Origin of the sequence: Mannheimia pernigra, assembly GCF_013377995.1 — a bacterium.
In the GTDB taxonomy this organism is placed as follows: domain Bacteria; phylum Pseudomonadota; class Gammaproteobacteria; order Enterobacterales; family Pasteurellaceae; genus Mannheimia; species Mannheimia pernigra.
Window position 1 is genome coordinate 576,715 of record NZ_CP055305.1, and the last position, 57,671, is coordinate 634,385.

Consider the following 57,671-nt stretch of genomic DNA (forward strand, 5'->3'; position numbering starts at 1 on the left):
AAAGCGAACAAGGGTTGAAACAATAAACGGAATGAGGATCGGTGAAATCGGTAATTGGGCAATTTGTTCTGCCAATTGTTTGCCTGCACCGCTATCACGCAATACTGCACCTAATGCACCACCTGCACCTGTTACTAATAAAATAATTCCTGCAGTTTTCACACCTTCTTCAAGATGAAGTGCGGTCTCATTTCTGCCCGTATTCGGAAGAAGAGTATAAACGGCAACCAATACGCTCAATGCCAGTGCGATCATTGGGTGGCCGACGAAAGCGAAGAATTGATAAACCACTGACTGTGATAATTCAGCATTGCCTTTTACAGCTAAATCAAACATAGCTTTAATGAAGATCAGTGCAATAGGCAACACGATTGGCAACATGGAAAGGAACAAACTTGGTAAGTTTTTCTTCTCACGGCTTTCAATGTAGTCATCATATTTTTGTTTTAATTCTTCTTGGGTGAAGACTTCTTGGTTAAACTCAGGGTATTTTTTATCCAACCATTTCGCATAAAGCACAATACCGATCACAGGTAACACCGCAAGTGCCATACCCACTAACAACATTAAGCCAAGATCGACATTAAATAATCCTGCCACGCCTAGTGGACCCGGTGTTGGTGGCACAGTGTGGTGTGTAACGACCAAACCACCTGCAAGTGCAACCCCTAAGGTTAAAAGTGAGCGTTTTCCGTTTTTCGCTAAGGCTTTAGCTACGGGATAAAGAATAACGAAAGCAGAATCTACGAAAATTGGAATACTCACCACATAACCTGTGATAGCTAATGCCCACTCTTCTTTTTTCTTGCCTAGCATTTTGATAAAGCTGTAAGCCATTTTTTCTGCTGCACCGGAAACTTCCAGTACACTTCCCATCATGACCCCTAAACCGATCACGATACCGATACCACCTAATGTGCCACCAAAACCTTTGCTGATTGCACCTAATGTATCATTGACGGACATACCACCAACGAGACCAGCAATAGCGGAGGCAATTAACATTGCAATAAATGCATGAACACGTGTTTTTAATACTAAATAGACTAAGACAAATACGGCAATCAATAGCCCTATGATTGGAATGGGTAAGCCAAACATACTGTTGCTCCTAAGTTACATATCATGTTTAATAAATCGTTGAATCACTTCCTTAAAATCAACATCTGCCGTAAAACCTAAGTTCAGTGACGTTGAGTTATCAATTTCAACCGGCCAACTTGCGACAATGTTGTTAATATTTTCATCAAATTCAAAACGGATTTTTTGTAAGATTTGTTCTCCTTTTATTGAAGCTAAGTCAGATAACATTTGTTTTACACTGACCGTAAAGCCAGGTAAGTTGATGACATGCCAACTGCGTTGTGGCAATGAAGGCAAAGTTAAAGCGTGAATAAAGTTGTTAATCACCGTATTCGGGCTGGAGATCCACAAGCGTAATTCTTCAGAAACCGGACAAACCGCTTCCTCACCGTTTAGTGGTTCACGAATAATGCTGCTAACAAAAGAGGAAGCCGCTTTATTTGGTTTACCCGGACGTATACAAATGGTTGGTAAACGAAGTACAATGCCATCAACAAAACCTTTGCGAGAATAGTCATTGATGAGCAATTCACACATTGCTTTTTGTGAGCCATAAGTCGATTGTGGTGTCACTGCTGTCCCATCAGTAATCACATCTGGGAGCTCGCCTCCAAATACCGCTAACGAGCTGGAGAAAATAAAGCGAATATTCGGATTATTTCTTCGGCAGATTTCCAATAGATTACGAGTGGTCAAGAAATTGATTTCATAACCTAAATCAGGATCTTGCTCTGCGTGGCTACTTACAATCGCCGCTAAATGGAAGATAGCGGTTGTTTTTTCGGTAATAATTGCATCTAAACCTTCAGGATTTCTTAGATCCATTTCTAAACAACGTACACGGGAGTCATTATTTGGAGCTGTGGGTTTAATAACATCAACTAATACTAATTCTTCAATTTTGTCTGAATGCTGAGTTAATAAGGTTTTTGCAAGGCGTTGTCCTAAAAAGCCTGCTCCACCTGTAATGACGATATTCATTTTGTCTATCCCTCTATTTATATTGCTCAAACCAACCCAATCCAGCAGTTGTTTCCGCTCTCGGCTTGTACTCACAACCCACATAGCCTTCGTAACCGATTTCATCGAGTTTATTGAAAATATATTCGTAGTTGATTTCCCCTTCGTCCGGTTCGTGGCGATCCGGCACAGAGGCAATTTGAATGTGGGCAAATTTACCCTTGAGTTTGTCGGTTAGGCGAGATAAGTTGCCGTCCACATTCTGTGCGTGGAAGTAGTCAAGCTGTACAAACACATTGTCTCGGTTTACCGCTTCTACAATTTCCAGCGTATCAAACTGGCTTTTAAGCAGATAATTCGGTTTCACTTCCGGGCTTAGGGCTTCAAGCAAAACGTTAATGCCGTGCGGTTTGAATTTATCGGCGGCATATTGCACGTTTTCGATAAAGGTTTGTTTATAGGCTTCACGATCTTCGCCTTTTGGCACGACCGCTGCCATCACGTGCACATTTTTACAACCTAATGCGAGGGCGTATTCCAACGCCAAATCAATGTCACGATGGCTATCGGCTTCACGCCCCGGAATGGCGGAAACGCCCCATTCCCCTTGAGCAACATCGCCGGCTGCGGTATTGAATAACACCTGTTTTAAGCCATATTGCTCAAGTTTGGCTTTCAGTTCTGCTGCCGGATAATCGTAAGGCCAAAGGTATTCAACATATTTGAAACCTGCTTTTGCTGCCGCTTCAAAACGATCTAAAAACGGCACTTCGTTAAACATCATCGTAAGGTTTGCTGCAAATTTAGGCATTTTATTTTCCTCTGTTTTTCAGATCATTGACTTCGTCATCGGTGAGATAACGGACTTTTTGACCTTGTAGAATAAAATAGAGCTTGGCGGTTTCTTCCAACTCTTCGGTATTATCCACCGCATCACGCAAGTCTGAACCTGTGACTACCACCCCGTGATTTGCCAGTAAAAAGGCCTTACCGTCTAAGGCTCGTTCCCCCAGCTCTCGGGCAATGTTGATGTCTCCCGGGCGGTAGTAAGGAATGACCGGCAATTTTCCCACCCGCATCACATAGTAAGGGGTGAAAGCACGCATAGCGTTGTCGGTATCCAAATTTTCCAAGCAAGAAAGTGCGGTTAAATAAGTGGAGTGTAGATGCACAATCGCTTGGCAAGCCAGATTTTTCTGATACATCGCCAAATGGAAAATCGATTCTTTAGAAGGTTTATCGCCTTCAAGAACATTTCCTTCCATATCAAGGACTGAAAGGCGATCCGCCTGTAGTCGCCCAAGTGATGAGCCTGTTGGCGTAACTAAAATACGATTTTCATCTAAACGAACGGAAAGGTTGCCCGCTCCGCCTACGGTATATCCTCGCTCAAACAGCGAGCGGGCAAGATTGACCATTTCAATCTTTTGTTCTTGTTCTGTCATACAAACATCTCCTGAGCAAAACTGAAGAAATCTTCTTTACCGAAGTTACCGGATTTCAATGCAAGAAAAATCGGTTTTTCGACCGCTTGTAACCAGGGTACGCCCGGTGCAATTTGTTTACCGATGTGGAAACCGCTAAATCCAAGCTGTTGAACCACAATGCTTGAGGTTTCGCCACCAGCGGTAATAAAGTTAGTTACACCTGCTGCTTGCAGCTTTTCTGCTAGTTTGGCAAAGGTATTTTCAATGGCGTGGCTGGCTTTATCGCCGCCGAATTGGGTTTGAATCTCTTTCAATTTTTCAGGGGGAACGGTGGCATAAACCAGAGGAGCTAGTTCGCTATCTAAATTCTCAAGCACCCATTGGTAGATTTCTTCTACATAGTTCGGATTGTTAATCGCTTTTTCTGCCTCTAAGAAATAGCTTGGAGCTTGTTGCTTATAAGCATTTACTTGGCTATTCGTCATTACTGAGCAAGAACCTGAAAGCACAACGGTTTTACCTTTGCTTGGCACAAACGCATTCGTGCCTTTTTTACCACCTGAACGGTAAGCCGCCATATAAGCCCCTAAGCCTGAACCGCCTGTGATTAATTTGAAATCGGCAACGGCTTCGGCAAGCACGGCAAGTTGTGAATTATCGGCAGCATCTACCACCGCATATTTGTAGCCTTGCTGTTTCAGTTCAGCAAAACGAGCTTTCACACGCTCTGCCCCTTGAATCACCTCCGCATAGGCGACCAAGCCAGTTTTGCCTTGGGATTGTGCGTCCATTAAACGCACCAAGTTGGCATCTTTCATCGGGGTAATCGGGTGGTTACGCATACCGGATTCATTTAGTAGCACATCGCCCACAAACAAATAGCCGTTGAAAATGGTTCTGCCATTAACAGGCAGAGCCGGTGTGACCACCGTAAAATCGGTGTCTAATGCCGCCATTAACGCATCGGTTACCGGCCCGATATTGCCTTTCTCCGTGCTGTCGAAGGTAGAGCAATATTTAAAGTAGAATTGCGAGCAACCGTTTTGTTTCAGCCAATCTAAGGCTTGTAATGATTGTTGGATTGCTTCTTCCACAGGGTTAGAGCGAGATTTCAGGCTAATCACAATCGCATCAACTTGACTGTTGAGTGTAGCTTTCGGCACACCATTCATTTGCACCGTTTTTAGCCCGTTTTCGGTTAAGAAGCTGGCAATATCGCTCGCACCAGTAAAATCATCTGCAATAATGCCTAACATTAGTTGTCTCCCTTTTTTGGTAGCTCAATACCGCTGAAAATTTTGATGACCGCACTATCATCTTCTTTGCCGTAACCTGCATTGCTTGCTTCAGTAAACATTGAGTACGCTGTGCTTGCTAAATGAAGTGGGAAGCGTAATGATTTCGCTGTGTCATTCACTAAGCCTAAATCTTTGACGAAAATATCTACCATTGAAAGCGGGGTGTAGTCGCCATCAACAACGTGTTTCATACGGTTTTCAAACATCCAAGAGTTACCTGCTGCATTAGTTACCACATCGTACATCAGATCTAACGGAATGCCGGCACGAGCGGCTAATGCCATCGCTTCTGCACCTGCGGCAATATGCACACCAGCTAATAATTGGTGGACAATTTTCACCGTTGCACCTAAGCCGATCTCTTCGCCGATGTTATAAACTTTTCCTGCAACAGCATCTAAAACAGGTTTTAGTTTCTCAAACGCTTCACTTGAGCCTGATGCCATTACGGTCATTTCACCTTGTGCCGCTTTTGCTGCCCCACCGGAAACCGGAGCATCTAACATCACCAAGCCTAAATCTGTTAATTTCTGTGAAATATCTTTTGCACCTTGTGCAGAAATGGTGGAAGACACCATCACCACCGTGCCTTGTTTCAAATGTTGGGCTAAGCCGTTTTCACCGAATAACACCGCATTCACTTGGTTGGCATTAACCACCAACAACAACACCGCATCTAATTCAGCGGCAAAATCGACCGCACTTGTGCCGACTTTCTTAGCACCTGCTGCTTTTAAGGTTTCCAGATAATTCGGGTTAAGATCCACACCGTATGTGTCTAATCCGGCAGCGATACAAGATTTTGCTGCTCCCATACCCATTGCACCTAAGCCGATGACGGCTACGCTATATTTTTGACTCATTGTTTATTCCCTCAAATAAATTAATGAACTTGATGGGCGTATATTAACCAATAGGAAAGATAAAATCTGTGATAAAGATCACAAATATTAACAATAAATGTTAAATTTTGTTATTTTAAGTTTGGGGGCTAAATCTGATATAATTTGTTACAACAACTAAAATTAGGCGAAAAAATGATTCCTATCGAACGACAACAAAAGATATTGCAATTTATTAATAATAATGGGGTGGCTAGCATTCAATTTTTGGCGGATAAGTTAAATGTGTCGCATATGACTATCCGCCGTGATATTCAAAAACTTGAAGATGAAGGCAGAATTTCATTAGTTTCAGGAGGAGCTCAATCTGTTGAGCGATTAGCGGCTGAATTGCCACATATTGATAAATCAACTTTGTTTCACGATGAGAAATCTGCTATCGGTACTTTAGCCGCAAAGCTGATTTCAAACCACACAACAGTGTATCTTGATGCGGGTACAACAACCTTAGAAATTGCTCATCAAATTGCCGAGAGAAAAGATCTACTGGTTATTACAAATGACTTTGTAATCGCTCATTATCTTAGTAATGCAGGAAAATGTGATTTAATTCATATAGGTGGGAGTGTTTGCAAAGAAAATTTCTCAACCACAGGCTCTCTTGCTGCGGAGTTTCTTAAAAATCTTTCTATTGATATTGCCTTTATTTCAACTTCATCTTGGAGCTTGAAAGGTTTAACAACGCCAAATGAAAATAAAATTCCTGTAAAAAAGGCGATATTACAATCATCAAAAGAAAATATTTTAGTAACTGATTCATCAAAATACGGCAAAGTGGCTACGTTTTTTGTTTGTCCTTTAACCGTATTTGATCAAATTATTTGCGATAACGGCTTGTTTGGAAACGTGCAAGATGCTCTTAAAGGGCTTGATGTTAAACTAAATATTGCACAGTAATTAACTCTCCCACCTATGTTCTAATTTATTCGCCAATAATGAAAGTGGCTAGCAAATTAAGAAATACAGAACAAAAATAAGTCCATAAACGAAGAATGACGCATTTGGGCTGGTTAGTAGTGAGTTTTCAATAATTTGTTGCCCCACTTTTACCACTTCAATCACGCCAATGAGTGCAGCGAGTGAGCTGGTTTTAATCATTCTAGTAAATAGCTTAATCGCACTTGGCAGTAGTCGGCGAGTGCCTTGCAGTAGTTCAATATAGCGGAAAATCTGCATACGGGTTAAGCCGATTGCTTTGGCTGATTCGATTTGGTGTTTTTCGATTGAAGCTAAAGCCCCTCGTACTAAATCGCCCATTTCAGCCGTTCCACATAAGGTAAACACCCAGATACACACCCAAACACCGCTAATGTGAATATCTAACCAAGTAGATATGCCGAAATAGAGCATAAAGAGCCAAACTAAGATTGGCACAATGCGTATTGTTTCAAGGTAAAAACGAGCAAATCCACGCACAATTAGGCTATTTGAACGCATAATCAAGCACAAATAATGTGCCGAAAACCAATGATAGTGCAACGGATATAAAAGAGATTTTCGCTGTTAGCCATAATCCTTGAGCCAATCGGGCGGCATTTTGCCCTTCCCATAACCAATCAAATCCCATATTTTGCCTTCCTTACTCTGTTTTCAAAATGACGAACTAAAAGCGATATTGGTAGCAAAATAATTAAATAGGCAATGAATAGCATAAATAACGCTTCGTTAGTTTTGTAATCCATTCCGATAATATCTTTAGTGACGAATAATAGCTCTGCTACGGCAATAGCACTAATGACAGAGGTTTCTTTAATTAAAAAGAGTATATTTGCTCCAACGGCAGGGATTGAAACCGCCCACGCTTGAGGGAAAATAACATATCGGAAGATTTGGTAAGGCTTTAAGCCGATAGATTTTGCAGTCTCTGTTTGCCCTTTCGGAATGGCTTGTGAACCTGCTCGTAGGCTTTCTGCCATATAGCTAGAACCTAGAAAAACTAAAGCAATCACACCGCAAGTGAAACCGTCCCACTTAATCCCGATTTTCGGTAAGCCATAGTAAAGAAAAAAGAGCTGAATTAGCAGAGGTGTGTTACGGGAAAGCTCTATATAACCTTTTGCAATGCTATCAAGCGGTCGCATTTTGTAAGTGGTGATAACAGCAATAATCAGCCCGAAAAGGAGAGAAAGAGAAATCTCCCAGAATGAGAGCTGCAAGGTCAGCCAAGCGGCATCTAAAAATTTGGGGATACTGTTATAAATATAAGTCCAGTTCATATCGCATAAACATTCTGGGGATAATGATGGCTATTGTGCGAGAGGTAAAATAAAAAGGGAAAGAATTAGAAATACTTTTTTATAGAAATTAGTTATAAAAAATCAGCACATTGCTGTGCTGATTTTTCCGTTTGAATTATTGTCCGTAGTAGGCATTTTTACCGTGTTTGCGGAGGTAGTGCTTATCGAGAAGCTCTTGTTGCATTGGCTGAATATCAGGGCGAATTTGATGGCTGATAAAATTCATATAAGCAATTTCTTCTAATACGACAGAATTATGCACCGCATCGTGTCCGTTTTTACCCCAAGTGAATGGACCATGTGAATGCACTAATACGCCTGGAATAGCGGTTGGCTCAATGCCTCGTGTGCGGAAAGTTTCCACAATCACTCGACCAGTTTCTAGCTCATATCCACCCGCAATTTCTTCAGGCGTCATTTTACGAGTGCAAGGAATCGCACCATAGAAATAATCGCCTTGTGTTGTACCAAGTGCTAACAGATCTTTACCCGCTTGAGCCCAACCCACAGCGTTGCGTGAATGCGTATGTACTACGCCACCAATATCTGTAAATTCACGATAAAGTGCTAAGTGAGTTTCGGTGTCAGAAGAGGGTTTTTTATCCCCATATACACGGTTGCCTTGTAAATCGACAAGCACAATATCTTCAACCGTCATTGCATCATATTCCACACCAGATGGTTTAATCGCAACTAAGCCTGTTTCACGGTCGATTTCACTTACATTGCCCCAAGTGAAAGTAACTAAACCGTGTTTTGGTAATGCTAAATTTGCTTTTAAAACACGTTCTCTTAATGCTTGTAATGCCGGTGTTAATTCAGTTAATTGAGTCATAGCGTGAAGCCCCCTTCTGTCATTTTTTGTTCAATCCAACGGCGGGCATTAATAATTTCCGCAATTGGCTCTTCTGCTTTTTCTGTCCACATTTCGATTAAAAATGCACCACGATAATTTAATTCAGCCAGTGTTCTAAAGCAAGCGGCAAAATCTACACAGCCATCACCGAACGGCACATCACGGAATTGTCCTTTGCAAGTTTTAGTGACTTTGTAGGTATCTTTCAAGTGGATTGCTGAAATTTTATCTATGCCTAATTTAAGTTCTTCCGCTACGTTATCATTCCACGCAGAGAGATTGCCTAAATCGGGATACACGGTAAACCAAGGGGATTTAATAATATCGTCCCATTTTTTCCAGCGTGAGATAGAACTCATAAACTTGGTATCCATAATTTCAACTGCAATAGTAACTTGGTTGCTTGCCGCAAGCTCTACAGCCCATTCTAAGCCTTCTTGGAAACGTTGGATTGTGCCTTCGTCTTGCTCTTCGTAATAAACATCATAGCCAGCAAGCTGAATGGTGCGAATGCCGAGATCAACCGCTAATTGGATAGCCTTTTCCATAATCTCATAGGCTTTTTGACGTGTTGCTTCATCACGAGAACCGAATGGGAAACGGCGATGTCCTGATAAGCACATTGATGGAATGGTTACACCCGTATTAATGATTGTTTTCACTAATTTAGCACGCTCTTTTTTGCTCCAATCAAGGCGGGAAAGGCGCTCGTCCGTTTCGTCAATCGACATTTCCACAAAGTCAAAACCGCAGACTTTGGCGATGGAAAGTCTATCTTGCCACGAAATATTTTTTGGCAAGGCTTTTTCGTAAATACCGAGTTTGTGTTTTCTCATAAGTTTTCCTTGAAATAATATTTTGTTTATTTGATATGATATTAAAATTGAGTATGAGCGTAAATTACTTCTGCCAAATCTCTCCTAACCCCTCTTTGCTAAAGAGGGGAACTGATCTCCATAAAATTTCTATTCATCTTTTATTATTTAGCTTAAAAAAGCCCAGATGAACTTTAAATTTACTCCGATGGGTCACCCCTCTTTAGAAAAGAGGGGTGGGGGAGATTTGATGTAACGCCATTACGCCAAAATAATCTCTAATCCTTTTGCTTTCAACTCCTGAATAATGGTTGGATCAGCTTCTTTTCCTGTAATCAATAAATCAATTTTATTGAATTCTTTAAATAGCATACCGACTTTTTTACCCAGTTTAGTGCTATCCAATAAGACAACATAACGTTCAGCGTGTTTTGCCATTTGTTGTTCGGCATTGGCAATAATCATATCAGTTTTAAATAAACCTTCAGTGGTTAAGCCTTTGCCACTGGTAAACATAGTTGTTGCAGCATAACTGAGTTCATTTTGTGTATTGAGTGAGAGCATCACTTTTTTATTTTTATTGTATTGTCCGCCTATAATGACTACATCATCGTGAGAGCCTTCAATCAGTTGATTTGCAAGCGGTAGATAATTGGTAATAATTTGCAATTTTTTCCCACATAGCACATTGCCAAGCATTTCCATTGTAGAACCGCAGGTTAGAATTAAACTTTCTCCTTCTTTGCATAACCCCCCAGCTATTTCAGCGATGCGTCTTTTTTGTTCAGCATTGTTGGTTTTTTTAGGGGTTTTATGTGAGGGAGAGAAAATAGCTTCAGCACCATTTCTGACTTTTTTTAATTTACCTTGTCCATCTAATTTATTAATGTCTCTCCTTGCGGTGGCTGGGGAAATATTTAGCCGCTGCATAATGTCTGCGGTTGAGAGAATTTTTCGCTCAGCCAGTAGTGCTAATAACTCTTTGTGTCTGTAGCTTTCGTTCATTATTCCATCCTTGTTTATTGTAATGTTGTAATGAACAGTAAAAGCTAGGGGCGAATTGCAATTCGCCCCTAGTTAGCCATTACAGCATTGATTTAAATTGAATGTTAGGTTCTTGCTCAAAACAGTCATCAAAGCCACGTGGGTGGTGGTATTCAATTAAATCTTTATCACGAGGGTAAACATATTTGCCACCCACTTCCCAAATAAATGGGTGGAACTTGTATTGTAAACGATCTTTACGCATACGCCATAGATCAATGATTTCTTGCGTGCTTGCCATAAAGTTTGTCCAAATATCGTGATGCACTGGTATGATTACTTTACAACGTAAACATTCTGCCATACGTAATAAATCAATTGAAGTCATTTTATCAGCAATACCTACTGGATTTTCGCCATAGTTGTTTAATGCAACGTCAATATCAAATTGTTTACCATGTTTAGCAAATTGGATGGAATAATGCGAATCTGCACCGTGGTAAATATTACCGCCAGGCGTTTTAAATACATAGTTGACAGCTTTACGTCCCATTTCTTCATCAGATGGGCATAAGCCTGACAATTCACCATCACGCTCTTCTGCTCCTTGAACGGGCAAAGTGACTAAGCAGGTGCGGTCGAAAGAATCTAATGCGTGAATTTCGACGTCTTTTAATTTGACGACATCGCCTGGTTTAACCACAATGATGCGATCTTCTGGTACGCCCCATTTTTTCCACAATTCGGCACAGTGCCACGGACCGACAAATTTCACGTGATTCAGTTTTGGATTATTCACTATTGCTGCAGCTACGTTTACATCAATATGGTCTGAATGGTAGTGAGAAGCTAAAATAAAGTCCACTTCGTTGATCGCAAAAGGGTCAAGTACCATCGGTTGGGCTCGCAGGTTCGGTTGCAATTTACGCACGCCTGCCATATTCGCCATTTGGTGACCACGTACCATATCTTTCACTTTTTTAGTTGATTTACCACGACCACACCATAAGTCCATACAGATATTGGCACCTGCTGGCGTTTTTATCCATACACCAACGCAGCCTAACCACCACATTGCAAAGTTGCCTTCTGGCACAACTTCCTCTTCAATTTCTTCGTTTAACCAAGTCCCCCACTCTGGGAAGGTTGATAAAATCCAGCTTTCATGGGTAATTTCTGAAATTTTGCTCATTGCGAACTCCTAGCTCTCAGGATTGAAATAAAATAATCAAAAACAATCATACATAATCAAAAAAAATCGTCAAACAATTTTTTTGAAAATGTGATCTGTGTCTAATTTTTTAGGTACTGCTCAAAAATAGTGTGTAAATTTTGTTCATCTTGTTTAATCATTTCTTAGCTTTCAGAAACAAGCAAGACTGGCAGGGTTATCACGCAATCGGTAAAAGATGGCAAAGATTTGACCGCTTGTAGTAAAGCCGCTGTGTCTAAAATTGCGTTGGGCAGTGAGTTAATCATAAACTCTACAGGGCAAAATGAAAAAATTTTGTGATCTCTCTCACAAATAATCAAATACAATCTTTTTTAATCTAATTTTGTTGCTATTATTCAGCCTAACAATTTCCCTGTGAAATTTATTCTCTGTTTTGATTCACCAAAAATAAGAGGTTCTCTTATGGAATTTATTACTGATATTCTCCTTTTCTTAAAGGATCAAGTGCTGAATAAAGCCCCTTTCTTGTTAGGTATTGTAGCTTGCTTAGGTTACATTCTTCTTAAAAAAGATACTTCTACTGTTCTTAAAGGTACGATAAAAACCATTGTTGGTTTTATGATTGTACAAGCTGGTTCAGGCTTTCTTGTAACCAACTTCAAACCCGTTATTGAGGGTTTAGCAAAATACCATCAACTTGCAGGTGCGGTTATTGACCCTTACACCAGTATGCAATCGACCATTCAAACAATGGGTGAAAATTACTCTTGGGTAGGCTATGCGGTAATTGGTGCATTATTCTTAAATATCTTACTGGTGGTGTTCCGCCGTTTAACCGGTATCCGCACGATTATGCTTACAGGGCACATTATGTTCCAACAAGCAGGCTTGGTTGCAGTGTTCTATATGATCATTGGTGCCTCAATGTGGGAAACCATCATTTACACTTCTGTGTTAATGGCTCTTTACTGGGGTATTTCTTCCAACATTATGTATAAACCAACCCAAGCAGTAACAGGTGGTGCAGGCTTCTCTATCGGGCATCAACAACAAATTGCTTCTTGGATTGCAGTAAAACTTGCTCCAAAACTTGGCGATAAAAACGATACTGTGGATAAAATGAAATTACCGAACTGGTTAAACATTTTCCACGACAGTATCTCAGCAACAGCCTTAGTAATGACCGTTTTCTTCGGCATTATCTTACTCTCTTTCGGCTTAGATAACTTAAAAGAGCTAGCAGGCAAAACCAACTGGTTTATGTATATTCTTGAAATGGGCTTGAAATTTGCGGTGGCAATTCAAATTATTGTAACGGGTGTACGTATGTTCGTAGCAGAGCTTTCTGAAGCCTTCAAAGGTATCGCAGAACGCTTAATTCCAAACTCAGTATTAGCTATCGACTGTGCAGCAATTTACGCATTCTCGCCAAATGCGATGGTATTCGGCTTTATGTGGGGGGCAATCGGTCAGTTCGTGGCAGTAGGCGGATTATTAGCCGTTGGTTCACCAGTATTAATCATTCCAGGCTTTATTCCAATGTTCTTCTCTAACGCAACTATTGGTGTGTTTGCAAACCAATTCGGTGGTTGGAAAGCGGTGATGAAAATCTGTTTTGTGATGGGTATCATCGAAGTGTTAGGCTCTGCATGGGTAATCCAAATGTTAGCGAGCCAAGGCACAACCTTCAACGGCTGGATGGGTATGGCAGACTGGGCATTATTTTTCCCTCCAATCCTACAAGGTATTATTAGTATTCCAGGCTTCTTCTTCGTGATTGTGGCAGCAGCTATGGTGTATATGTTCTTCGCATCTAAACAACTTCGTGCAGAAGAAGCAGAAGCCGCTACGAAAGGTTTAAACCTTGAACAGCTTGACGGCTACGGTTTAGATGACGTAAAAGCAAAGTCAAAAGCGGAAGCAGTACAACAAGCGGTCGAAAATGCTGAAAATTCTGCAAATCCTGCAAATCCGATTCGTATTCTTGCGGTGTGTGGCTCAGGTCAAGGCTCATCAATGATGATGAAAATGAAGATCAAAGGCTATTTAGACAAACGCGGTATTCCAAATATTATGGACTCTTGTGCGGTAACTGATTACAAAGGCAAATTAAGTGAAGTAGATATTATTGTCTCAAGCAAACACTTAGCCAATGAAATCGATGTGCCAGAGGGTAAAGCGGTACTCGGCGTGCAAAATATGCTAAACCCGAACTCATTCGGCGATGAATTAGTTGAATTAATCAACAAACATCAGGCAAAATAATCCTAATTCCCCTTACTTTGTAAGGGGAAATTTACTAACAGGAATAATATATGAAATTCTCTCGTACTTTTCTATTCACTTTACTATCAACTGCCTTAGTATGTACTGTTCAAGCAGCACCAAAAGAACCATACACTCAACCAGGTTTTGACACTCGTAGCATTGAAAAACAACAAGCACCAATTCATTGGGTTTCAGTCGAGCAAATCAAAGCAAGCCTTGAAGGAAAGCCGCCAATGAATGTTAGTTTTGATATTGATGATACTGTATTGGCAAGTAGCGGTTGTTTCTATTATGGTAAAGAAAAATATTCACCAAATGATTACAGCTATCTGAAAAATCAAGATTTCTGGGATGAAATCAATGCAGGTTGTGATAAATATTCTATTCCAAAAGAGGCTGCCCGTGAACTTATTAATATGCATCAAGAGCGAGGAGATAAAATTTTCTTTATTACAGGGCGTACAGCCGGTAAAGATGATCAATTAACACCATTGTTAGCAAAAACATTTGGCATTAAAGATATGCAGCCGGTGAATTTTATGGGTGGACACGGCGTAGATCAACTTAAAACTAAATTTAATAAAACGGCAGGCATTTTAAAACATAATGTACAGTTACATTATGGCGATAGTGATGATGACATTCTTGCAGCAAAAGAGGCGGGTATTCGTGGTATTCGTTTATTGCGTGCAACCAATTCAACTTATTTACCGTTCCCACAAGCAGGTGGATATGGTGAAGAAGTTTTAATTAATTCTAGTTATTAATCTGTTATGATTTGTATAGTAATTATCTTTAAGGAAAGAAAATGAACTTAAAACAATCTCTTATTGAAAACAATTCAATTCTTCTTAATCAAAAAGCAGCAAACTGGAAAGAAGCAATTAAACTAGGTACAGATCTACTTGAAAAATCTGGGGCTATTGAACCTCTTTACTACGATAACATTATCAGCAAAATTGAAGAAATGGGACCTTACATCATTCTTGCTCCAGGACTGGCAATGCCACACGCACGTCCTGAAGAAGGTGTGGTTAAAACGTCATTTGCGTTAGTCACTTTGGTAGAACCTGTCTATTTCGATGGCGAAGATGAGCCTGTTTCTGTGTTATTTACCCTGGCAGGGAGCGATTCAGACCGCCATATGCAAGGTTTGATGGAAATTACCCAAGTTTTAGACGATGAAGAGAGTGAAACAGGGGTAAATTTAGAAAAAGTCTTAGCCTGTAAAACTGCTGATGATGTTTATGTAATGATTGATAACGCATTGAACGGCTAGTACTAACAAATTTTAAAATCCACAGAGGAATATTAATATGTCAAAACCCTTACTACAAATCGCATTAGATTCACTCAGTTTAGAAAAAGCTGTTGCGGATGCAAAACAAGCTGAAAATTTAGTAGAAATCATAGAGTGTGGCACAATTTTAGCCTTTGCAGAAGGTATGAAAGCCATTTCTACCTTACGTGCATTACACCCAAATCACATCATTGTGTGCGATCTAAAAACCACCGACGGTGGTGCAATTTTAGCTAAAATGGCGTTTGAAGCAGGTGCAGATTGGCTCACTGTTTCTGCCGCTGCTCACCCAGCAACCAAAGCTGCTTGTAAAAAAGTGGCTGATGAGTTCAATGCAGCTCACCCAGAACTCAAAGTGAAAAAAGAGATTCAAATTGAGATCTACGGCAACTGGACAGTTGAAAAAGACGCCAAAGAGTGGGTGGAATTAGGGGTTACGCAAGCAATTTATCATCGCTCTCGTGATGCAGAATTAGCAGGTAAAGGCTGGACAGCAGAAGATATCGAGTTAATGAAGCAACTGTCTGATTTAGGCATTGAGGTCTCTATCACGGGTGGTATTGTGCCAGAAGATATTCACTTGTTCAAAGAAATTAAAAATGCCAAAGCCTTTATTGCCGGTCGTGCATTAGTGGGTGAAAAAGGTAAACAAACCGCTGAAGCGATTCGTGCAGAAATTGATAAGTATTGGGTATAGTGATTTATTCTTAATTAAAAATAATAAGCGATTGATATTTACCAACGTCAATCGCTTATTTTTTATTAGCTAACGATGGATTTAATATGTTTTTTAGTCCATTTATATAAAAAGTAGATAAGAATTTCTGACAAGATAATCATATTAAATAAAATAACAGGAGAAGAAATATTCAGTAATCTACCTAAAGATAAGGATAAAACAAATGCACCGATGATAGTAAATATCGTAATGATACTCTTGTTAGATAAAATATACTCAATCCTCATAACACTCCTAGTACTCCATAGAAATGGAGTGATTAGAAAAGAGCCAAAAACATAAGGCGTATAGATATATTGAATAAGACTCTCTGACTTAATTAGAGTTGATAAAGCAAATAAAATAATTAATGAAAATATTGATGTAACAATTGATACAGTTATACAAAATCCATATAAATCACTCGAGTAATCTTGTTTTATTTTGATAAAAATACTATCAACATCAAGTAAAGGATAAATAGAAAGTGATGAAAGAGTAAATATCATAGTCCAATACTGTGTAACCCACTCATCATCTTTAAAAAAAATCATTAATAATAAGTTGCTTGCTAAATAAGAGGCAAATAATAGTACAAGTGCAAGATATGAAGAGATATTCTCTTTATGCTGTATCACTTGAATTTTGTTTTCCAGTAATTTTATATTCCTTTTGTATAAATAATGACCTAAAAGAATGACTTCTACGAATCCCCCAGATAAGATTGAAAACACTACTAATATATCATATCGAGTATTTAGTTCTTGATTTAGGAGTAGAATGCTCATTGTGCAAGTAATAAATACTCTTACAAAAGCAGATTGAGAAACTGGGAGAGTATATTTATTAATTATCAAACAGGCCTGTAAATATCTTTTCAACCCAATAAATATGAGTGAAATAGATAAAAAATGAGAAACTTCTCTAACAGAATGATTATCAATAAATAAAGAAACATAACCATTAAAGATAAGAAAAACAGAAATAATAATTGCCACACTCCATTTTAGTGAATGACTATTATTACCATTTTTTACAATAAAAGGAGCTATAGGATAAATAATCGCATTTGCGAACATTAGGTAAGCAATTGCAACCGTATAATTATGAGTAATATCTATAGGGTTATCTAACATTAGAAATGCAACAAGAGGCAATTCAATACTAAGTAATAGAATACTTATAGCACTAGGCAACCATAGCTTAATTAAATTTATACTATTTATAAGGTTCATAGTGATGACATAACCAATAGAAATCTTTTTTTAATTGATATAAATCTTTATTTTCTATCATAACACCCCCTATTCTATCTCTAATAGAGTTTACTTCTGTTTGAGGTGTTTCTTCATCAACATCCCAAAATGTTGTATAGTCACTATTAATCAACAATTCTGCTGATTTATTTAAGTACTTTCCTTCTTTTTTAGGGAACCATAACCAAGCAACATAACTATTCAAACTGTTTGGAATATAAATATCTTTTTCCATCTGAAGTTTAAAATGAATCTCTTCAATATGAATATTAAAGGCTTTTTGATACATTTGTGGAATCATTCCTCCAGCAGCCCTTGCTGCGATTTCCAAGAAAATAGCCTCTCCTTTATCATTAATGAATACTTCTAAATGAGTAACACAATTTGGCAAATTTCCCATTGCATTTAAAACTGACTGATTAAACTTAATAAGTTTTAAGTAATCTTTATCTTCATAAGAAAGTAGAATTGTACCATTTGGTTTACCCATTAAAAATTCAGCAACAGGTGAAGAGTACTGACCAATAAAGACTGATAAAACCTTATTATCTTGAATAATCGAATCAATATGATAAAGCGTCCCATCAACATATTCATCCAATTCATAGTTTTCAGACTCTTTATTTTCTAATAGCCATTTTTCAAGTTCTTCTTTGTAGGTTATCTTAACTACACCATCACAAGCGGCTAAGTTTGTTGGTTTTGCGATAATTGGCAAAGAAAGATAATTAATAATTTCAGTGAGATAACTTTCTAATGAATGGTATTTTTGTGAGGTATGTTGAATATATTTAGGTAATTTAATCTGATCAGCAATTTTCTCCTTCATTGTAATTTTATTGGTAAACTTTAAAATATCAATTAATTTATCACCGATAATATTAAAATTATCTCTAACTCTAGCAGCTAAAGGGAGTAAATATTCGTCATTACAGAGAATACGAATATTATCAAGAGAATAAGAATGGGTAGATAAAAAATCCGATAAGTTTTGTGAAATATTTTCAAATAAGTAAGGTTCAGCAACGATAATATTATTAAAATAAGGTTTATTACTACCTAAAGATAATAACCCTGTATTACTTGTAATCAACAAGATGTGCTGATCTTCTGAAACCAGATTTGCCCAATTTGAGCGGAAAATCACAAGATCTTGCAAAACAATCATTAATTTCATGCTATTTTTCCTCTTGCCAATTCAAAGTACTGATCTTTTTCCCTAAAAAATCTACAACAGTATTTGTATCATATTTCCAATGATTACTAGGAAAAACAACTTTTCCTGAGGCATTTGGAATATCTATTACATGTTGAGGAAATGCTAAACCAGATAACTCATTTCTTAATACAGTCATAATATCGATTTCATCTTGAATAGACATTACAAATCTAGTAGTTGAAGTAACTTCCTGACCATGATATATGTAATATGGTCTGACTCCTAATTGGAAAAGTGTCAAAAATAGCTTTTTTAATATACTAACACTATCATTTATGCCTTTAAGAAAGACAGTTTGGCATAATAATATATATCCCATACGTCTAAATTGTGATATTAATTCTATAACCTCTGGTTGAAGCTCATCAGGATGATCAATATGTAAGCTTAAATACATTGTTGGTTTGCAATTAGCTATATCTTTTAATATATCTAACCTAACTTTATCTGGATTTTGTAGAGGGAATCTAGTATGTATTCTAAGAACCTTAACATGCTCAATATCTTTTAATTTCTCAAATAAATATTTTAATCCATGTGGGTTAGTTAAAGGATCTCCGCCACTAGCAATAACTTCATAAATTGATGGATCGTCTTTGATATATTCTACAATATCATCTATTTGCTCTAATCTTAGCCGTCCTTCGACATCTAATCCTACACCAACTCGATCCTGCCTCTCACAATATCTACAGTTAGCTGCACAAGTATACGATAGTAGTACTAATATTTGCCCATCATATTTTTTCACTGTACCAAATACAGGAGATGATTTCTTTTCATTTAATAAATCAACACTAAGATCAGCATGAATATTTTCATATTCAGCATTAAAATAGTACATTTCTCGAATAGCTTCACTTTTTTCAGACAGCTTCTTAAGATAAGGAGTTAATTTTTCTGCAAATCTTGTATCATCTAAAAATTTAACATCAATATTTTTCATACATACCTATTTTTTAATTAACTTTATCTCTAAGACATTTACCATTATAAAAATCAAGTAATAACTTTGATGATTTCTGTCTCATTTCTAAAAACGCCTCCGAAGAATAAAATGCAGAATGTGGAGTTACTACTACAGATTTATGATTAACAATATCTAGATCTACATTTGGTTCATTCTCTAGTACATCGAAACCAGCGAAAGAAATAATTTCTTCTTCTAATAACAATTTTAATGCACTTGTTGAAACTATAGCACCCCTAGCAGTATTTATAAGAACAGCCCCCTTTTTGATACATTCTATATTATTCGTATTTATCAAATGATATGAGCTTTGATTCAAAGAGCAGTGAATAGATATAAAATCTGACTCTGATAGTAAATTCTCTATATTCTCGTATCTAAATACGCCTAGAGATTTATCTATACCACTATTTACAATAGGATCATAAAAACCTATTTTTAATCCAAATGGCTTCGCTCTTAATGCAAGAGCTTGACCTATTCTACCAAAACCGATAATCCCTAGACTTTTCCCTCTTAACCTTGGAATTTCTTTAGCATTTATCCATTCCCAAATATTTTCTTTAACATGAGAGTTTAATAAAGTAATTTTTCTATTTAATGAAAGTAGTAATGCCGTTGCATGATCAGCAACTTCTTCTGTACCATAATCTGGAATATTATAAACAGGAATATTTTTGAATCTCGCATAATCAATATCAATATTTTCAAACCCAACTGCTGCTTTTACAATAATCTTACATTTTTCCAACATATCAATAATTTTACTATTCAAATCAATACTAGATGCACAACCCCATAAAATAATGCCATCAGCTTGGGAAAGTAAACTTATTGGTATATCCATTAAACTTTTCACATGTAATAAATCTAAATCATAACCATGTAATATGTCTTTCTCTATCTGTAAATCACTAAAATGTTTTTCATAAATAGAATCAATAATAAGTATTTTCTTCATAATTGTTCCCTTAATTAGCGATAGTACCAAGATGCTAATACCAGAGGAACAAAAAATCAACATAAAAATTACATTTCTTAAACAAAAAATTAATAAAAAAACACCAAATAGCTTCAATACCTATTACCCAGAACTTAAAGTGAAAAAAGAGATCCAAATTGAAATCTATGGTAACTGGACAGTCGAAAAAGACGCCAAAGAGTGGGTGGAGTTAGGTGTTACTCAAGCTATCTACCACTGTTCCCGTGATGCAGAGCTTGCAGGTAAAAGCTGGACAGATGAAGATATTGAATTGATGAAACAGTTGTCTGACTTAGGCATTGAAGTCTCTATTACTGGCGGTATCGTGCCAGAAGATATTCACTTATTCAAAGAGATCAAAAATGCCAAAGCCTTTATTGCAGGTCGTGCTTTAGTGGGTGAAAAGGGTAAACAAACTGCCGAGGCAATTCGTGCTGAAATCAATAAATACTGGAGTTAATGAGACTCTATAAAAGAAATTGAGTTCTAACTATCTGCTAGAACTCAATTTTTTATTCCTTGAAAATGGGCTTATTTAGCAGTTGCCATTTTCCATACTCTTGCTACATTTGCGCTAGCTGAAATCAGATTTTCTTTACCGAGCTTGAGGGTTTCTTCAAGGCTATTGAGTTGGCGAATAATCGGGAAAACCGCATCAATGCCGTGTTGATAAACCACAGGATAATCCTCTCTCAGTGAGCCTGCAATCGCAATTACAGGTTTATTAAACTGCTTGGCGATTTTGGCAACGCCAATCGGGGTTTTACCTGCGATGGATTGGGCATCCATTCTGCCTTCACCTGTAATCACTAAATCCGCATCAGCTATTTTTTCGGCAAGATGAGTGGTTTCAATAATAATGTTCACGCCTGAGCGAAGTGTAACATTTGGTAGCAGTAATAAACCGCCACCCATTCCACCTGCTGCCCCTGCTCCTGCTTTATCCGCAATTTCAACGCCAAGTTGTGTTTGAGCTTGCTCAGCAAAATGGCGGAGAGCATTATCTAAGGTTTCCACCATTTCAGGCGTTGCCCCTTTCTGCGGTCCGAAAATGGCAGAAGCCCCTTGCTCGCCACATAACGGATTATCTACATCACAGGCGACTTCAAAAGCGACTTGAGATAAACGTTTGTCTAAGCCGCTTAAATCAATCTGCTGGATTTGACTTAATGCTTCGCCTCCAAAGTCGATTTCTTGCTTTTTCGCATTGAGGAATTTTACCCCTAAGGCTTGCAACATGCCTACTCCGCCATCGTTTGTCGCACTGCCACCAATGCCGAGAAGGATTTTTTCCACGCCACAATTGAGCGCTGCTTTAATCAGCTCGCCTGTGCCGTAGCTGGTGGTAATCAGTGGATTTCGCTGTTCATTTGGCACAAGATGTAAGCCACTTGCCGCGGCCATTTCAATAAAAGCCGTTTTTTTATCACCTGATAGCCCGAAAAAGGCTTCAACTTGGTTTACAAGCGGTGATTTTACGCTGATTTTTTGCAAATTGCCGTTGGTAGCATCAATCAGCGATTGTACCGAGCCTTCGCCACCGTCTGCCATCGGTACAAGCTCATAATCAGCATTCGGGAAAATGCGGGAAAACCCCGTTTGAATAGCCTTCGCCACCTCTAAAGCGGTCAGGCTCTCTTTAAATGAGTCGGGAGCAATTACAATCTTCATCATTTCTTTTTAGTTAAGCGTTCCCCATAGATCATATTCATCTGCATTGGTAATAGTGACGGATATAATTTGACCAACGCTTACCGCTTTATTTTCAAGGTTATCCACATAGACCATGCCATCAATTTCTGGGGCATCCGCCATTGAGCGTCCTACAATACCATCGTCATCAATCTCATCAATAATGACTTGTAACGTTTTACCGATCTTTGTTTGTAAACGTTTGGCTGAAATTTGTTGTTGTAATTGCATAAAGCGGTGAAAGCGTTCTTCTTTTACTTCTTCGGGCACTTGATCTTGCATATCGGTTGCAACCGCACCATCTACAGGGCTGAATTTAAAGCAACCGACACGGTCAAGCTGTGCTTCTTTTAAGAAATCAAGTAACAGTTGGAAATCTTCCTCTGTTTCACCTGGAAAGCCGACAATAAATGTTGAGCGTAGCGTTAATTCTGGACAGATTTCACGCCATTTTTTGATACGTTCAAGCGTTCTTTCAATTGAGCCTGGGCGTTTCATCGCTTTTAAAATTTTCGGGCTAGCGTGTTGCAGTGGAATATCCAAATACGGCAAAATTTTTCCTGTCGCCATCAGAGGAATTAAATCATCTACGTGGGGATATGGATAAACATAATGCAAGCGTACCCAAACCCCCATTGAGCCTAAGTGCTCACACAGTGTCATTAAGTTGCTTTTTATTGGCATACCATTCCAGAAAACGGTTTTGGTTGCAGCCTCTTTTTTACGATCTAATGAGTAAGCTGAAGTGTCTTGAGAGACGATTAACAGCTCTTTTACACCAGCATCAACCAAGCGTTTGGCTTCATCTAACACTTGCACGATAGGGCGGCTTGCCAAATCACCACGCATTGAGGGAATAATGCAGAAAGTACAACGATGATCGCAGCCTTCTGAAATTTTTAAGTAGGCGTAATGTTTCGGCGTGAGCTTCACCCCCTGTTTTGGCACAAGGCTGGTGTATGGGTTAAATTCAGGTTTTGGTACATATTTATGGACGTGAGTCATTACCGCTTCATAGCTGTGTGGGCCTGTAATTTCCAACACTTTGGGGTGAACTTCGCGAATTTGGTTCTCTTTTGCCCCTAAACAGCCAGTTACGATCACTTTTCCATTTGCTTCTAATGCTTCGCCAATGCTTTCAAGTGATTCTTGCACTGCAGAATCAATAAAACCACAGGTGTTTACAATCACTAAATCCGCGTCTTCATAGCTTGGAATAATGTTGTAACCGTCAGCACGTAGCTCGGTTAAAATACGTTCGGAATCAACTAAATTTTTAGGGCAGCCTAAGCTGATAAAACCAATATTTGGGGAATCACTCATATAACTCTCAACAATTAAAAAAGAAAATGCCTACAACTTTTGTCTTGTAGGCAAAAAACGAGCGAGATTTTACAAAAATTTGCCGCAAATAGCGATAACAAGCGGTTATTTTTTAATAAAGTTTTGCAAATAGTTAATTAATATCGTTAAGCATTGCCAGCACAATAGCAGATGATTTCTCTGCGGCTAAAGGTAAGAATTCCTCAAAGGAAAGATGAGATTTTTTATCTGCCACATCAGAAACAGCTCTAACAATGACAAATGGCACATTAAAGCCGTGGCAAACTTGTGCAATTGCTGCGGCTTCCATTTCCACTGCCACCACATTTGGAAAATTTTGGCGGATTTCGTTGATTTTTTCGTTGCCATTAATGAAGGCATCGCCACTACAAATTAAACCTGAAACGACGTTAAAGCCTGCTTTTTTGGCTTCTTTTTGGGCTAATTTGACTAATTGTTCATTTGGTTTAAATGCTGCGGGATTTTGTGGTAATTGTCCGATCTCATAGCCGAATGCGGTTACATCAACATCGTGATGGCGTACTTCGGTTGAAATTAAAATATCACCCACATTTAAGGTTGGATTCAAGCCACCAGCAGATCCTGTGTTAATAATTATATCGGGTTGAGTAAGTTGGATAAGTAAGGTTGTTCCCATTGCTGCAGATACTTTACCAATGCCCGATTGTAATAATGCGATACAAGTGTTATTTATATTTCCTTCATAAATTTTACAGTTGGTTAATTCAGTCGTTTTCGGATCGACCATTAAATTGCGTAAAATTTCAACTTCTTGTGCCATTGCACCAATAATACCAATTTTCATTATTTCGTTTTCTCTATACTTCTTATTTAATTAAAAATGCTACTTTAACCATATTAATAGTGAGGCGGAGGCGTTTCTTCAGCTCTTGAGGCAACTGGGCTTATCTGTACCCCTTTTAATTTTTCAGCAATATGGCGAATTTGGGTTTGTAGTTTATTTATCGAAAATTGTTGCTCAATTAATGCTTGATTTAATTCCTCGATAATCTGTTCTTGGAAGGCAACTTTCGTTTCCAACTCGGTAATTCTTGCCGATAATGTACGATTATTATCCATTTTAGTGAAAAAAAGGTTGTGTGAAATGAAATTACACTTTACCCTATCTAGCGTCTTCTTAACAGTTATTTTTATAAGGAAAAATTATGTTAAAAACTAAGTTATCTGCAATTGCCGTTATTGCAAGTGCTGTTTTGGCAACAAATGCAATGGCTGAAGAAAAAGCTAATCCAAAGTTTATTGATGAGTCATCTTATGCGGTTGGCGTATTAATGGGTAAAAATATCAATGGTGTAATTGAATCACAAAAAGAAATTTTTACCTATAATCAAGATAGAATTTTAGATGGTGTACAAGATACGTTAAAGAAAACAGGTAAATTGACGGATGAAGATTTACAAAAGCAGTTAAAATCTTTAGATGTTTATTTATCAGCAAAAGAAGCTCAAATTAATGAAGAAAAAACTAAAGTAACTGTTGCCGCAGGTGATAAATTCCGCACTGATTATAAAAAACAGTCAGGTGTGAAAGAAACATCTTCGGGCTTGTTATACAAAATTGAAAAAGCAGGCGAAGGCGAATCGCCAAAACCACAAGATACCGTTAAAGTTCACTATAAAGGCACTTTAACAGATGGCACCGTTTTTGATAGCTCTTATGAGCGTGGTGAGCCGATTGAATTTCAATTAAATCAATTAATTCCTGCGTGGATTGAAGCTATTCCGATGTTGAAAAAAGGTGGCAAAATGGAAATTGTTGTTCCACCTAAATTGGGTTATGGCGAGCGTACAGCTGGCAAAATTCCAGCAAATTCAACCTTAAAATTTGAAATTGAATTATTAGATTTCAAAGCAGCAGAAGCCAAAAAATAATTTGGCATAAAAGCCTAATCATTGAACCTACAAAAGCGGTTAGATTTATTATAAGATTTGCAAAAAATGTAATAAAACTAACCGCTTGTAATTTGTATTATGACCAAAAAATTCACCCCTTTTTCTGATGAAGATCATGCCATTCTGGCGTCCTATTTTCCGATTGTAGATGGCATTGCCGCGCTTATTGGTGAGCATTGCGAGATAGTGTTGCATTCATTAGAATTTCTTGAACATTCCGCTATTTACATAGCAAACGGACATAACACCAATCGTAAAATTGGTTCGCCCATTAACGATCGAGCACTAAAATCATTGCATCATATGGCAACCGATAGCGTTTCTAAACCGTATTTCACGAAGGTGAAAGGTGGTGTGTTGATGAAATCGATCACGGTGGCTATTCGTAACGGTAAGCAGCACGTTATCGGACTATTGTGCATTAATATCAATTTAGACGTGCCGACTTCGCAATTTCTGGCTTCTTTTATTGCCCCACAAGATGAAGCTGCAGATGTGACTTTTGCAAGCTCAATAGAAGATTTAGTTGCTCAAACGATTCAAACAACCATTGATGATGTTATGGTAGATCGCAATACTTCCAACAATAATAAAAATCGCCAAATTGTGATTTCGCTGTTTGAAAAAGGCATTTTTGATATTAAAGATGCAATTAACCAAGTGGCAGAAAAATTAGCGATTTCTCGCCATACGGTTTATCTCTATATTCGCCAAATCAAGCAGCCAGAAAATGGAGATAGCGATTAATGGAGTATGTTCTAGCGGTAAAATCACCCGTTTATGGATCGCAAGGGGCGTTTTTAGCCTATCAAGTGGCGGAAGAGTTATTGCAAGCAAAACATATCATTCGCCAAGTATTCTTTTTTCAAGAAGGGGTGAGCAATGCTAATGCGTTGGTTAATCCAGCAAGTGATGAAATTAATTTAGTCCTAAAATGGAAAAAATTAGCCGAATTACACCGCTTGCAACTGCATTTATGTATTGCTGCTGCTCAACGTAGGGGCGTGGTGGATGAACAAACTACAGCTATTTCAACAACTAATTTAGCTCAAGGATTTACCCTTGCAGGACTGGGCGAATTCAGCCAAGCTGTATTAAAAGCCGACAGAGTGCTCACATTTTAAAATGAAAAAATATAAAATCGCTTTTCTATTTACACGGCCCCCTTTTGGATCGGCAATGAGCCGTGAAGGATTAGATGCCCTACTTGCGGCGAGTGCGTTTTGTGATGAGCAAGAGATCGCTATCTGCTTTATAAATGATGGTGTATTTAATTTGGTTTCAAACCAGCAGCCAGAGCAAATTTTGCAAAAAGATCATATTTCTACTTTTAAATTATTAGATCTCTACGATCTTAATGAGTGTTTTGTATGCCAAGAGAGCGTGAATTTGCGTAGATTAGAGCATACGAATTGGGTATTGCCACATCTTCAATTTAAAACACAATCTGAAATACTCATATTACTTAGCCAAGCAGAAAAAGTGATGACTTTTTAAGGAATACCGATGCTTTATACGCTCTCCAAAGCACAATATAATGATGAAACGCTGAGTTTATTAAATTATGTAAATGACAACGATGCTGTTATTTTATGGCAAGATGGCGTGTTACAAGCTGTCAAAAATCCACAATTTTTTGCAAATTTGCCCCGTTGTTATCTTTTAGAGAAAGATGTTATCGCAAGAGGGCTGCAACCATTACTTTCTGAATTTCATACCATTTCATTATCAGAATTTGTTAAGTTAAGTGAAGTTTACTACCCTCAAGTTGAGGTGTGATTTCCTTTGTCATAGCAAATAAATTGGATTATGATGTGGCTACCTTAAAGGAGGACTTACAATGAAGACAAAATATCTTGTTTCATTACTTGCTCTGGCACCAGTGTTTGCCACTGCACAAAATAATACAACTTGGATAGACAAACAACATACCAAAGCCAGCAATACATTAGATCATTGGGCAAATAATATTAATAGTTGGCTAGGTGATGCCGATCCGGATAAACCTGGCACGGCTTCTTTGCGTGTGATATTAGATAGCAGTTGGAATAAATTCGATAAATTTTCAGCTAAGCCTCGTGTGCGTGGTAAAATCAAACTGCCTGTTTTAAAGAAACATTTAAATGTGGTATTTGGTGATGACGAGCTGGATAACGAATTAACAGATAAAAACTACGTTGGAAAATTATACAAAAATGTGGATCCTAAAAAACATTATAATTCTCGCGAAGCACGTGATTCCAACGCATCAATTGGACTACGCTGGTCTGATGGTATCAAATCGTTAGGAATTGATACTGATTTAGATGCGGGTATTCGTTCAGGTAGTGATATTTTCGGACGTTTACGCATCAGCAAAAATTGGCAAATTACCGATCAATTTAGCACTCGCCTAGAACAAATCTACCGTTACGGTACGGAAAGTAAGCACTACTTACGCACCAACTTTGAAAATAAATATACAGAAAATGAGACGACGTTCATTATGAATCATACGAATTTTGAATATCGTCACGATGTAGATGAAGAGAAAAGCTGGGGAAATAGTCTCTACCGCCAGCACAGCTTAAAGCCACTTACACATATCACTTATGGTATTGGTATGGGGGGGCGTTTAGATAAAAATGTATCCAAACTGAATTATTGGGGGCCATTTGTTACCTATCGCCAGCCACTCTGGAGTAATTGGGTTTTTGTTCAACCAGAAATCAGCTTCTACAATAATAAAGATGGAAATCGTAAGCACTTTGCTCACACATTTTTACGTTTAGAAGCAATTTTCTAATTTATATAATACAAGCGGTCGATTTTGCAATATTTTTTACAAAATCAACCGCTTGTTGATGATTAGCGTTTTCCAAACATTCCGCCGAGTGCGCCCAAACCGCCACCGCCAAGTCCGCCGAGAGCACCTTTCATACCACGCATCATTTTAGCCATTCCACCTTTACGCATTTTTTTCATCATACGTTGCATATCGTCAAACTGTTTGAGCAGTTTATTCACATCTTGCACTTGTGTGCCAGAACCTAATGCAATACGGCGACGACGTGAACCTTTGATAATCTCAGGATGAGCACGTTCTTTTAACGTCATAGAGTTGATGATGGCTTCCATTTTAACGAACATCTTATCATCAACTTGATTTTTAACGTGTTCGGGCAGATTTTTTGCACCAGGTAACTTATCCAGCATTGACATCATACCGCCCATTTTTTTCATCTCAATAAGCTGCTCGCGGAAATCTTCAAGGGTAAAATCATCGCCTTTCTTGAATTTTTGAGCAATTTTCTCGGCTTTTTCCTGATCGACTGAACGCTGAATATCTTCAATTAAAGACATCACATCGCCCATACCTAGAATGCGAGAAGCCACCCGATCAGGGTGGAAAGGTTCTAAAGCATCGGTTTTTTCGCCCACACCTAAGAATTTAATTGGCTTGCCTGTAATTTGACGAATAGAAAGTGCCGCACCACCACGCGCATCGCCATCAACTTTGGTTAAAATTACCCCAGTTAATGGCAGGGCTTCGTTAAAGGCTTTGGCGGTATTTGCCGCATCTTGACCTGTCATTGCATCAACAGTAAAGAGCGTTTCTACTGGATTAAGGACGGCGTGAATCTGCTGGATTTCTGCCATCATTTCGCCATCAACGTGCAAGCGACCTGCCGTATCTACAATCAATACATCAAAGAAATTTAGTTTTGCGTGCTTAAGTGCCGCTTCTGCAATTGCCACTGGTTTTTGGCTAGTTTCGGTTGGGAAGAAATCAACATTTAACGCTTCAGCTAAGGTTTGGAGCTGTTTAATTGCGGCAGGGCGGTAAACATCGGCAGAAACCACCAATACTTTTTTCTTGTGGCGTTCTTTTAAGAATTTCGCTAATTTTCCAACAGAGGTTGTTTTACCTGCACCTTGTAAACCTGCCATTAAGATAACAGCTGGCGGTTGTGTAGCAAGGTTAAGTTCTTCATTTGATTCGCCCATTGCGACTTCTAATTCACGTTGAACGATTTTTAAGAACTCTTGACCTGGGGTTAAACTTTTATTAACTTCAACGCCTAACGCACGCTCTTTAACCTTGTTAATAAAATCACGCACCACAGGGAGAGCCACATCTGCTTCAAGCAATGCCATACGCACTTCACGCAACGTATCTTTAATATTATCATCGGTTAGGCGGCCTTTACCTGTAATGTGACGCAGCGTTTTGGAAAGTTTATCGGATAAGTTTTCAAACATTATTATTTTCTCAATTTGCAAATTTTTAGAAAAAAAGAACCGCTTGTAAGCGATAAATTGCGAACATTATACAGAAAAAAGTGAGTGGATTATAGAGATAAAAAAACGGCATAACCTAACGCTATGCCGTAAAATTTGACGATATTCGAGGAATCATTATTACTTGTTATAATGTGTGTTAATGATACTCCGAGTTATAGATAAAAGTGAAGTGATATTTGCAAATTTGTATTAGAAATGAGAAGTAAATCACAAAATGATTTAAATTTTTATAAAACGAGAGAAAAGCTAAAGCCCCGATGATTTCTCATCAGGGCTTTATAATATGGCTCCTCCTGCGGGACTCGAACCTGCGACATATGGATTAACAGTCCACCGTTCTACCGACTGAACTAAGGAGGAATAGATGGTGCCTCGAGGCGGAATCGAACCACCGACACGGGGATTTTCAATCCCCTGCTCTACCGACTGAGCTATCGAGGCAACTCGTCATTTGCGGGGTGCATTATGCTGATTTTTTTAGGCTTCGTCAAATGGAAATTTAACTTTTGACTACATCATACTAAAAATTGAGCAATTTGCTTCAAAACTCCTAAACAGAAAACCCTGATGATTGCTCATCAGGGCTTGTAATATGGCTCCTCCTGCGGGACTCGAACCTGCGACATATGGATTAACAGTCCACCGTTCTACCGACTGAACTAAGGAGGAATAGATGGTGCCTCGAGGCGGAATCGAACCACCGACACGGGGATTTTCAATCCCCTGCTCTACCGACTGAGCTATCGAGGCAACTCGTCATTTGCGGAGTGCATTATGCTGATTTCACCTGCTAACGTCAAACATTTTTTACTGAATTTAAAAAAACTTGGGTTTAAGTGTTTTTTTTTTATACTTTTCGGCTAAAAAACAGCATAATTTATGTGTTATCGAATATTTTGATATTTCTCTCTCGCAGTTGTTACTTTTCTTAAATAATTACGTGCTTGAGATGAAGGATGGGCGGTCGTTAAAATTCGATAAACCGCATCGGCTGAAAGATCATTAATTTTATTGATTGCAGCGTATTTGTCTGAATTAAACACACGCAATACCGCTCCCGCACCACTATTATAGGCTGAAATCATCGCATAGCGTTTCGCTAATGGATCGGCAATACCATCTAGATATTCATCACGTAAAATCTTTAAGTAGAGTGTTCCTGCATCAATATTATTTGATGGATTGTAGAGGTATTCACGGCTAGGCTGTCCGCTCATACCCTTACGCACAAAAATATCACGCCCTGCCGTGCGGGGTACTACTTGCATTAAACCAATTGCATTAGCATAACTTACCGCATAAGGATTGAAAGAAGATTCCACCTCCATAATCCCTAAAATGAGGCTTGGTTCAATGCCATATCGTTTAGCCATTCTACGCACAAGTGGTAAATATTGTCTTGCACGTACTTCAACGTGCCACGCCACCATTTTGATGGTCACATAAGTTACCGTCTGACCATTTTTTAAACGGCGAGTTTGTAGTTTATTTTGTAGCAAATAGGTAGCAAAATCATTTGCAAGTGCTACATTCGTAATATCACGCGAAAATTGATCTCTTACCTGGCCTTTTAAGAAAGGATTTGTGCTAATAGGCACATCGCCTGATGAAAATAAGTCGATCCCTCTAGGATCCCTACCCATTAATAATGTATGAACAATGGAGTTGCGAAGATGGTTTTGATTGCCTAAAGTTTCAATCGTAATCACCCCTTCTTCAAAAGAAATATGGCTACGTGTGTAGAATTTATCGGTATATTTTACATAGTCTTTCTTACTTGCAACTAATAGCTCACTACTTCCCCAAATATCATCAATATTATGCGAAAATTGACCTGTTAAAATATCTAAGCCATTTGTATCTTTTGAATAATCTATGCGGGTAGATTTTGTTCTCTTGTCACTTGAGGACTTATTGCTACCACAAGCCACAAGAAAGGGAATAATTGCCAGCATTGGCAAATATTTTGCATATTTTTTCATTTTGAATTTAACCTTGAATTATCCGATTGGCTTATAGCCCTCAATAATGATTTCTTTACCTTCAAATAAAAAATTCACCATTTCCTCTTCAAGCAGCTTGCGATGCTCAGGATTCATCATATTGAGTTTTTTCTCGTTCACAATCATCGTCTGTTTTTTAATCCATTCAGACCACGCGTGTTTACTGATAGTATCAAAAATACGTTTGCCGAGTTCTCCTGGATACAGTTGAAAGTCTAAGCCTTCGGCATCTTGTTTTAAGTATTCGCAAAATACGGTACGAGCCATAATTTAATCCTTAATTTTTGTTTGTTACGCTAAACGCCAGCTCATCTAAAATGCGTTTAACTGGCGTGGCTAAACCTATTTCATTATGTTGGCTGAAATCATACCAATAATCAGCCTTTGAAGATATACTCGAGAGATAATTTCCTGCGTTTTCCTGGGCAACAAGCGGTAGTTTTTTATCTTTTTTTTGCAAATTGACCTCGACTAAAATCGGAGTAATATCCAAATGAAAATGGCTAAATGTGTGCCTAAATGTAGTTAATTGCTGTGAAATGCTCAAATCATTCATAAGTTCACATTTTTCTAATTCTGCCAAACTAGAAAATTGCGGAAAGGCAAATAATCCGCCCCAAATGCCTTTTTCTTCACGCTTTTGTAATAATACTTTTGAGCCAGCTTTTAAAATTAAAAAATAGGCTTTGCGTTCGGGTAAGGTTTTTTTCGGTTTCTTTGCGGGGAATTTATCCCACGCTTGTCTTGCATTGGTTTGGCAATTTTCTTGTAGCGGACAGAGCAGGCATTTCGGTTTAGTGCGAGTACAAATCATCGCCCCCAAATCCATCATTGCTTGGTTAAAATCGGCCACTTGTTTGGTGGGAGTAACACGTTCACTTAACCGCCAAAGTTGATTTTCGACCGCTTTTTCGCCAGCCCAGCCTTCAACGGCAAAGTAGCGACTTAACACGCGTTTTACATTGCCGTCTAAAATGGGGTGTGGGGAATTTAACACTGAAGACAACACCGCTCCAGCTGTACTTCTTCCCACGCCAGACAACGCCAGAACATCATCAAATTGAGTGGGAAATTCGCCACCAAATTTATCTCGAATTTGCACTGCCGCATTGTGTAAATTTCTCGCTCGAGCGTAATAGCCCAAACCCGTCCATAAATGTAACACTTCGTCAATAGAGCCATTAGCTAAGTCAGTAACAGTTGGAAATCGTTCAATAAAACGTTCAAAATAAGGAATAACTGTGACCACTTGGGTTTGTTGCAACATCACTTCTGATAGCCAAACCTTATATAATGTTTTATTTTGTTGCCAAGGCAAATGCTTGCGTCCATATTGCTCAAACCAAGCCAATACAGATTGTGCAAATGGGTCAGACACTTTCGCTTGTGCCAATGGATATTGTGCAGAATCCTTACTCATTAAAAATCTTGAAATTGAAAAAAGAAATCATCATACTGCAAGCGGTTGTTTTTGCCAAAAATTTTACATGTTGAGAAAAATGAAATGCAATTTCCTCCTCTTTCTAGTGGCATTTTACTTCGCCGTTACAAGCGTTTTTTGGCTGATATTCAGCTCCCAAATGGCGAGAAAATGACCATTCATTGCCCGAGTACGGGGGCGATGACAGGCTGTGCCAATACAGGCGATACAGTTTGGTTTTCAACTTCTAATAACCCAAAACGTAAATATGCTCATACTTGGGAACTGACCCAAACCCAAACTGGCGATTTTATTTGTGTAAATACGTTAAGGGCAAACCAGCTTGTGCAAGAAGCGTTGGAAAATCAATGGATTAAGGAGCTTTCGGCTTACCTAGACATTTTACCTGAACAAAAATATGGCACTGAAAACAGCCGTGTCGATTTTTTACTGAAATCTGACCGCTTGCAGGATTGTTTTGTAGAAGTGAAATCTACCACGCTATTAACTCAAAATGGCATTGGTATGTTTCCCGATGCTAAAACCAAGCGGGGGCAGAAGCACTTACGAGAGCTGACTAAAATCGCACAGCAAGGGCAACAAGCGGTCATTTTTTTCGCTATTTTGCATACTGGCATTCAGGCATTTGAAGTGGCAAAACAGATCGATCCTAACTACGCTGAATTGTTGGAAGTGGCGAAAAATCAACAGGTTAAAGTCTTAACTTATAAAGTAGAAATGATTTTAGAAAACGGCAAACCACAAGGTATGCGATTAAATCAACATTGCCATTATTTAATCAATCCCACCCGCTTGTAATTGAAAACGCAATAATCATACCCATATAAGCGAAAGTGTTTAAATATAAAGGATATAAAATGACAACGATTGTATGCGTCCGCAAAGACGGAAAAATCGCATTAGGCGGTGATGGACAAGCAACGCTAGGCAACAGCATTGAAAAAGGGAGTGTGAAAAAAGTGCGTCGTTTGTATAAAGACAGCGTCGTGACAGGTTTTGCAGGCTCTACGGCAGATGCGTTTATTTTGCGTGATTTATTTGAGAAGAAACTTGAATTACATCAAGGTCATTTAGTGAAAGCTGCGGTGGAGTTGGCAAAAGAGTGGCGAACAGAGCGAGCATTACGCCGTTTGGAAGCGATGATGATAGTCGCGAATAAGAGTGAATGTTTATTAATATCAGGCTCAGGGGATGTGATTGAGCCCGAGCAAGAGGTGCTAGCGATAGGTTCAGGCGGTAATTATGCAAAAGCGGCAGCTTTGGCGTTACTTCGCACCAAGAATGATTTATCGGCAAAAGAGATAGTGTCTGAAGCCTTAAAGATTGCGGGAGATATTGATATTTATAGCAATCACCATCACGTAATTGAAGAAGTTTAATCATTTAATACCCTCTCCCCTTGTGGGAGGGGTAATCAATTTAAGGAATAATTTATGTCAATGACCCCTCGTGAAATCGTCTCAGAGTTAGATGCTCATATTATCGGTCAAAAAGAGGCAAAACGTGCGGTAGCGATAGCATTACGTAACCGCTGGAGAAGAATGCAGCTACCCGAAGCCCTTCGTCAAGAAGTGACCCCGAAAAATATTTTAATGATTGGTCCAACGGGCGTGGGCAAAACAGAAATTGCCCGCCGTTTGGCAAAATTGGCGAATGCACCTTTTATTAAGGTAGAAGCTACTAAATTTACTGAAGTGGGCTATGTGGGCAAAGAGGTGGAGTCGATTATTCGTGATTTAGCGGATGTGTCGATGAAATTGGTTCGCCAACAAGCGGTCGAAAAAAACAAAATGCGTGCACAAGATGCAGCGGAAGACCGTATATTAGACGTTTTACTGCCGCCAGCAAAAGACCAATGGGGAAATGTGCAAGAAACGGACAATCAAACCACACGCCAAGCGTTTCGGAAAAAATTACGAGAAGGTCAGCTTGACGATAAAGAGATTGAGATTGATGTGGCTGCACAAGTCAGCGTTGAAATTATGACCCCACCGGGTATGGAGGAAATGACCTCGCAACTGCAATCACTGTTTGAGGGGATGTCGCCAAACAAAACGAAAAAACGCAAACTGAAGATTAAAGAGGCGTTAAAGTTGATGTTAGACGAAGAGGCGGCAAAACTGGTTAATCCTGAAGAGCTCAAACAGCAAGCGATTGAAGCGGTGGAACAGCACGGCATTGTATTTATTGATGAAATTGACAAAATTTGTAAGAAAGGTGAACACTCAGGCGGGGAGGTATCTCGAGAAGGGGTGCAGCGAGATTTACTGCCGATTATTGAAGGCTCAACGGTTAATACCAAACACGGAATGGTAAAAACCGACCACATTCTGTTTATCTGCTCGGGGGCATTTCAAGTCTCTCGCCCGTCAGATTTATTACCGGAATTACAAGGACGTTTACCGATTCGAGTGGAATTAAACTCGCTAACGAAAGAGGATTTTGAGCGTATATTAACGGAGCCGAATGCGTCATTAACCTTACAATATAGCGAGCTGATGAAAACGGAAGGGGTGGAGATTGAATTTACGCCAGCAGGCATTAGTCGCATTGCGGAAAGTGCGTTTCGGGTGAATGAAAAAACGGAAAACATCGGAGCCAGACGTTTACACACGGTGCTGGAGCGTTTAATGGACGGCATTTCTTTTGATGCGAGTGAACGACGAGGCGAGAAAATCGTGATTGATGAGCATTATGTGAACGAGGCGTTAAATGAGGTGGTGGAAAACGAAGATTTAAGTCGGTTTATTTTATAAGTGTTGTAAGTGTTACAAGCGGTTATTTTTGCAAATTTTTTTGTAAATTTGACCGCTTGTCATTCTTATAATTAAGGTAGTGACAAAATGAAAAATCAATACAAATGGCCAGCTGCAAGCTCTCTTTACCCTAATCGTGGCAAAAAATCGTATGCAGGAAAACGTTTGCGTTATAAACTCCGCTCTTGGCTGCACCATATTCAAATTAAAAAATTTGAACAATTTATTGCCCAGCACCCCCAACTAATCTCGCTTTTAAATGCAAGACCTAGTTATAGTTACCCGCTTGCTCACCGCTTTCTAGATAAGCGTTTTACCGCAACGCAACGGTTAGTGCAGATTTGTGAAAATTTACTGTTTTTACCGCAAAAACTCAGCCATTTACCACCATTATGGCAACAATCGGTAAATTTTGGCGAAATCATTCCCGATTTTGAATTGCTTTTAAACATTAATGAACACCAGCCAATGGAAGGTTTTTGGGCTTTAGAACTTCGTTATAAGCCAAGCCAACAATTAGTTTATTTGCTGACTTTTGGCAAATTAGATGATGCATTACTAATTGCCGTTATTCAAGGGCCTAATTTTGAAAATTCAAAAGAGCTTGTTAAGCAATTAACCAAAGATTGCTATGGCTTACGTCCTGCATATTTAATGGTAGAAGCAATGAAAGCCTTAACGGCCGTATTAGGTTATCAGCATTTACTTGGTATTCCGCAAAAATATCAAAATAAATCTCGCTGGGTACAAAGTAAACGTTATGTTGTAGATTATGATGCGATTTTTGCTGAGGCTAATGGCATTTTAGGGAAATATTGGCAATTACCGCTTGAATTGGAAAGTAAGGCAATGGAAGATATTCCGAGCAAAAAACGTTCAATGTACCGTAAGCGTTATGAAATGCTCAATAATCTAAAAAAATCAATGGAAATGGCGTTGCATTTATCTGATGTAAATATGAACGAGTAAATAAAAATAAACAAGCGGTCTTTTTTAGTAAAAATATTGCAAATAGTGGCTAGAAAAAGACCGCTTGTTTAATTTGAGCTTTATCGCTAGAATTCCCATCCACAGGTTAAAATTTTAGTGTTAATAGCACAAAAAATAGATTAAAATCGCACTTTTTTATTTACAGAGAAATAATTATATGATGAACTCACTCACTCACTCACTCACTCACTCACTCACTCACTCACTCACTCACTCACTCACTCACTCACTCACTCACGGCGTAGTGTAGCCTCGTTGCTACTTACAGTGCTAATTTCAGGCTCGGCGTATGCGTCTGGCACTGGTTACGCTATAGGCACAAATTCAACGGCGAATGGGCCGGGCAGTTATGCCACCTCAATAAATGGTGTTGCCACAGGGCATAATGCGATTGCGACAGGCGAGGGAATGAGCCGTGAACAATTTACTGAACGCCGTAAAGCAGTGGAAGACATTGAACGCCAACTAGGCGAAAAACAGAATGAAATCAGTACCATTGATGCTCAAATTTCCTCTGTTCAAAGCCTGATTGATAGTATTGAACGCCGTATTACGGATATCAACCAACGCCAAGCGGAAGTTGCTTATTTGGTTGAGCAACGCACAATCCTTCAAAACCAACGTGATGACGCTCAAACCAGACTAGCTGAACAGCAAAACCAATTACAACAAGCGAATAATGCTTATAACCGCTTATCAAAAGATAGTAGCGGCAATAGTATTTATGTTAATTATGATAATGTATTTAAACAATTAGATTGGAAAAAATTAGATAATCCATTAGGTGGGGGGAGAGATGAATTAACGGCTGATCTTAAGGCAATTATAGAAGCGGATTTCCCTGAATTCAAAGGTGGTTTTATAGATTCGCAATATAGAGAATTAATTGATGGCTATGTTGCTAGAAATGCAACAGCAAAGGTGACTGCTAAATATTTACATAAGTTAATAAACGATGATATGGGGGAGCTGATAAATGATCAATACGTTGTCGATAAGTTTCTTAGGAGTGTATTTTTAAAACCAGAGATATATAGAGAAATTTTCCAAAGTACAGATGATATTAAAACCCCAGATAAGTTACCAATATTTTACCAAGGACAATATTTGGGAGGATTAGCTGATAGTATTCTGAAAGAAGAAAAAAATCATATAGATATAGAAAAACATAAGAAAGAGTTTAATTCGCTACTTTATTTCTTTTTTTCAGCAAAAAAGAATGGCTCAAATGCTAATAATATATTGAACAATATACTGATTAATATAATCAAAGATAGGAACAATTATAAGGATTATCAGCATTATGCGGAAGCTACAAAGTTAGTTCCAAGACTACCTCCATTAAGTAAAAAGTATGATAAGGAGTATTATTCAAGTATATTTACTGATATGATTGATAAATCTAGAGTTGACTCTATTTTAAAAGGAGTATGGGTAGATGATGCACTTAATTTTAATATAGCTTTAAAAGACTTTGTTACTCATATAGATTATTCTCATGATAATTGGTGGTTTGATTTAAATGACTATAAGTTAAAGATGGATAGGGTTATAGAATTTAATAATGCTCTTGAAGATTTTGTAAACTTACAGAAACAGTTAAAACAAGAGTTATCTAAGCCTTTAAATGAGCAAAATAAAATAGAAATAGATAGAATTAATAACGTCATCTTAGAGAAGAAAAATTTTATAGAGAAAGAAAAAAATAATCCTGAAAATTATTTTGATTCTTTTACTATAAAATATAAAAATAAAATTATTGAAAACGAATTCAGTAAAGTCCAGCCCATAATGGAGGAGTTATATAATCAAACCAGAGACCATATTCGGACATACGATGAAAATAATCCAGTAATAAAAGCAACAAGAGACAAATCGCAAGAATTAAAGCAAGTAGTAACAGATGCTCAAAATAAAATAAATCGCACACAGAATGATATTAATCGGCTGATTAATGATATTGCCCGTTTAGGCTTATCACCTGATGATGAAACTCTGGCAGATCGTAAACAAGAACAAGAGCAATTATTAACTCAGCGTAGAGCTGAACTGGAAAAGCAAAACCAAGATCTTGCTACTAAACAAGCGGAATTAGCGCAGTTAAACCAACAGTTAGCGAATTCACCGATTAAAAATATCGGTAAAAATTCGCTCGCAGAAGGTGCAAATGCGTTTGCCTCAGGTGAAAACGCGATTGCGTATGGGGCAAATACCTTAGCCACAGGTAACAATGCGGTAGCCTTAGGCAATGAAGCTCAAGCCACAGCTGAAAACGCAGTCGCATTTGGCAGCAATGCAATGGCTAAAGGCATAAACTCGGTTGCGTTAGGTGCAGGTTCTTTAGCAGTTAGCGAGAATGAGGTTTCGGTGGGCGTGGGTGAAAATGATTTAGGTAAAGCTAAATTTACCCGAAAAATCACGAATGTTACCGCAGGCAAGGCAGATACAGATGCGGTAAACGTTTCACAACTGAAAGAAGTGAAAGGCGCGGTTGTTGAAGTGGAAAAACAAATCCAAGTGGTGGATACAAAAATAGACACTGAAATTAGCAATGTAAACACCCGTATTGATGGCGTTGCTCAAAAAGTGGATACGGAAATTGGCAAAGTAAACACTCGCATTGATGGTGTTGACCAAAAAGTGGATACGGAAATTAGCAAAGTAAACACTCGCATTGATGGTGTTGCTCAAAAAGTGGATACGGAAATTGGCAATGTAAACACCCGTATTGACGGTGTAGCCGAAAAAGTAAATATTCGAATTGATGGCGTTGCTCAAAAAGTGGATGCGGAAATTAGCAAAGTAAACACTCGTATTGATGGTGTTGACCAAAAAGTGGATACGGAAATTGGCAAAGTAAACACTCGAATTGATGGCGTTGCCCAAAAAGTGGATGCTGAAATTGGTAAAGTGAAGGACAAAATAGCCTCAGAAGTAGGGAAAGTAGACACGAAAGCGAACAATCTTGCGAAGGTGCTAGGTGCGAGTGTAACCGCAGACGGGTTGGTAGAGGTGGAATACAACTACTACCAAGCAGGCGAGAAGAAGACGGTAAGGGATGTCAAATCGGCGTTGTCAGGCATATCGGAAAATAGCAAGCACGTTGATGATGAAATCAAGAAAGTCAATGGTAAGTTAACCCGTGTGGCAGAGATATTAGGTGCGACGGTGACGACAGATGGTTTACTGACAGCGGAATACGACTACTACGAGAAAGGGCAGAAGAAGACGACGAATAATGTGAAAACGGCGTTAAATGCAGCGGCTCAAAATACGAAATATGTTTCTGTAAATAGCACAGGCAATAGTGCGAAGGCAGAGGGTGCGGAGAGTGTTGCAATCGGTGCTAATAGTGTCGCGAAAGGCAGCAATAGCGTTGCAGTAGGCGCTGGTTCGGTGGCGATGAGCGACAATGAATTCTCGGTAGGTAATGCCAATGTTACACGCCGAATCACGCATGTGGCAGAGGGGGTATCGGAGACCGATGCGGTTAATATGGGGCAATTTACCCGAGGGATGAATGCGTTAGGGGGGCAAGTGAATCAGTTAGAGAACAAGATAGCCCGCACAGAAAAGCGGATGAGTTCAGGGATTGCTGGGGCGTATGCGGCGGCAAGTTTAATCAATGCACCGGGTGCAGGAGACAGTATGTTATCGGTCGGTACAGGCACCTTTAATGGGGCAACGGCAGTGGCATTGGGGTATTCAAGAGTATCAGATAATGGTAAAGTATCGCTGAAATTGATAGGCTCAGCGAGCAATAAAGGCGATGTAGGCGGAGGGGCATCAGTTGGATTTAAATTCTAATTGATGTGCAAAGAAGTCTGTATATAATACCGCTTGTAAGCAATCAAAGGAGAGAAAGATTGCTTACAAGCGTCTTTTTTTAAATGAAATAACAGGAATTGAGGTTAAAGATGAAGTATTTAAGAAAAGCGGTCATCAGCGCGTTATTAGCGTATGGTATCACGAGCAATGTGTTTGCTGGCGAGGTAGACAAATCGGCACAGTTTAAGCGTTATGAACAAGCCAAATTAAAGTTAACGTATGAAGGTGAGGTGGGTAATTTATTACAATTACTGGCGAACCGTTTAGGCGTGGGTTATCTCACATACAAAATAGACTTTAAGAAGCCAGTGAGCATCAAGAGCGGAGAGTTCATAAGGGTATCGGATTTATTAGATAATATTGAATCACAGGTGCCTGATTTAGAGATAAAATTTGAACGTATAGGTGAGAATATATTTATCAATGCGGTAAGCCACAAAGAGCCGTTAAAATTAAGGAATGAGGAATTTGTGAGCGAAGTGATATTTGAAGATAGCACAAATACAACAAATAGCACAGATAGTACAAATAGTACAAATAGTAAAAGTGAGGTAGGAGAAGTTATCTTTGAAGAGACGGAGTCTAAAGAGTTAAAGAAAGCGCCAACCCAAGCTATTCAAGCCGCTCAAGAGGTGAGCGAAGTAAAAAAGCCGTAGAAGCTGATATAACAGCGAAAAAGGAAGAGACAAAAGAGATAAGTCAGGAAGAGAAGGGATTGAATGAGCTTGTGGCAAGGGCGACAGATGAAGGGTTGCTGTCGAAATACAAGCGAAAGAAAGCGCCGAAATACAAATTAAGCAAGAAAGAGTTTGATGGATTGGAATCGGTGAAGGTAACGCCGATAGGGACATTTTTGATATTTAATCAAGAGATGGACGTGTCAGATTTTGATGTGAAAGGGAAGTTTGAACGAATGGAGAAGCACGGAAATTTGATAGCGATATCTCACGAGAAGGTGTCGGCACCGAAATGGATAACGGTGGAATTTGGGGGTAAGAAGTTAGTACTTAGTCGAAGTAATAAGTAATAAAGTGATGAGATAACGCCTCTTTTTGTGAAAAGAAAAGAGGCGTTATGTTTATGTTTGATTTTTCATTGTTTATTTTTTCTATTTAAATTTGGATTTATAGGCTTCGCTATTGATCCATAAATGATCGGGTTCCCAAGTGAATTTCCATTGGCGAACTGGGCCTGCCATTACATTGAGATAATAGTTGTTATAACCAGCAATAGTCGCTACAGGATGATAGCCCTTTGGCACCTTGACCACATTTTTGTCATACACTGCCATACATTCATCAAGCGTTCTGTCGTCGGTATAAACCCGTTGTAGAGCAAAACCTTGCGGTGGATCGAAACGGTGGTAGTAAGTCTCTTCTAAATAAGTTTCTTGTTCGGAGTTTTTGTTATCGTGCTTATGGCTTGGATAAGAGCTGGTATTGCCTTCATCCGTGAAAACTTCGACCACGAGTAGGCTGTCTGCTGGCTCGGTTTCAGGAAGAATGTTATGTACTAAGCGTTGATTATTGCCCACGCCACGTTTTTCAACACCCACATCATTTGGGGTTATCAGACGTATAGGATAGTTACCTTGGCTTGGTGCTTTGCACACTGCAAGCTCTAATTGACCGCTTGTTTCCACTTTTACTTGTTTGCGTGGCGGAACATAGACTGAATAAGGCGGGATTTTTTCAAACGGGCTAGTGCGGTTGCCGATATTTTCAAAACGATGTTCATCAACAAACACTGAACCTTTACCTGCTATTAAAACAAGACAAAGCTCATTTTCGCCACTCTCTAATGTAATAGATTGATTCTCTAACTGGTAAGCTGCAAAGCCAACATATTCCCAGTTAGCATTTTGCGGTGTGATATCCTGAATTAAACCGTTTGGCTGTGCCTGGGGTTTAGAAAGTAAAACGCTCATAATATCTCCTGTGTATATTCATAAGATCGATAATCTACTATAACTCAGATGATCGTTTTTGGGGATAAGCAATCTTCAAAGTTGTTATCCAGATCACAAAAATGAAATAAATTTTTCATTTTTGTTCTATTTGTATTGATATTTTCTATTTTTGGGAGTAATTTATGGGCTGTATTTTGTCTATCCTCGATTCATAATCTGATAAGGAGTTTTCAATGAGCCAATTTGTGCAAAACTTTATTAATGGTGCAACGGTTGAAAGCCAAAGCCAACGCATTACTTCTGTATTTAATCCAGCAACGGGTGAAGAAACAAAAAAAGTGAAATTAAGTACTGCTACCGAAGTAGATTTAGCGATTGCTGCAGCTGATGTTGCATTCAAGAGCTGGTCTCAGCAATCTCCACTTCGTCGTGCTAGAATTTTATTTAAATTCAAAGAGTTACTTGAAGTAAATTTTGATGAATTAGCTCGTCTTATTAGTGCTGAACACGGTAAAGTTTATTCTGATGCTATCGGTGAATTAACACGTGGTTTAGAGGTTGTGGAATTTGCAACGGGTATTCCACATTTACAAAAAGGTGAATTTTCAGCGAATGCAGGGCGTGGTATCGACATTCACTCAATTCAACAGCCATTAGGTGTGGTAGCTGGTATTACGCCGTTTAATTTCCCAGCAATGGTGCCGATGTGGATGTTTCCTGTTGCTCTTGCTTGTGGTAATACCTTTGTTTTAAAACCTTCTGAAAAAGATCCAAGTGTTTCTATTCGTTTAGCGGAATTACTAAAAGAAGCCGGTTTACCTGATGGTGTATTTAACGTTGTACAAGGTGACAAAGAAGCGGTAGATATTCTTTTAACTGATCCTCGTATTCAAGCGGTCAGTTTTGTCGGTTCAACAGCAATTGCTCAATATATTTACGAAAAAGGCTCAGCAAATGGTAAACGTGTTCAAGCCTTAGGTGGTGCTAAAAACCACGCGTTGATTATGCCAGATGCGGATGTACAAAATACGGTAAATGCTTTACTTGGTGCGGCATTCGGTGCAGCAGGTGAGCGTTGTATGGCGTTATCGGTTGCAGTGATCGTGGGCAATGAGTTGGCGGATAAAATTGTTGAAGAGCTGATTCCAAAAGTGAAAGCGCTAAAAATTGGTGCAGGCTTATTACCAGAAGGTCAAACCGAGAACGATATGGGACCTGTGATTTCAAAAGAACATAAAGCAAAAATTGAAGGCTATATCGATCAAGGTGTGGCACAAGGGGCGAAACTTTGTGTTGATGGTCGTGGCTACAAAGTGTCAGGACACGAGAATGGTTATTTTGTTGGCGGTACGTTATTTGATAACGTCACCCCTGAAATGACGATTTGGAAAGAAGAGATATTCGGACCAGTGTTGTCCGTGGTGCGTGTAAAAGATTACGCCGAAGGTATGGCGATTATCAATAGCCACCAATACGGCAACGGCAGTGCGATCTTCACCGCAGATGGCGATTCTGCCCGTCAATTTACCCAAGATGTACAAGCCGGTATGGTGGGCGTGAATATCCCAATTCCAGTGCCGATGGCATTTCATTGTTTTGGTGGTTGGAAAGCCTCTATTTTCGGACCACTTAATGTATATGGTACAGATGGTGTACGTTTTTATACTCGTATGAAAACCATCACAACCCGTTGGCCAGACAGCAGTGTTCGCAGCCAAGCTGCATTTAATTTCCCAACTTTATAATAAGTATTCTTCCTTTTTGAGTATTTGGCGGTGAGAAATCACCGCTTTTTTTGTGCTCTCTATCAGCTAAATAATAAGGGAGATAAGCGGTCAAATTTCCCCAATTTTTTGCAAAAAATGCTTCTATTCTGCCCGCTTGCAATGCCCGATTTGTTCTAAAACGAGAAATTTAGGGCAAAAGTGTGATCTGATTAACAAAATTGAAACAAAGTTGTTGGAGCGAAAAATTCCGAATGCTATATTTCATTTTGAAAAATTTATTTCATTTATTAATGTTTTTGAAATGAAACTTCATTTTTCCTTCTAAGTTTGAAGTAAAGTTGGCAATTTCTTGCCACCAATTCCCATCTAACAAGAGGATTTTTATGATGAATAAGCGTTTGAAATTTGCATTAAGTGCTTTAACACTGGGCCTAGCGATAAGCAGCTTTGCCAAAGATGAATTGGTTGTGTTTAGCTTACCGAATTTATCCAGCCCATTTGAAGTGCAGCTCCAAAAAGTAGCGTTGGAAACGGGTAAAAAACTGGACGTGAAACTGCAAGTGTTAGACGGTCAGAGCTCTTCAACCAAACAGGCGTCTGACTTAGAAAATGCGATTACTCGTGGTGCAAAAGGTGTGATCATTTCGCCAAATGATGTGAATGCAATTTCAGCTGCGGTGGAAGAAATTATTGCTGAGAAAATTCCAGCGGCAACGCTTGACCGTAAAGTGGAAAGCAGTAAACCAGTTCCACACTTTGGTGCGAACAACTACACTGGTGGCCAAGAAGTAGCGAAAGCGGTGAAAGCAAAATACCCAGAGGGTGCGAAAGTGATTTTATTAACTGGTCAGCCAGGTTCAACATCAAACATTGAGCGTACCAAAGGGATTCGTGATGAGTTAGCGGCGGGTGACGGTAAATACAAAATTGTCGTCGATCAAACTGGTAACTGGTTACGTTCAGAAGGCTTACGTATTGTAGAAAGCGTATTGCCAACTTTAAAAGAAAAACCAGATGTGATTATTTCAGCGAATGATGATATGGCGCTAGGTGCGATTGAAGCATTACGCAGTCAAGGCTTAAAAGCAGGTGAAGTCTTAGTGACTGGCTTTGATGCGACCCCAGAAGCACTTGCTCGTGTGAAAGATGGCTGGTTATTCTTAACTGCTGACCAACGTCCAGGCTTTGCAGTATCGAACGCATTAGAGCAAGTAGTTGGCAATATTCGTGATAATAAAGAAGTGAGCGGTGCAGACTATCCGCCGAAAATTATTCTGAAAGAGAACCTGCAAGAAGCAGAACGCTTTGCAGAAGTGAGTGAATAATTTTTTTGCCTCCTCACAGACGTGAGGAGGTGTTTTTAACGGAGGTTGTATGTCTTTTACTCCTTTACTTGAAGTTCGAGATTTGAAAAAAAGTTTCTCCGGTGTGATGGCACTCAACGGCGTGAAACTGACCGTAGGGCAAGGTGAAGTTCACGCTCTACTCGGCGAAAATGGTGCGGGTAAATCCACTTTATTAAAAGCGCTTTCTGGAGCTCAGCCGCAAACCAGTGGCGAGATTATTTTTAATGGTGAAACACTGAGTTTAAATGACTCCCCGTTTGATCGTCAGCTCAAAGGCATTGTGACAATTTACCAAGAATTCAATTTGCTGCCGAATATGACGGTGGCGGAAAATTTCTTCTTAGGAAGAGAGCCAACTAACGGCTTGTTTGTTAATGAAAAAGCTGTGAATGACGAAGCACAAATGGTGCTAGATAATCTTGGCTTAAACATCAAACCCGATACCCAAGTTTCTCGTTTAAGTGTTGCACAACAACAGATGGTTGAAATTGCCCGAGCAATGACCCTAAACGCCAAGCTGATTATTATGGATGAACCGTCCGCTGCTCTTAGTGATAAAGAGGTGGAAACCCTTCACCAAATCGTGCGTGATCTGAAAAGCCGTGGCATTAGCGTTATTTACGTCACCCATCGTCTCAACGAAGTTTTTGCATTGTGCGACCGCTTTACCGTTTTCCAAGATGGGCGTTATTCGGGCGAGGGTGAAGTAAAGAATGTGAATGTTGATGACATTATTCGAATGATGGTGGGGCGTGAAGTGGCATTTACTCGCCGTCCGCCAGAAGAAACTCATCATACCCATCGCCCAGTTCGTTTAGCTGTGAAAAATCTCCACCGTGAAAAACCAGCACTTGACCCACACGGCATTGCTTTACACGGTGTCTCTTTCAACATTCACGAAGGTGAAGTGTTGGGCATTGCAGGCTTGGTGGGGGCTGGGCGTACCGAAATCGCTCGCTGCTTATTCGGTGTGGAAAGCTACACCGCCGATGAAATCAGCCTAGACGGCAAGCCGTATGCAGCAAGCTCCCCGCTTGATGCGTTAGAAAAAGGCGTGGCACTGGTGCCAGAAGACCGTAAAAAAGAGGGCTTAGTGTTAGGTTTGCCGATCAAAACCAATATGACCTTGCCGATCTTAGGTAAATTGCTCAAAGGTAACCTGTTCGTTGATGATAAACGGGAAGATGATCTGATCGAAACTTACCGCCAAGCGTTACGCATCAAAATGGCAAGTAGAGAACTGGAAGCTCGCAAGCTCTCGGGTGGTAATCAGCAGAAAGTGATTTTGGCTCGCTGTATGGCACTCAATCCGAAGGTGTTGATCGTCGATGAACCGACACGAGGAATTGACGTAGGAGCGAAATCGGAAGTGCATCAAGTCTTATTTGATATGGCAAAACAGGGCGTGGCAGTGCTGGTAATTTCTTCCGATCTCCCAGAAATTATGGCGATTTCCGACCGAATTATTACCTTATCCGAAGGTCGTGTGACAGGCGAAATTCACGGCGATGAGGCAACCGAAGAAAAATTAATGTCAATGATGGCTGTCGGTGTTCAGCGTGAGCACGCAGCGTAAGCGAGGTTTGTATGACAACACAATTTTTGAAAAACCTAGGAATGGTTGATGATAAAGGAAAAATTGATTTTATCGCCTTCTTTGAGCGTTTTGGTGTACTGATTTTCTTAATTCTATTAGTGATTTTCTTCACTATACAAAACAGTGCATTTTTATCGCAACGCAATATCTATAACGTTTTAACTGAAGTGTCGATTTTCGGCATTATGGCGGTGGGAATGACCTTCGTCATCTTAACCGCAGGTATAGATCTTTCTGTTGGTTCGATTTTAGCAGTGACAGCAATGTTTGCCGCCTACATTATCAAAGGCGATAATACCGTTACGGTGGAAGCTGGTGCGTGGGGCGGAATGAGCTGGCTGATTGGCTTGATGATATGTTTAGGTTTAGGGACGTTGATTGGCTGGCTGCACGGCTTAGGTGTCACTAAACTCAAGCTCCCACCATTTATCATCACCCTTGGCGGTATGACAATTTGGCGTGGTTTAACTTTAGTACTGAACAACGGCTCACCAATCGCTGGTTTTGATGAAGGCTACCGCTGGTGGGGACGTGGTGATATTTTAGGCTTACCAGTTCCAGTCATCATCTTCGCTGTTGTAGCAATTATTGGTTACTTCGCTTTACACAAAACACGCTGGGGACGCTACGTCTATTCCGTGGGTGGCAACCCAGAAGCGGCTCACCTTGCTGGGGTGAATATCAACCGCACGTTAGTGAGTGTGTATGTGGTGATCGGTGCATTGGCAGGTTTAGCGGGCTTTATCCTCTCCGCCCGTTTAGGCAGTGCAGAATCTGTGGCTGGCGTCTCTTTTGAGTTACGTGTCATTGCCTCGGTGGTTATCGGTGGAACCTCCTTAATGGGTGGCTATGGGCGTGTCACTGGCACGATCTTCGGCTCAATTATTATGGGCGTGTTGATTAACGGCTTGGTACTGATGGATGTTTCAGCCTACTACCAACAAATCATTATGGGCTTAATCATTATCCTCGCCGTTGCCTTCGACACTTATGCGAAGAGCAGAAGAGGGGCGTTATAACCCATCACGCAAGCGGTCTGATTTCGTAAAAAAGTTGCAAAAACAGACCGCTTGTTTGTTTTTATTGATGTAAGATTCTGCCTCCGATTTCGGAGGCAGAATGTCATTTCTCTGTGTTAAGGAATTAACTATGAAAACCATCAAAATCGGCTTAATCGGCACGGGCTATATCGGTCGCTGCCACGCTATTGCTTACGCACAAGCACCCACACTTTTCCCTCTCAAAGGCAAACTGCAACTCGAATATCTCGCCGAAATTAACCAAGAACTTGCTGAACAGAAAGCCCTAGAATTTGGTTTTAACCGAGCCACGGGCGATTGGCGAAAACTAGTAGCTGATCCGAATGTCGATGTGGTTGATATCTGTACCCCAAATTTCTTGCACAAAGAAATTGCCCTTGAAGCGATTAAACACGGCAAACACGTCTATTCCGAAAAACCGCTCGCCTTGACCGCCGCCGATGCCAAAGAGATGGTCGAGGCGGCGAAAAAAGCGGGGGTAAAAACCTTAGTCGGCTTCAACTACATCAAAAACCCAACTACCCAACTGGCTCGCCAAATTATCCAAAACGGCGAAATCGGCGAGGTGGTGCATTTCTACGGCACGCACAACGAAGACTATCTCGCCAGTCCAAACACCCCGATTGACTGGCACTGCTACAAAGCCAAAGCGGGCTTAGGCACGCTCGGCGACTTGGCGGCACACATCGTGAGTATGGCTCACTATTTAGTCGGCGAAGAGATTGTGAGCGTGGTCGGCGATATGCAAACCGTGATCACCGAACGCCCAAATCCACACAATTTGGCGGAAAAAGTGAAGGTCGAAAACGAAGACCAAGCCACCGCCATCGTCCGTTTTGCCAACGGCGTTATGGGTACGATTGAAAGTTCCCGCATCGCCTGCGGACGCAAAATGGGGCTCACCTATGTGGTTACGGGAACCAAAGGCTCGCTCAGCTACACCCAAGAACGAATGGCGGAACTGAAACTCTACCTGCACGATGACGACAAACCTCGCCAAGGCTTCAAAACCATTCTCGTCGGACCTGAACACCCAGACTATGCTGCCTTCTGCATCAGTGCAGGCCACGGCATCGGCTTTAACGATCAAAAAGCAGTGGAAATCCGAGATCTGATCAACGGCATCACAGCCGATGACCGAATGTTCCCTGATTTTGAAGAAGGCTACAAAATCTCTCGCGTGCTAGAGGCGATTGCGAAGTCTGCAGAAGAAAAACGGTGGGTGGAAGTGGAAGAAGTTTAGTAAGTTACAATTATTCCATTAAAATATAAGCGTATCTCAACTTGGTTGATGGGGTACGCTTTTTATATATATTAAAGGAAAAATTATGAACTCAATTAAAGAATTTTTTAGCACAAAAAATAGTCCTATTAATGTCCTTATGCAAACAGAATGGTTCTTGGGATTTATACTTCTTGTTACTTATCTTGATGCTTATTTCCAACTTGTTTATCAAGTACCTATTTATATTGCTATAAAACAAAGAGAAATTTACTTCACTAATGCTATTGATTACATTGCAGCGATTTTCTTTTTCTCAATTACGTTTACTGCACTATTTACAATAATACGCTTTTTACATATTTTTATTCTTTCAGGCCTGCTTAATAAAATCGGTTGCAAGACTTATGAAATACCAAAACTTGAAGATATACACAAATATGAGCTACTTTCAACATTAAAAAGAAGAGCTGCTAGAGAGAATAATACTGAACTAAGAAAGTATTGTGAAAGTGAGGAAGAAAGGATCAGAACTAGAATATCAATATCTCGTCGCTTTTTAGGTATCGTTCTTTTTACTATTATTCATATTTATTTTGCAGAGGGATGGGGTAACTATCCTTTGGTGATAGAGTTTATTTTTGAATATCTTGGGACTCAACCAGAAAATTTTAAATTTTTTGTTTATATTGCGTTAAGTCTTTTAGCTGTGTCTATCTTTTATTTATTTGAACAATCGATAAAAATCGAAAGTAATTATATTTATTTCCCAAAGGATAATACATAAAACATAAGCGGTCGATTTTGCAAAATTTTCTGTAAAACCGACCGCTTGTTTATTAGCGAATAAAATTAAGCCACTTCGCTTAATTTAACTGGGCGGTTTTCTTCCAGTGATTTTTTTGCAGCCAGGGCGATTAACACCGGTTGTAAGCCATCGTTGCCGTTAACTAGCGTTGGTTTGTCATTCACAACGGAATCTACGAAGCAGCTGATTTCGTCGGCGAAGGATTGCATATAACGCTCTAAGAAGAAGTATTTCGGTTTTTCTGCAATCACGCCATTTTCGCCAGAGAACACGGCAGTTGAGCTGGTGTCGTTGGTGATGTGAATTGCCCCTTTTGAACCGAAGACTTCAGCACGTTGGTCGTAGCCGTAAGCGGCTTTACGGCTATTGTCGATTACGCCGATTGCACCGTTTTTCAGTTTCAGCGTAATCACGGCGGTGTCGATATCGCCCGCTTTGCCGATTTCTGGATTCACTAGCACGGTTCCCACTGCAAACACTTCTTCGACTTCGCTGCCGGATAAGTAACGAATCATATCGAAATCGTGAATGGTCATATCGAAGAACATTCCACCAGAGACTTTTACATACTCAATTGGTGGTGCGTCTGGGTCACGAGAGGTGACACGAATCACGTGCGGTTCGCCGATGTCGCCAGCGGCAACACGATCTTTAATCGCTTTGAAGTTGTGGTCAAAACGGCGGTTGAAACCTACTTGGAATTTCACGCCTGCTTTTTCCACCGCAGCTAACACTTCGTGAATTCTTGCTGGGTCTGCATCAACTGGTTTTTCACAGAAAACGTGTTTGCCAGCAAGGGCAGCTTCAATTGAGATTGGGGCGTGAGTGTTGGTGGATGAGCAGACTAACACTGCATCGATTTCCGGATCTTGCAGGATTTGTTTGTAGTCGTCATAAACGTGCAAAATGCCCATTGATTTCGCCCACGTGGTCAGCTCATCGGTAATACGAACGTCTGAAATCGCCTTGATTTCTGCGCCTTTCACATATTTGCTGATACTTTCAGAATGTACACGACCGATACGGCCTGCACCGATAATACCTACTTTTAACATCTTAAACTCCTGCGGTTTCACGAATATATTTTCTGCCTTTGAGGGCGTATTCAAACGGGTTAGCGAGTGCTGGGTCTTGTTCGGCTTCCACCACCATCCAGCCTTTGTAATCGTGTTTTTCGAGGATCTCGAAAATCGGTTTGAAGTCGATTACGCCATCGCCTGGGACGGTAAATGTGCCTTTTTTCACCCCTTCTAAGAAGCTCAAATCTTTCGCTTTTACTTCGGCGACCACTTCGTCACGCACATCTTTTAAATGCACGTGAATAATGCGGTCAATGTATTTTTCCAACACGCCGAGCATCGCTTTTTGGCAGCCTTCGGAGTAGTAAAGGTGGCCTGAATCGAATAACAGATAAACATCATCATTCACTTCTGCCATATAGCGATCAATCTCTTCTGGGGTTTGAATGCCCGTGCCCATATGATGATGCAAGCAGACTTTCATCCCTTTTTCCGCTGCCAGTTTTGCCAGCTCGTTATAGCCTTCTGCCATACGTTTCCAGTCAGCATCGTCAAACACTGGTTTTTCTTTGAAGACTGATTTGGTTGTGCCTTGAATGCTGTGGCTCTGCTCGGAACAGCCGATCACTTTTGCACCCATAGCGTGTAAGAAATCACGGTGTTTGATAAACTCAGCGATGGTCTCTTCACGTTTGCCATCGACAAAGAAAGTGCTGAACCACGCATTACAAATCTGAATGCCACGTACGTCTAATTTGTGTTTTAGTACTTCAACATCTCGTGGATATTTGTTACCCACTTCACAGCCAGTGTAGCCCGCCAACGCCATTTCGCTCACGCACTGTTCGAAAGTGTTTTCTGCACCGAGCTCCGGCAAGTCATCGTTTGTCCAGCCGATAGGGGCAATGCCTAGTTGAATGTTTTCTGCTTTCATAGAGAAACCTCTTGGTTTGTAGAGATAATTAAGAGTACAAGCGGTAGATTTTGTAAAAAAATTTGCAAAATTGACCGCTTGATGTTCTCCCCTCTTTAGCAAAGAGAGGATTGTTTTTTAACTAATACTTCCGAGCCTTCTCTAACTGCTCTTCGGAGCGTTGGCGGGCTTGTTGAATACGCTCGCTGTCAGAGACTTCCGCCACGCCCACGTGCCACCAACAGCCGTAGCCGTGAGCCATCGTTTTCGGCAACACTTTAATGTCGATTAGCGTGGAAACAGTTTGCTGTTTTGCATCAAGAAGTGCCGCACGTAGTTCGGCTTCGTTGGTCACACGGTAAGTTTTGCAACCGTAGGCTTCGGCGTTTTTCGCAAAATCAATTGGCACTAAACCACCATTTAGCTGGTTACTTTGGGCATTACGGAAACGGAATTCCGTGCCGAAGCTATCCATACCGTTGCCGATTTGCAGGTTGTTGATACAGCCGTTAGTCATATTGTCAAACAGCACCACGTTGATTTTTTTGCCTTCTTGCACGGAGGTGACTAATTCGGTGTGAGCCATTAAGTAAGAGCCGTCACCGAGTAGAGCATAAACTTCTTGCTCAGGTCTGGCGATTTTCACGCCGACCGCCGCACTCACTTCGTAGCCCATACAGGAGTAGCCGTATTCGAGGTGGTAGGTCTCTTCGCCTTTGCTTAACCAAGTACGTTGTAAATCACCTGGCAAGCTACCCGCGGCAGCGACGATAATGCCATCGTTTTCAATAGTTTCATTTACAATCCCCAGCACTTGTGATTGGGTCAATTGCGAGCCAGTGAGTTGGATAAATTCGTTATGCACGGCTTTGTGATCGAGGTTATCATTGATTTCAGGGGTGAAATCTGGGCTATATTGAATACTACGCAGACGTTGAATTTCTGCTGCAAAGTCTGCTTTGGCTGCCCGAATTTCATTGCCCCATTGTGCTTGATAACCGCTTGGAATCGCTTGGCTTAACGCTTCTAATGCGGTTTTTGCATCGGCAACAATTTGTATGCCGTCTAATTTATAGGCATCGAAACGAGCCACATTGATATTTAAGAACTGTACGTCGGGATTTTGGAACATCCATTTCGAAGATGTGGTGAAATCGGTGTAGCGTGTGCCGATACCGATGACTAAATCTGCCTCTTTCGCTAAACGGTTTGCAGCTAAACAGCCCGTTTCACCCACGCCACCCACGTTTAATTCGTAGTCAGACACCACCGCACTTTTACCTGCTTGGGTTTCAGCAAACGGAATTCCAAATTGTTTTGCAAATTTTTGCAAAATTTGACCCGCTTGTGAGTAACGTACTCCACCACCGCAGACGATCAGTGGTTTTTTCTTGGCGGTAATTAGTTTCACTGCATCATCAATCATTGCTGCCGTCGGCAAGGTGCGTTCTAGGCGATGTACACGTTTTTGTAAAAAGCTATTCGGGAAGTCGAAACTTTCCGCTTGCACATCTTGCGGCAATGCAATTGTTACTGCTCCAGTTTCCGCAGGATCAGTTAAAACACGGAACGCATTGATACAGGCACTCATTAACTGTTCTGGGCGTTGTACTCTGTCCCAATATTTACTGACAGAGCGGAAGGCATCATTGGTGCTGATGCTTAAGTCGTAAGGTTGTTCGATTTGTTGCAAAACGGGGTCTGGCTGGCGAGTAGCAAACACATCACCTGGTAATAATAGTAGTGGAATGCGGTTTGCTGTGGCATTTGCGGCTGCGGTGATCATATTTGCCGCACCTGGTCCGACAGACGAGGTGCAAGCGATGGTTTTTTGACGTAAATTTTGTTTCGCAAAGCCCATCGCCAAATGAGCCATACCTTGTTCGTTTCTACCTTGATACAGTGTTAGTTCACCTGCATTTTGAGCAAGTGCCTGCCCGATTCCTAATACATTGCCGTGTCCAAAGATTGCGGCAACTCCGTGAACAAATTTGATCTCTTTACCATCGACTTCAAGATATTGATTATCTAAAAATTGTATTAGTGCTTGTGCGACGGTTAAACGAGTTGTTTCCATAAAGCCCCCTTGTATGGTAACCGCTACAAGCGGTTATTTTTTCGTAAAAACTTGCAAAATGAAAATTTTATTTCATTATTTTATCAGCAAAATTAAAAAAAAGATGTGAGCAGCCTCACATTTTTACTAATTCGCGGCATTTTAGTGCAAAGTGAGAGTAAGATCACAGAAATGATAATTTAAATAGAATAAAATTGAAATAAAAATTTCGTTTTTGTATTATAAGTAAAGTTGAAACAAATTTTCATTGAAAGGAGTACTTTATGACGACTGTTAATCATCAAGATCGTCCGTTGGATTTAATCTGTTTAGGGCGAGTAGCTGTCGATTTATACGGGCAGCAAATCGGTTCTCGTTTAGAAGAGATGACAACTTTTGCCAAATATTTAGGCGGTTCATCGGGTAATGTCGCTTATGGTACCGCGGTTCAAGGTTTGCGTTCTTCAATGTTGGCTCGTGTGGGCGATGAGCATATGGGGCGTTTCCTGCGCGAAGAATTGCAAAGTGTTGGCGTCGATACCAGCCATTTAATTACCGATAAAGAACGTTTAACCGCATTGGTGATATTAGGAATCAAGGATAAAGAGACCTTTCCTTTAATTTTTTATCGTGATAACTGTGCGGATATGGCAATTACCAAAGATGATTTTAGTGAGGCGTATATTGCTTCTAGTCGTGCATTGGCAATCACTGGTACGCACCTTTCTAATCCAAAGACCCGTGAAGCAGTGTTGACTGCCTTAGAATATGCAGGTAGAAATGAGGTAAAACGTGCTTTAGATATTGACTATCGTCCTGTGCTATGGGGATTGACCTCACTCGGCGATGGAGAGACCCGTTATATTGATAGTGCAGAAGTAACGAAATCTTTACAAGAAGTGTTACATCATTTCGATGTGATTGTCGGTACGGAAGAAGAGTTCCATATTGCAGGTGGCTCAACGGATACGCTCACGGCATTGAAAAATGTACGTAAAGTGTCGAAGGCAACATTAGTGTGCAAACGTGGAGCATTAGGCTGCTCGGTATTTGAGGGGGAATTACCTGATGATCTAGATGGTGGTTTGAATGTGTATGGCGTGCGTGTTGAAGTGCTAAATGTGCTGGGAGCAGGTGATGCCTTTATGTCTGGTTTACTACGTGGTTACTTAAATAATGAAGGTTGGGAGCAAGCTTGTCGTTATGCGAATGCTTGTGGTGCGTTAGTGGTTTCTCGTCACGGTTGTTCTCCTGCAATGCCTACTAAGCGTGAGCTAGATGATTATCTCACTCGTGCAGAAAGCGTGCCTCGTCCTGATTTAGATGAACGCCTTAACCATTTGCACCGCGTCACTACCCGCAAAAAATCATGGGAAAATCTTTGTATTTTTGCGTTCGACCACCGCAAACAGCTGGTGGATATGGCGAACAAAGTCGGGGCAGATGTCGATCGTATTCCGAAGCTCAAACAACTTCTGTTAAAAGCGATGGAGCAGACCGCAGCGGAGGCAGGACTTCTGCAAAATCAAGCAGGGATTTTAGCGGACACTACTTTCGGGCAAGATGCGTTAAATGAGATTACTGGAACAAATTACTGGATTGCACGCCCAATTGAAGAGCCATCTTCTCGTCCGTTAGAGCTCGAATATGGCGATCTTGGTACACAACTGGCTTCATTTCCTCGTGATCATGTAATTAAATGTTTGGCGTTCTATCATCCGAATGATGAAAGCGGTTTAAAAGCTCGCCAAGATCGCAAATTGAAAGAGGTGTATCAAGCGTGCAGCCGTACTGGTCACGAATTGTTGTTAGAAATTATTCTGCCAGCCGATATGCCGCAGGACGAACAGTATTACAACGAAGCGATTACCCATTTCTATCAACTTGGTATTAAACCAGAGTGGTGGAAATTACCAGGTGTTTCAACAGCCCAATGGCAAGCAATTTCTGCGACTATTGAAGAGAATGACCCAGATTGTCGTGGTATTCTGATATTAGGTTTAGATGCACCGCTTGATGTATTTAAAGCCACCTTTGAACAAGCCAGAGGCTGTGAAAAAGTAAAAGGTTTTGCGGTAGGCAGAACTATTTTCGGTGAACCGTCAGAAAAATGGCTTGCAGGACAATTAGATGATCATGCATTGATTCAAGCTGTATCAGAAAAATATAGAACCTTAATTGACCTCTGGCAAAAACGCTAATGTCATCCTACCTAAACCCCTCGCTGATGTGAGGGGTTTTCTTTTGTAAAAATTGCTGAAATAGGACCGCTTGATGCCCGAATTTTCTTAAAAAGAGAAATATCGGGCAAATTCCTCTTTTCGCAAAATGGAGTAAATGTGAAGCAGTTCACATTCTAGATATAAATTCCCGTTCATTTTATGAAATAAATGGTTTTACTTTTGCAAATAATGAAAAATATATTTCAGTTTCATTCTGTTTGAATAGGAGTCTATGTATGAATAAAAACGCTTCGCCAACTCGATTTCATGCCAGTTGGGAATCAATAAAGCAACATCAAGTCCCAGAATGGTATGAGGATGCAAAATTCGGTATTTTTATCCACTGGGGGATCTATTCTGTGCCTGCTTTTGCCCCGCCAACTTGCCAGTTAGGCGAAATTGATATTGATGAACAGTGGTTCTGCAATAACCCCTATGCAGAATGGTATGCAAATTCTATTAATGTGAAGAAAGGCCCGACTTACGAACATCATTTGAAAACCTACGGCGAAGATTTTGCCTACAATGATTTTATTCCTCAGTGGAAAGCTGAAAAATGGCAGCCGAAAGCGTGGGCAGAGTTGTTTGCTAAGGCAGGGGCAAAATATGTGGTATTAACGACTAAACATCACGATGGCTTCTGTTTGTTCCCAAGCAAATACACCGATTTCAATGCCACTTTGCAGGGGCCAAAACGCGATATTATGGGAGAGTTAACTGACCATATACGTGGTCAAGGTTTAAAAATGGGGGCGTACTACTCTGGCATTATTGATTGGACTTATTCCTCTGTTCCTATTTTTACCGAGAGCCAAAATTTCTCAAATGCTTGCCCAACCTATGAATATGCAGACTATGCGTACAAACAAGTTATTGAGTTAATTGATCGTTATAAACCAGAAGTATTATGGAATGATATTGGTTGGCCATTGGTCGGCGAGCATATGCTACCACATTTGTTTGCCCATTATTACAACACTGTTCAAGGTGGCGTAGTTGATGATCGTTGGAACAAACTCTGGTGCGATTTCACTTCTAAAGAGTACAAACACGGTGTAGCTTCTCGTGAGAAAAAATGGGAGATGTGTCGTGGAATGGGACTGTCGTTTGGT

Annotated in this window: 53 protein-coding genes, 4 tRNA genes and 2 pseudogenes (2 of these 59 only partly in view); 27 read left to right on the forward strand and 32 right to left on the reverse strand. The window is 40.0% G+C overall.

All coding sequences use genetic code 11. The annotated features are described in order from the left end of the window. The 6 genes in view from HV560_RS02830 to ltnD are tightly spaced (at most 15 nt apart) and all read right to left on the reverse strand, a layout consistent with a single transcriptional unit that may run on beyond the window. Positions 1-1,101, reverse strand: partial view of a GntT/GntP/DsdX family permease gene (locus tag HV560_RS02830; RefSeq protein WP_159628885.1) — the 5' portion only. 372 nt of this gene lie to the left of the window's left edge; the window shows 1,101 of its 1,473 coding nt (coding positions 1-1,101); its start codon is at positions 1,099-1,101; its stop codon lies off the left edge, out of view. Between the two features lie 15 nt (positions 1,102-1,116). Beyond that, entirely contained in the window at positions 1,117-2,064 is a 948-nt protein-coding gene (gene denD, locus HV560_RS02835; RefSeq protein ID WP_176807869.1) for a D-erythronate dehydrogenase, read from the reverse strand. A 13-nt stretch (positions 2,065-2,077) separates the two neighbouring features. Further along, positions 2,078-2,854 carry a 2-oxo-tetronate isomerase gene (gene otnI / locus HV560_RS02840; protein WP_176807870.1) on the reverse strand — a complete coding sequence of 259 codons (777 nt, stop codon included), beginning with the start codon at positions 2,852-2,854 and terminating at the stop codon, positions 2,078-2,080. Between the two features lies 1 nt (position 2,855). After that, entirely contained in the window at positions 2,856-3,488 is a 633-nt protein-coding gene (gene otnC, locus HV560_RS02845) for a 3-oxo-tetronate 4-phosphate decarboxylase (RefSeq protein ID WP_176807871.1), read from the reverse strand. Continuing rightward, positions 3,485-4,726 carry a 3-oxo-tetronate kinase gene (gene otnK / locus HV560_RS02850; RefSeq protein WP_176807872.1) on the reverse strand — a complete coding sequence of 414 codons (1,242 nt, stop codon included), beginning with the start codon at positions 4,724-4,726 and terminating at the stop codon, positions 3,485-3,487. Before otnK ends, otnC begins: the two co-directional genes overlap by 4 nt. Beyond that, positions 4,726-5,631 carry an L-threonate dehydrogenase gene (gene ltnD, locus HV560_RS02855; RefSeq protein WP_176807873.1) on the reverse strand — a complete coding sequence of 302 codons (906 nt, stop codon included), beginning with the start codon at positions 5,629-5,631 and terminating at the stop codon, positions 4,726-4,728. Before ltnD ends, otnK begins: the two co-directional genes overlap by 1 nt. A 174-nt stretch (positions 5,632-5,805) precedes the next feature. Here ltnD and HV560_RS02860 point away from each other — a divergent pair, with 174 nt between their 5' ends. Then, positions 5,806-6,567 carry a DeoR/GlpR family DNA-binding transcription regulator gene (locus tag HV560_RS02860; RefSeq protein ID WP_176807874.1) on the forward strand — a complete coding sequence of 254 codons (762 nt, stop codon included), beginning with the start codon at positions 5,806-5,808 and terminating at the stop codon, positions 6,565-6,567. Between the two features lie 48 nt (positions 6,568-6,615). On the opposite strand, the pseudogene HV560_RS02865 reads toward HV560_RS02860, so the two are convergent. The 6 genes and pseudogenes from HV560_RS02865 to ulaG all read right to left on the reverse strand — a co-directional run bounded on the left by HV560_RS02865 (position 6,616) and on the right by ulaG (position 11,754). After that, positions 6,616-7,237 (reverse strand): annotated as a pseudogene (locus HV560_RS02865) (amino acid ABC transporter permease). Beyond that, positions 7,227-7,886 carry an amino acid ABC transporter permease gene (locus tag HV560_RS02870; protein ID WP_176807875.1) on the reverse strand — a complete coding sequence of 220 codons (660 nt, stop codon included), beginning with the start codon at positions 7,884-7,886 and terminating at the stop codon, positions 7,227-7,229. The pseudogene HV560_RS02865 and the gene HV560_RS02870 overlap by 11 nt, the downstream one beginning before the upstream one ends. Positions 7,887-8,022: 136 nt before the next feature. Further along, positions 8,023-8,742, reverse strand: a complete 720-nt coding sequence (locus HV560_RS02875) for an L-ribulose-5-phosphate 4-epimerase (RefSeq protein ID WP_176807876.1) — start codon at positions 8,740-8,742, stop codon at positions 8,023-8,025. Then, positions 8,739-9,599: an L-ribulose-5-phosphate 3-epimerase gene (locus tag HV560_RS02880; RefSeq protein ID WP_176807877.1), complete on the reverse strand. Its 861-nt coding sequence runs from the start codon at positions 9,597-9,599 to the stop codon at positions 8,739-8,741. The genes HV560_RS02875 and HV560_RS02880 overlap by 4 nt, the downstream gene beginning before the upstream one ends. Positions 9,600-9,839: 240 nt before the next feature. Continuing rightward, positions 9,840-10,583: an HTH-type transcriptional regulator UlaR gene (ulaR, locus tag HV560_RS02885; protein ID WP_176807878.1), complete on the reverse strand. Its 744-nt coding sequence runs from the start codon at positions 10,581-10,583 to the stop codon at positions 9,840-9,842. Between the two features lie 79 nt (positions 10,584-10,662). Next, positions 10,663-11,754: an L-ascorbate 6-phosphate lactonase gene (gene ulaG, locus HV560_RS02890; protein WP_176812110.1), complete on the reverse strand. Its 1,092-nt coding sequence runs from the start codon at positions 11,752-11,754 to the stop codon at positions 10,663-10,665. A 444-nt stretch (positions 11,755-12,198) separates the two neighbouring features. On the opposite strand from ulaG, the gene HV560_RS02895 reads away from it, so the two are divergent. The 4 genes from HV560_RS02895 to HV560_RS02910 are packed head-to-tail and all read left to right on the forward strand — an operon-like array spanning position 12,199 to position 16,001. Beyond that, the gene (locus HV560_RS02895; protein WP_176812111.1) at positions 12,199-14,001 is read left to right on the forward strand and encodes a PTS ascorbate-specific subunit IIBC; all 1,803 of its coding nucleotides are present in this window, start codon (positions 12,199-12,201) and stop codon (positions 13,999-14,001) included. A 50-nt stretch (positions 14,002-14,051) separates the two neighbouring features. Continuing rightward, entirely contained in the window at positions 14,052-14,771 is a 720-nt protein-coding gene (gene aphA, locus HV560_RS02900) for an acid phosphatase AphA (protein ID WP_176812112.1), read from the forward strand. Between the two features lie 41 nt (positions 14,772-14,812). Continuing rightward, positions 14,813-15,283: a PTS sugar transporter subunit IIA gene (locus tag HV560_RS02905; protein ID WP_176812113.1), complete on the forward strand. Its 471-nt coding sequence runs from the start codon at positions 14,813-14,815 to the stop codon at positions 15,281-15,283. Between the two features lie 37 nt (positions 15,284-15,320). Continuing rightward, the gene (locus HV560_RS02910; RefSeq protein ID WP_176807883.1) at positions 15,321-16,001 is read left to right on the forward strand and encodes a 3-keto-L-gulonate-6-phosphate decarboxylase UlaD; all 681 of its coding nucleotides are present in this window, start codon (positions 15,321-15,323) and stop codon (positions 15,999-16,001) included. Between the two features lie 65 nt (positions 16,002-16,066). On the opposite strand, the gene HV560_RS02915 is transcribed toward HV560_RS02910, so the two are convergent. The 4 genes from HV560_RS02915 to HV560_RS02930 form a co-directional block, all read right to left on the reverse strand. Further along, positions 16,067-17,158, reverse strand: a complete 1,092-nt coding sequence (locus HV560_RS02915; protein ID WP_159628899.1) for a hypothetical protein — start codon at positions 17,156-17,158, stop codon at positions 16,067-16,069. Between the two features lie 82 nt (positions 17,159-17,240). Beyond that, positions 17,241-18,455 carry an ATP-grasp domain-containing protein gene (locus tag HV560_RS02920; RefSeq protein WP_176807884.1) on the reverse strand — a complete coding sequence of 405 codons (1,215 nt, stop codon included), beginning with the start codon at positions 18,453-18,455 and terminating at the stop codon, positions 17,241-17,243. A gap of 1 nt (position 18,456) precedes the next feature. Then, complete coding sequence (locus tag HV560_RS02925) at positions 18,457-19,443, reverse strand: KamA family radical SAM protein (protein WP_176807885.1); 987 nt, start codon at positions 19,441-19,443, stop codon at positions 18,457-18,459. Between the two features lie 13 nt (positions 19,444-19,456). Next, complete coding sequence (locus HV560_RS02930; protein ID WP_176812114.1) at positions 19,457-20,428, reverse strand: C-terminal binding protein; 972 nt, start codon at positions 20,426-20,428, stop codon at positions 19,457-19,459. A gap of 112 nt (positions 20,429-20,540) precedes the next feature. Between HV560_RS02930 and HV560_RS02935 the strand changes: the two are divergent. Continuing rightward, positions 20,541-20,909: pseudogene (locus HV560_RS02935) on the forward strand (orotidine 5'-phosphate decarboxylase / HUMPS family protein); the annotation flags it as partial. A gap of 71 nt (positions 20,910-20,980) precedes the next feature. Here the strand turns inward: HV560_RS02935 and HV560_RS02940 are convergent. From HV560_RS02940 to HV560_RS02955, 4 genes are all read right to left on the reverse strand, one after another. Beyond that, complete coding sequence (locus HV560_RS02940; RefSeq protein ID WP_176812823.1) at positions 20,981-22,120, reverse strand: glycerate kinase; 1,140 nt, start codon at positions 22,118-22,120, stop codon at positions 20,981-20,983. Positions 22,121-22,129: 9 nt separating this feature from the next. Continuing rightward, positions 22,130-23,464, reverse strand: a complete 1,335-nt coding sequence (rimO, locus tag HV560_RS02945) for a 30S ribosomal protein S12 methylthiotransferase RimO (protein ID WP_176812115.1) — start codon at positions 23,462-23,464, stop codon at positions 22,130-22,132. A gap of 133 nt (positions 23,465-23,597) precedes the next feature. Further along, the gene (mtnN, locus tag HV560_RS02950; RefSeq protein ID WP_176807889.1) at positions 23,598-24,290 is read right to left on the reverse strand and encodes a 5'-methylthioadenosine/S-adenosylhomocysteine nucleosidase; all 693 of its coding nucleotides are present in this window, start codon (positions 24,288-24,290) and stop codon (positions 23,598-23,600) included. Positions 24,291-24,343: 53 nt separating this feature from the next. Next, positions 24,344-24,565, reverse strand: coding sequence for a SlyX family protein (locus HV560_RS02955; protein ID WP_159628906.1), 222 nt, complete (start codon positions 24,563-24,565; stop codon positions 24,344-24,346). A gap of 86 nt (positions 24,566-24,651) precedes the next feature. Here HV560_RS02955 and fkpA point away from each other — a divergent pair, with 86 nt between their 5' ends. The 6 genes from fkpA to HV560_RS02985 all read left to right on the forward strand — a co-directional run bounded on the left by fkpA (position 24,652) and on the right by HV560_RS02985 (position 28,183). Beyond that, complete coding sequence (gene fkpA, locus HV560_RS02960) at positions 24,652-25,377, forward strand: FKBP-type peptidyl-prolyl cis-trans isomerase (RefSeq protein WP_176809364.1); 726 nt, start codon at positions 24,652-24,654, stop codon at positions 25,375-25,377. A 99-nt stretch (positions 25,378-25,476) separates the two neighbouring features. After that, complete coding sequence (locus HV560_RS02965; RefSeq protein ID WP_159628908.1) at positions 25,477-26,145, forward strand: helix-turn-helix transcriptional regulator; 669 nt, start codon at positions 25,477-25,479, stop codon at positions 26,143-26,145. Next, entirely contained in the window at positions 26,145-26,522 is a 378-nt protein-coding gene (gene tusD / locus HV560_RS02970; RefSeq protein WP_159628909.1) for a sulfurtransferase complex subunit TusD, read from the forward strand. The genes HV560_RS02965 and tusD overlap by 1 nt, the downstream gene beginning before the upstream one ends. A 1-nt stretch (position 26,523) precedes the next feature. After that, positions 26,524-26,895 (forward strand): sulfurtransferase complex subunit TusC, encoded by a 372-nt coding sequence (gene tusC / locus HV560_RS02975; protein ID WP_176812116.1) that lies wholly within the window; start codon positions 26,524-26,526, stop codon positions 26,893-26,895. Positions 26,896-26,904: 9 nt separating this feature from the next. Next, complete coding sequence (gene tusB / locus HV560_RS02980) at positions 26,905-27,177, forward strand: sulfurtransferase complex subunit TusB (protein WP_176807891.1); 273 nt, start codon at positions 26,905-26,907, stop codon at positions 27,175-27,177. Positions 27,178-27,238: 61 nt separating this feature from the next. Further along, positions 27,239-28,183, forward strand: a complete 945-nt coding sequence (locus HV560_RS02985) for a hypothetical protein (RefSeq protein ID WP_176809360.1) — start codon at positions 27,239-27,241, stop codon at positions 28,181-28,183. A 62-nt stretch (positions 28,184-28,245) separates the two neighbouring features. Here HV560_RS02985 and ffh read toward each other — a convergent pair whose 3' ends face one another. The 8 genes from ffh to mutY form a co-directional block, all read right to left on the reverse strand. Beyond that, positions 28,246-29,640: a signal recognition particle protein gene (gene ffh / locus HV560_RS02990; protein ID WP_176812117.1), complete on the reverse strand. Its 1,395-nt coding sequence runs from the start codon at positions 29,638-29,640 to the stop codon at positions 28,246-28,248. Positions 29,641-29,966: 326 nt separating this feature from the next. Then, positions 29,967-30,042, reverse strand: a tRNA-Asn gene (locus HV560_RS02995). Between the two features lie 5 nt (positions 30,043-30,047). Further along, a tRNA-Phe gene (locus HV560_RS03000) sits at positions 30,048-30,123 on the reverse strand. A 152-nt stretch (positions 30,124-30,275) separates the two neighbouring features. Then, a tRNA-Asn gene (locus tag HV560_RS03005) sits at positions 30,276-30,351 on the reverse strand. A 5-nt stretch (positions 30,352-30,356) separates the two neighbouring features. Continuing rightward, a tRNA-Phe gene (locus HV560_RS03010) sits at positions 30,357-30,432 on the reverse strand. Between the two features lie 134 nt (positions 30,433-30,566). Then, positions 30,567-31,664, reverse strand: coding sequence for a membrane-bound lytic murein transglycosylase MltC (gene mltC, locus HV560_RS03015; protein ID WP_159628915.1), 1,098 nt, complete (start codon positions 31,662-31,664; stop codon positions 30,567-30,569). Positions 31,665-31,682: 18 nt separating this feature from the next. Beyond that, positions 31,683-31,952, reverse strand: a complete 270-nt coding sequence (locus HV560_RS03020; RefSeq protein ID WP_176807894.1) for an oxidative damage protection protein — start codon at positions 31,950-31,952, stop codon at positions 31,683-31,685. A gap of 10 nt (positions 31,953-31,962) precedes the next feature. Then, positions 31,963-33,105: an A/G-specific adenine glycosylase gene (gene mutY, locus HV560_RS03025; RefSeq protein WP_176812118.1), complete on the reverse strand. Its 1,143-nt coding sequence runs from the start codon at positions 33,103-33,105 to the stop codon at positions 31,963-31,965. A gap of 84 nt (positions 33,106-33,189) precedes the next feature. Here mutY and sfsA point away from each other — a divergent pair, with 84 nt between their 5' ends. The 7 genes from sfsA to HV560_RS03060 all read left to right on the forward strand — a co-directional run bounded on the left by sfsA (position 33,190) and on the right by HV560_RS03060 (position 41,727). Continuing rightward, positions 33,190-33,924, forward strand: a complete 735-nt coding sequence (gene sfsA, locus HV560_RS03030; RefSeq protein WP_176812119.1) for a DNA/RNA nuclease SfsA — start codon at positions 33,190-33,192, stop codon at positions 33,922-33,924. A 59-nt stretch (positions 33,925-33,983) separates the two neighbouring features. Further along, positions 33,984-34,505, forward strand: coding sequence for an ATP-dependent protease subunit HslV (hslV, locus tag HV560_RS03035; protein WP_159628919.1), 522 nt, complete (start codon positions 33,984-33,986; stop codon positions 34,503-34,505). 54 nt (positions 34,506-34,559) lie between these two features. Beyond that, the gene (gene hslU, locus HV560_RS03040) at positions 34,560-35,882 is read left to right on the forward strand and encodes an HslU--HslV peptidase ATPase subunit (protein WP_176807897.1); all 1,323 of its coding nucleotides are present in this window, start codon (positions 34,560-34,562) and stop codon (positions 35,880-35,882) included. A gap of 87 nt (positions 35,883-35,969) precedes the next feature. Beyond that, complete coding sequence (locus HV560_RS03045; protein WP_176812120.1) at positions 35,970-36,851, forward strand: VirK/YbjX family protein; 882 nt, start codon at positions 35,970-35,972, stop codon at positions 36,849-36,851. Between the two features lie 288 nt (positions 36,852-37,139). Next, positions 37,140-40,679, forward strand: a complete 3,540-nt coding sequence (locus HV560_RS03050; RefSeq protein WP_238348728.1) for a YadA-like family protein — start codon at positions 37,140-37,142, stop codon at positions 40,677-40,679. Between the two features lie 110 nt (positions 40,680-40,789). Further along, the gene (locus HV560_RS03055) at positions 40,790-41,356 is read left to right on the forward strand and encodes a hypothetical protein (protein ID WP_176812122.1); all 567 of its coding nucleotides are present in this window, start codon (positions 40,790-40,792) and stop codon (positions 41,354-41,356) included. Between the two features lie 71 nt (positions 41,357-41,427). Further along, on the forward strand, positions 41,428-41,727 hold the full coding sequence (locus tag HV560_RS03060) for a hypothetical protein (protein WP_176812123.1): 300 nt from the start codon (positions 41,428-41,430) through the stop codon (positions 41,725-41,727). An 81-nt stretch (positions 41,728-41,808) separates the two neighbouring features. Here the strand turns inward: HV560_RS03060 and iolB are convergent, their stop codons facing one another. Then, positions 41,809-42,627: a 5-deoxy-glucuronate isomerase gene (iolB, locus tag HV560_RS03065; protein WP_159628924.1), complete on the reverse strand. Its 819-nt coding sequence runs from the start codon at positions 42,625-42,627 to the stop codon at positions 41,809-41,811. 215 nt (positions 42,628-42,842) lie between these two features. Here iolB and HV560_RS03070 point away from each other — a divergent pair, with 215 nt between their 5' ends. The 6 genes from HV560_RS03070 to HV560_RS10335 all read left to right on the forward strand — a co-directional run bounded on the left by HV560_RS03070 (position 42,843) and on the right by HV560_RS10335 (position 50,328). Beyond that, positions 42,843-44,354 carry a CoA-acylating methylmalonate-semialdehyde dehydrogenase gene (locus HV560_RS03070; RefSeq protein WP_159628925.1) on the forward strand — a complete coding sequence of 504 codons (1,512 nt, stop codon included), beginning with the start codon at positions 42,843-42,845 and terminating at the stop codon, positions 44,352-44,354. 365 nt (positions 44,355-44,719) lie between these two features. Then, positions 44,720-45,661 carry a sugar ABC transporter substrate-binding protein gene (locus tag HV560_RS03075; protein WP_236650871.1) on the forward strand — a complete coding sequence of 314 codons (942 nt, stop codon included), beginning with the start codon at positions 44,720-44,722 and terminating at the stop codon, positions 45,659-45,661. A gap of 49 nt (positions 45,662-45,710) precedes the next feature. Beyond that, positions 45,711-47,258 (forward strand): sugar ABC transporter ATP-binding protein, encoded by a 1,548-nt coding sequence (locus HV560_RS03080; RefSeq protein ID WP_159628926.1) that lies wholly within the window; start codon positions 45,711-45,713, stop codon positions 47,256-47,258. Between the two features lie 11 nt (positions 47,259-47,269). Next, positions 47,270-48,298 (forward strand): ABC transporter permease, encoded by a 1,029-nt coding sequence (locus HV560_RS03085; RefSeq protein WP_176812124.1) that lies wholly within the window; start codon positions 47,270-47,272, stop codon positions 48,296-48,298. 130 nt (positions 48,299-48,428) lie between these two features. Then, entirely contained in the window at positions 48,429-49,562 is a 1,134-nt protein-coding gene (locus tag HV560_RS03090; RefSeq protein WP_176812125.1) for a Gfo/Idh/MocA family protein, read from the forward strand. An 85-nt stretch (positions 49,563-49,647) separates the two neighbouring features. Continuing rightward, on the forward strand, positions 49,648-50,328 hold the full coding sequence (locus HV560_RS10335) for a hypothetical protein (protein ID WP_236650870.1): 681 nt from the start codon (positions 49,648-49,650) through the stop codon (positions 50,326-50,328). 65 nt (positions 50,329-50,393) lie between these two features. Here the strand turns inward: HV560_RS10335 and iolG are convergent, their stop codons facing one another. From iolG to iolD, 3 genes are all read right to left on the reverse strand, one after another. Next, complete coding sequence (gene iolG / locus HV560_RS03100) at positions 50,394-51,404, reverse strand: inositol 2-dehydrogenase (RefSeq protein ID WP_176807906.1); 1,011 nt, start codon at positions 51,402-51,404, stop codon at positions 50,394-50,396. 1 nt (position 51,405) lies between these two features. Next, positions 51,406-52,302, reverse strand: coding sequence for a myo-inosose-2 dehydratase (gene iolE / locus HV560_RS03105; RefSeq protein ID WP_176807907.1), 897 nt, complete (start codon positions 52,300-52,302; stop codon positions 51,406-51,408). Between the two features lie 121 nt (positions 52,303-52,423). Continuing rightward, positions 52,424-54,358 (reverse strand): 3D-(3,5/4)-trihydroxycyclohexane-1,2-dione acylhydrolase (decyclizing), encoded by a 1,935-nt coding sequence (iolD, locus tag HV560_RS03110; RefSeq protein ID WP_176812126.1) that lies wholly within the window; start codon positions 54,356-54,358, stop codon positions 52,424-52,426. A gap of 263 nt (positions 54,359-54,621) precedes the next feature. On the opposite strand from iolD, the gene HV560_RS03115 reads away from it, so the two are divergent. After that, positions 54,622-56,538: a bifunctional 5-dehydro-2-deoxygluconokinase/5-dehydro-2-deoxyphosphogluconate aldolase gene (locus HV560_RS03115; protein WP_176809349.1), complete on the forward strand. Its 1,917-nt coding sequence runs from the start codon at positions 54,622-54,624 to the stop codon at positions 56,536-56,538. Between the two features lie 257 nt (positions 56,539-56,795). After that, on the forward strand, positions 56,796-57,671 hold the 5' portion of the coding sequence (locus tag HV560_RS03120) for an alpha-L-fucosidase (RefSeq protein WP_176812127.1). The gene runs 465 nt beyond the window's last position; only the first 876 of its 1,341 coding nucleotides appear in the window; the start codon lies at positions 56,796-56,798; its stop codon lies beyond the right edge, outside the window.

What these genes read in the sequence shown, in the direction of transcription:
- denD (WP_176807869.1), bottom strand. Translation starts at nt 2,064, where the DNA reads ATGAATATCGTCATTACAGGTGGAGCAGGCTTTTTAGGACAACGCCTT.
- otnI (WP_176807870.1), bottom strand. Translation starts at nt 2,854, where the DNA reads ATGCCTAAATTTGCAGCAAACCTTACGATGATGTTTAACGAAGTGCCG.
- otnC (WP_176807871.1), bottom strand. Translation starts at nt 3,488, where the DNA reads ATGACAGAACAAGAACAAAAGATTGAAATGGTCAATCTTGCCCGCTCG.
- otnK (WP_176807872.1), bottom strand. Translation starts at nt 4,726, where the DNA reads ATGTTAGGCATTATTGCAGATGATTTTACTGGTGCGAGCGATATTGCC.
- ltnD (WP_176807873.1), bottom strand. Translation starts at nt 5,631, where the DNA reads ATGAGTCAAAAATATAGCGTAGCCGTCATCGGCTTAGGTGCAATGGGT.
- HV560_RS02860 (WP_176807874.1), top strand. Translation starts at nt 5,806, where the DNA reads ATGATTCCTATCGAACGACAACAAAAGATATTGCAATTTATTAATAAT.
- HV560_RS02870 (WP_176807875.1), bottom strand. Translation starts at nt 7,886, where the DNA reads ATGAACTGGACTTATATTTATAACAGTATCCCCAAATTTTTAGATGCC.
- HV560_RS02875 (WP_176807876.1), bottom strand. Translation starts at nt 8,742, where the DNA reads ATGACTCAATTAACTGAATTAACACCGGCATTACAAGCATTAAGAGAA.
- HV560_RS02880 (WP_176807877.1), bottom strand. Translation starts at nt 9,599, where the DNA reads ATGAGAAAACACAAACTCGGTATTTACGAAAAAGCCTTGCCAAAAAAT.
- ulaR (WP_176807878.1), bottom strand. Translation starts at nt 10,583, where the DNA reads ATGAACGAAAGCTACAGACACAAAGAGTTATTAGCACTACTGGCTGAG.
- ulaG (WP_176812110.1), bottom strand. Translation starts at nt 11,754, where the DNA reads ATGAGCAAAATTTCAGAAATTACCCATGAAAGCTGGATTTTATCAACC.
- HV560_RS02895 (WP_176812111.1), top strand. Translation starts at nt 12,199, where the DNA reads ATGGAATTTATTACTGATATTCTCCTTTTCTTAAAGGATCAAGTGCTG.
- aphA (WP_176812112.1), top strand. Translation starts at nt 14,052, where the DNA reads ATGAAATTCTCTCGTACTTTTCTATTCACTTTACTATCAACTGCCTTA.
- HV560_RS02905 (WP_176812113.1), top strand. Translation starts at nt 14,813, where the DNA reads ATGAACTTAAAACAATCTCTTATTGAAAACAATTCAATTCTTCTTAAT.
- HV560_RS02910 (WP_176807883.1), top strand. Translation starts at nt 15,321, where the DNA reads ATGTCAAAACCCTTACTACAAATCGCATTAGATTCACTCAGTTTAGAA.
- HV560_RS02915 (WP_159628899.1), bottom strand. Translation starts at nt 17,158, where the DNA reads ATGTTAGATAACCCTATAGATATTACTCATAATTATACGGTTGCAATT.
- HV560_RS02920 (WP_176807884.1), bottom strand. Translation starts at nt 18,455, where the DNA reads ATGAAATTAATGATTGTTTTGCAAGATCTTGTGATTTTCCGCTCAAAT.
- HV560_RS02925 (WP_176807885.1), bottom strand. Translation starts at nt 19,443, where the DNA reads ATGAAAAATATTGATGTTAAATTTTTAGATGATACAAGATTTGCAGAA.
- HV560_RS02930 (WP_176812114.1), bottom strand. Translation starts at nt 20,428, where the DNA reads ATGAAGAAAATACTTATTATTGATTCTATTTATGAAAAACATTTTAGT.
- HV560_RS02940 (WP_176812823.1), bottom strand. Translation starts at nt 22,120, where the DNA reads ATGAAGATTGTAATTGCTCCCGACTCATTTAAAGAGAGCCTGACCGCT.
- rimO (WP_176812115.1), bottom strand. Translation starts at nt 23,464, where the DNA reads ATGAGTGATTCCCCAAATATTGGTTTTATCAGCTTAGGCTGCCCTAAA.
- mtnN (WP_176807889.1), bottom strand. Translation starts at nt 24,290, where the DNA reads ATGAAAATTGGTATTATTGGTGCAATGGCACAAGAAGTTGAAATTTTA.
- HV560_RS02955 (WP_159628906.1), bottom strand. Translation starts at nt 24,565, where the DNA reads ATGGATAATAATCGTACATTATCGGCAAGAATTACCGAGTTGGAAACG.
- fkpA (WP_176809364.1), top strand. Translation starts at nt 24,652, where the DNA reads ATGTTAAAAACTAAGTTATCTGCAATTGCCGTTATTGCAAGTGCTGTT.
- HV560_RS02965 (WP_159628908.1), top strand. Translation starts at nt 25,477, where the DNA reads ATGACCAAAAAATTCACCCCTTTTTCTGATGAAGATCATGCCATTCTG.
- tusD (WP_159628909.1), top strand. Translation starts at nt 26,145, where the DNA reads ATGGAGTATGTTCTAGCGGTAAAATCACCCGTTTATGGATCGCAAGGG.
- tusC (WP_176812116.1), top strand. Translation starts at nt 26,524, where the DNA reads ATGAAAAAATATAAAATCGCTTTTCTATTTACACGGCCCCCTTTTGGA.
- tusB (WP_176807891.1), top strand. Translation starts at nt 26,905, where the DNA reads ATGCTTTATACGCTCTCCAAAGCACAATATAATGATGAAACGCTGAGT.
- HV560_RS02985 (WP_176809360.1), top strand. Translation starts at nt 27,239, where the DNA reads ATGAAGACAAAATATCTTGTTTCATTACTTGCTCTGGCACCAGTGTTT.
- ffh (WP_176812117.1), bottom strand. Translation starts at nt 29,640, where the DNA reads ATGTTTGAAAACTTATCCGATAAACTTTCCAAAACGCTGCGTCACATT.
- mltC (WP_159628915.1), bottom strand. Translation starts at nt 31,664, where the DNA reads ATGAAAAAATATGCAAAATATTTGCCAATGCTGGCAATTATTCCCTTT.
- HV560_RS03020 (WP_176807894.1), bottom strand. Translation starts at nt 31,952, where the DNA reads ATGGCTCGTACCGTATTTTGCGAATACTTAAAACAAGATGCCGAAGGC.
- mutY (WP_176812118.1), bottom strand. Translation starts at nt 33,105, where the DNA reads ATGAGTAAGGATTCTGCACAATATCCATTGGCACAAGCGAAAGTGTCT.
- sfsA (WP_176812119.1), top strand. Translation starts at nt 33,190, where the DNA reads ATGCAATTTCCTCCTCTTTCTAGTGGCATTTTACTTCGCCGTTACAAG.
- hslV (WP_159628919.1), top strand. Translation starts at nt 33,984, where the DNA reads ATGACAACGATTGTATGCGTCCGCAAAGACGGAAAAATCGCATTAGGC.
- hslU (WP_176807897.1), top strand. Translation starts at nt 34,560, where the DNA reads ATGTCAATGACCCCTCGTGAAATCGTCTCAGAGTTAGATGCTCATATT.
- HV560_RS03045 (WP_176812120.1), top strand. Translation starts at nt 35,970, where the DNA reads ATGAAAAATCAATACAAATGGCCAGCTGCAAGCTCTCTTTACCCTAAT.
- HV560_RS03055 (WP_176812122.1), top strand. Translation starts at nt 40,790, where the DNA reads ATGAAGTATTTAAGAAAAGCGGTCATCAGCGCGTTATTAGCGTATGGT.
- iolB (WP_159628924.1), bottom strand. Translation starts at nt 42,627, where the DNA reads ATGAGCGTTTTACTTTCTAAACCCCAGGCACAGCCAAACGGTTTAATT.
- HV560_RS03070 (WP_159628925.1), top strand. Translation starts at nt 42,843, where the DNA reads ATGAGCCAATTTGTGCAAAACTTTATTAATGGTGCAACGGTTGAAAGC.
- HV560_RS03075 (WP_236650871.1), top strand. Translation starts at nt 44,720, where the DNA reads ATGATGAATAAGCGTTTGAAATTTGCATTAAGTGCTTTAACACTGGGC.
- HV560_RS03080 (WP_159628926.1), top strand. Translation starts at nt 45,711, where the DNA reads ATGTCTTTTACTCCTTTACTTGAAGTTCGAGATTTGAAAAAAAGTTTC.
- HV560_RS03085 (WP_176812124.1), top strand. Translation starts at nt 47,270, where the DNA reads ATGACAACACAATTTTTGAAAAACCTAGGAATGGTTGATGATAAAGGA.
- HV560_RS03090 (WP_176812125.1), top strand. Translation starts at nt 48,429, where the DNA reads ATGAAAACCATCAAAATCGGCTTAATCGGCACGGGCTATATCGGTCGC.
- HV560_RS10335 (WP_236650870.1), top strand. Translation starts at nt 49,648, where the DNA reads ATGAACTCAATTAAAGAATTTTTTAGCACAAAAAATAGTCCTATTAAT.
- iolG (WP_176807906.1), bottom strand. Translation starts at nt 51,404, where the DNA reads ATGTTAAAAGTAGGTATTATCGGTGCAGGCCGTATCGGTCGTGTACAT.
- iolE (WP_176807907.1), bottom strand. Translation starts at nt 52,302, where the DNA reads ATGAAAGCAGAAAACATTCAACTAGGCATTGCCCCTATCGGCTGGACA.
- iolD (WP_176812126.1), bottom strand. Translation starts at nt 54,358, where the DNA reads ATGGAAACAACTCGTTTAACCGTCGCACAAGCACTAATACAATTTTTA.
- HV560_RS03115 (WP_176809349.1), top strand. Translation starts at nt 54,622, where the DNA reads ATGACGACTGTTAATCATCAAGATCGTCCGTTGGATTTAATCTGTTTA.